The sequence below is a fragment of the Sphingobium sp. IP1 genome, from assembly GCF_002708645.1.
GTDB classification, from domain to species: Bacteria; Pseudomonadota; Alphaproteobacteria; order Sphingomonadales; family Sphingomonadaceae; genus Sphingobium; species Sphingobium yanoikuyae.
In genome coordinates, this window is the sequence record NZ_NOIW01000004.1 from 52,683 (window position 1) to 107,619 (window position 54,937).

58 protein-coding genes, 1 tRNA gene and 1 pseudogene (1 of these 60 running past the window's edge) are annotated in these 54,937 nt (G+C 65.1%); 30 read left to right on the forward strand and 30 right to left on the reverse strand.

From position 1 onward, the window contains the following. The first annotated feature begins 131 nt into the window (after positions 1-131). The 9 genes from CG471_RS02180 to CG471_RS02220 all read left to right on the forward strand — a co-directional run bounded on the left by CG471_RS02180 (position 132) and on the right by CG471_RS02220 (position 5,461). Entirely contained in the window at positions 132-548 is a 417-nt protein-coding gene (locus CG471_RS02180) for a hypothetical protein (RefSeq protein WP_099230316.1), read from the forward strand. Further along, complete coding sequence (locus CG471_RS02185) at positions 548-1,222, forward strand: hypothetical protein (protein ID WP_099230318.1); 675 nt, start codon at positions 548-550, stop codon at positions 1,220-1,222. The genes CG471_RS02180 and CG471_RS02185 overlap by 1 nt, the downstream gene beginning before the upstream one ends. Next, complete coding sequence (locus CG471_RS02190) at positions 1,222-1,698, forward strand: cupin domain-containing protein (protein ID WP_099230320.1); 477 nt, start codon at positions 1,222-1,224, stop codon at positions 1,696-1,698. Before CG471_RS02185 ends, CG471_RS02190 begins: the two co-directional genes overlap by 1 nt. Next, the gene (locus CG471_RS02195; RefSeq protein WP_099230322.1) at positions 1,698-1,979 is read left to right on the forward strand and encodes a hypothetical protein; all 282 of its coding nucleotides are present in this window, start codon (positions 1,698-1,700) and stop codon (positions 1,977-1,979) included. Before CG471_RS02190 ends, CG471_RS02195 begins: the two co-directional genes overlap by 1 nt. Further along, entirely contained in the window at positions 1,976-2,389 is a 414-nt protein-coding gene (locus tag CG471_RS02200) for a hypothetical protein (RefSeq protein ID WP_099230324.1), read from the forward strand. Before CG471_RS02195 ends, CG471_RS02200 begins: the two co-directional genes overlap by 4 nt. Next, positions 2,389-2,619 (forward strand): hypothetical protein, encoded by a 231-nt coding sequence (locus tag CG471_RS02205; protein WP_099230326.1) that lies wholly within the window; start codon positions 2,389-2,391, stop codon positions 2,617-2,619. Before CG471_RS02200 ends, CG471_RS02205 begins: the two co-directional genes overlap by 1 nt. Beyond that, positions 2,619-3,938 carry a hypothetical protein gene (locus CG471_RS02210; RefSeq protein ID WP_099230328.1) on the forward strand — a complete coding sequence of 440 codons (1,320 nt, stop codon included), beginning with the start codon at positions 2,619-2,621 and terminating at the stop codon, positions 3,936-3,938. The genes CG471_RS02205 and CG471_RS02210 overlap by 1 nt, the downstream gene beginning before the upstream one ends. Further along, positions 3,935-5,074, forward strand: coding sequence for a hypothetical protein (locus CG471_RS30505; protein WP_180275598.1), 1,140 nt, complete (start codon positions 3,935-3,937; stop codon positions 5,072-5,074). Before CG471_RS02210 ends, CG471_RS30505 begins: the two co-directional genes overlap by 4 nt. A 171-nt stretch (positions 5,075-5,245) precedes the next feature. Then, positions 5,246-5,461 carry a hypothetical protein gene (locus CG471_RS02220; protein ID WP_099230330.1) on the forward strand — a complete coding sequence of 72 codons (216 nt, stop codon included), beginning with the start codon at positions 5,246-5,248 and terminating at the stop codon, positions 5,459-5,461. A 148-nt stretch (positions 5,462-5,609) separates the two neighbouring features. Here the strand turns inward: CG471_RS02220 and CG471_RS02225 are convergent. Together CG471_RS02225 and folK are read right to left on the reverse strand one after the other, a co-directional pair. Further along, positions 5,610-5,685 (reverse strand) — tRNA-Lys (locus CG471_RS02225). Between the two features lie 41 nt (positions 5,686-5,726). Beyond that, on the reverse strand, positions 5,727-6,236 hold the full coding sequence (gene folK, locus CG471_RS02230) for a 2-amino-4-hydroxy-6-hydroxymethyldihydropteridine diphosphokinase (RefSeq protein WP_099230332.1): 510 nt from the start codon (positions 6,234-6,236) through the stop codon (positions 5,727-5,729). Between the two features lie 23 nt (positions 6,237-6,259). Here folK and CG471_RS02235 point away from each other — a divergent pair, with 23 nt between their 5' ends. Then, positions 6,260-6,925 (forward strand): uracil-DNA glycosylase, encoded by a 666-nt coding sequence (locus CG471_RS02235; RefSeq protein WP_099230334.1) that lies wholly within the window; start codon positions 6,260-6,262, stop codon positions 6,923-6,925. A 100-nt stretch (positions 6,926-7,025) separates the two neighbouring features. Here the strand turns inward: CG471_RS02235 and CG471_RS02240 are convergent, their stop codons facing one another. The 4 genes from CG471_RS02240 to CG471_RS02255 form a co-directional block, all read right to left on the reverse strand. Then, positions 7,026-7,352: a YnfA family protein gene (locus CG471_RS02240; RefSeq protein WP_099230336.1), complete on the reverse strand. Its 327-nt coding sequence runs from the start codon at positions 7,350-7,352 to the stop codon at positions 7,026-7,028. Between the two features lie 31 nt (positions 7,353-7,383). Continuing rightward, entirely contained in the window at positions 7,384-8,232 is an 849-nt protein-coding gene (aguB, locus tag CG471_RS02245; protein ID WP_099230338.1) for an N-carbamoylputrescine amidase, read from the reverse strand. A gap of 68 nt (positions 8,233-8,300) precedes the next feature. Continuing rightward, positions 8,301-8,633, reverse strand: a complete 333-nt coding sequence (locus CG471_RS02250) for a DUF2501 domain-containing protein (protein ID WP_099230340.1) — start codon at positions 8,631-8,633, stop codon at positions 8,301-8,303. Between the two features lie 89 nt (positions 8,634-8,722). Continuing rightward, complete coding sequence (locus CG471_RS02255; RefSeq protein WP_099230342.1) at positions 8,723-9,712, reverse strand: agmatine deiminase family protein; 990 nt, start codon at positions 9,710-9,712, stop codon at positions 8,723-8,725. Positions 9,713-9,813: 101 nt separating this feature from the next. Here CG471_RS02255 and CG471_RS02260 point away from each other — a divergent pair, with 101 nt between their 5' ends. Next, entirely contained in the window at positions 9,814-10,266 is a 453-nt protein-coding gene (locus CG471_RS02260; RefSeq protein WP_099230344.1) for a DUF6265 family protein, read from the forward strand. A 192-nt stretch (positions 10,267-10,458) separates the two neighbouring features. Continuing rightward, the gene (locus CG471_RS30020; protein ID WP_143560135.1) at positions 10,459-10,962 is read left to right on the forward strand and encodes a hypothetical protein; all 504 of its coding nucleotides are present in this window, start codon (positions 10,459-10,461) and stop codon (positions 10,960-10,962) included. A 102-nt stretch (positions 10,963-11,064) separates the two neighbouring features. Here the strand turns inward: CG471_RS30020 and CG471_RS02270 are convergent, their stop codons facing one another. Together CG471_RS02270 and CG471_RS02275 are read right to left on the reverse strand one after the other, a co-directional pair. Next, on the reverse strand, positions 11,065-11,445 hold the full coding sequence (locus CG471_RS02270; RefSeq protein ID WP_099230348.1) for a hypothetical protein: 381 nt from the start codon (positions 11,443-11,445) through the stop codon (positions 11,065-11,067). Between the two features lie 119 nt (positions 11,446-11,564). Continuing rightward, on the reverse strand, positions 11,565-13,238 hold the full coding sequence (locus CG471_RS02275; protein ID WP_099230350.1) for a M28 family metallopeptidase: 1,674 nt from the start codon (positions 13,236-13,238) through the stop codon (positions 11,565-11,567). Positions 13,239-13,372: 134 nt separating this feature from the next. Between CG471_RS02275 and CG471_RS02280 the strand changes: the two genes are divergently transcribed. After that, positions 13,373-15,352, forward strand: a complete 1,980-nt coding sequence (locus CG471_RS02280) for a S9 family peptidase (RefSeq protein WP_099230352.1) — start codon at positions 13,373-13,375, stop codon at positions 15,350-15,352. A 139-nt stretch (positions 15,353-15,491) separates the two neighbouring features. On the opposite strand, the gene rpsD is transcribed toward CG471_RS02280, so the two are convergent. Beyond that, a complete protein-coding gene (gene rpsD / locus CG471_RS02285; RefSeq protein ID WP_004211980.1) occupies positions 15,492-16,106 on the reverse strand; it encodes a 30S ribosomal protein S4 in 615 nt (204 codons plus the stop codon). Positions 16,107-16,362: 256 nt separating this feature from the next. Between rpsD and CG471_RS02290 the strand changes: the two genes are divergently transcribed. Then, positions 16,363-16,659, forward strand: coding sequence for a chorismate mutase (locus CG471_RS02290; protein WP_099230354.1), 297 nt, complete (start codon positions 16,363-16,365; stop codon positions 16,657-16,659). Here the strand turns inward: CG471_RS02290 and CG471_RS02295 are convergent. From CG471_RS02295 to rpiB, 4 genes are all read right to left on the reverse strand, one after another. Continuing rightward, entirely contained in the window at positions 16,656-17,714 is a 1,059-nt protein-coding gene (locus CG471_RS02295) for a TrmJ/YjtD family RNA methyltransferase (protein WP_099230356.1), read from the reverse strand. The genes CG471_RS02290 and CG471_RS02295 overlap by 4 nt on opposite strands. Before the next feature lie 99 nt (positions 17,715-17,813). Continuing rightward, positions 17,814-18,275, reverse strand: a complete 462-nt coding sequence (gene nrdR / locus CG471_RS02300; protein ID WP_010337343.1) for a transcriptional regulator NrdR — start codon at positions 18,273-18,275, stop codon at positions 17,814-17,816. A 6-nt stretch (positions 18,276-18,281) separates the two neighbouring features. Then, positions 18,282-19,601, reverse strand: coding sequence for a serine hydroxymethyltransferase (gene glyA / locus CG471_RS02305; protein ID WP_099230358.1), 1,320 nt, complete (start codon positions 19,599-19,601; stop codon positions 18,282-18,284). An 11-nt stretch (positions 19,602-19,612) separates the two neighbouring features. Continuing rightward, the gene (gene rpiB, locus CG471_RS02310) at positions 19,613-20,050 is read right to left on the reverse strand and encodes a ribose 5-phosphate isomerase B (protein WP_099230360.1); all 438 of its coding nucleotides are present in this window, start codon (positions 20,048-20,050) and stop codon (positions 19,613-19,615) included. Positions 20,051-20,152: 102 nt separating this feature from the next. On the opposite strand from rpiB, the gene CG471_RS02315 reads away from it, so the two are divergent. Next, positions 20,153-20,338, forward strand: coding sequence for a hypothetical protein (locus CG471_RS02315; protein ID WP_099230362.1), 186 nt, complete (start codon positions 20,153-20,155; stop codon positions 20,336-20,338). 64 nt (positions 20,339-20,402) lie between these two features. Here CG471_RS02315 and CG471_RS02320 read toward each other — a convergent pair whose 3' ends face one another. Continuing rightward, complete coding sequence (locus CG471_RS02320) at positions 20,403-20,870, reverse strand: Hsp20 family protein (RefSeq protein ID WP_010337347.1); 468 nt, start codon at positions 20,868-20,870, stop codon at positions 20,403-20,405. A 617-nt stretch (positions 20,871-21,487) separates the two neighbouring features. Between CG471_RS02320 and CG471_RS02325 the strand changes: the two genes are divergently transcribed. Both CG471_RS02325 and CG471_RS02330 read left to right on the forward strand, forming a co-directional pair. After that, on the forward strand, positions 21,488-22,738 hold the full coding sequence (locus CG471_RS02325; protein ID WP_099230364.1) for a lipoprotein-releasing ABC transporter permease subunit: 1,251 nt from the start codon (positions 21,488-21,490) through the stop codon (positions 22,736-22,738). After that, positions 22,731-23,417 carry an ABC transporter ATP-binding protein gene (locus tag CG471_RS02330; protein ID WP_099230366.1) on the forward strand — a complete coding sequence of 229 codons (687 nt, stop codon included), beginning with the start codon at positions 22,731-22,733 and terminating at the stop codon, positions 23,415-23,417. Before CG471_RS02325 ends, CG471_RS02330 begins: the two co-directional genes overlap by 8 nt. On the opposite strand, the gene CG471_RS02335 is transcribed toward CG471_RS02330, so the two are convergent. Both CG471_RS02335 and CG471_RS02340 read right to left on the reverse strand, forming a co-directional pair. Next, positions 23,406-25,211, reverse strand: a complete 1,806-nt coding sequence (locus tag CG471_RS02335; RefSeq protein ID WP_099230368.1) for a diguanylate cyclase — start codon at positions 25,209-25,211, stop codon at positions 23,406-23,408. The genes CG471_RS02330 and CG471_RS02335 overlap by 12 nt on opposite strands. A 64-nt stretch (positions 25,212-25,275) precedes the next feature. Beyond that, positions 25,276-26,448, reverse strand: coding sequence for a Yip1 family protein (locus CG471_RS02340; RefSeq protein ID WP_099230370.1), 1,173 nt, complete (start codon positions 26,446-26,448; stop codon positions 25,276-25,278). Between the two features lie 159 nt (positions 26,449-26,607). On the opposite strand from CG471_RS02340, the gene dnaE reads away from it, so the two are divergent. The 5 genes from dnaE (at position 26,608) to CG471_RS02365 (ending at position 32,521) form a co-directional block, all read left to right on the forward strand. Continuing rightward, entirely contained in the window at positions 26,608-30,150 is a 3,543-nt protein-coding gene (dnaE, locus tag CG471_RS02345; RefSeq protein ID WP_099230372.1) for a DNA polymerase III subunit alpha, read from the forward strand. A 33-nt stretch (positions 30,151-30,183) separates the two neighbouring features. After that, positions 30,184-30,594 (forward strand): ketosteroid isomerase-related protein, encoded by a 411-nt coding sequence (locus tag CG471_RS02350; RefSeq protein ID WP_099230374.1) that lies wholly within the window; start codon positions 30,184-30,186, stop codon positions 30,592-30,594. Between the two features lie 41 nt (positions 30,595-30,635). Then, entirely contained in the window at positions 30,636-31,610 is a 975-nt protein-coding gene (locus tag CG471_RS02355) for a carbon-nitrogen hydrolase family protein (protein WP_099230376.1), read from the forward strand. After that, positions 31,607-32,197 (forward strand): GNAT family N-acetyltransferase, encoded by a 591-nt coding sequence (locus tag CG471_RS02360; protein WP_099230378.1) that lies wholly within the window; start codon positions 31,607-31,609, stop codon positions 32,195-32,197. Before CG471_RS02355 ends, CG471_RS02360 begins: the two co-directional genes overlap by 4 nt. 78 nt (positions 32,198-32,275) lie before the next feature. Further along, the gene (locus CG471_RS02365; RefSeq protein ID WP_010337356.1) at positions 32,276-32,521 is read left to right on the forward strand and encodes a hypothetical protein; all 246 of its coding nucleotides are present in this window, start codon (positions 32,276-32,278) and stop codon (positions 32,519-32,521) included. 331 nt (positions 32,522-32,852) lie between these two features. Here the strand turns inward: CG471_RS02365 and CG471_RS02370 are convergent. The 10 genes and pseudogenes from CG471_RS02370 to CG471_RS02420 all read right to left on the reverse strand — a co-directional run. Then, positions 32,853-33,404 (reverse strand): annotated as a pseudogene (locus CG471_RS02370) (chloride channel protein); the annotation flags it as partial. 179 nt (positions 33,405-33,583) lie between these two features. After that, positions 33,584-35,353: a tetratricopeptide repeat protein gene (locus CG471_RS02375; RefSeq protein WP_099230380.1), complete on the reverse strand. Its 1,770-nt coding sequence runs from the start codon at positions 35,351-35,353 to the stop codon at positions 33,584-33,586. Between the two features lie 79 nt (positions 35,354-35,432). Continuing rightward, on the reverse strand, positions 35,433-36,449 hold the full coding sequence (locus CG471_RS02380) for an adenosine deaminase (RefSeq protein WP_099230382.1): 1,017 nt from the start codon (positions 36,447-36,449) through the stop codon (positions 35,433-35,435). Between the two features lie 63 nt (positions 36,450-36,512). Next, on the reverse strand, positions 36,513-37,208 hold the full coding sequence (locus CG471_RS02385) for a tRNA (guanosine(46)-N(7))-methyltransferase TrmB (RefSeq protein WP_004212010.1): 696 nt from the start codon (positions 37,206-37,208) through the stop codon (positions 36,513-36,515). Between the two features lie 52 nt (positions 37,209-37,260). Continuing rightward, positions 37,261-38,346, reverse strand: a complete 1,086-nt coding sequence (locus CG471_RS02390) for a hypothetical protein (RefSeq protein WP_257211399.1) — start codon at positions 38,344-38,346, stop codon at positions 37,261-37,263. A 479-nt stretch (positions 38,347-38,825) separates the two neighbouring features. Continuing rightward, the gene (locus CG471_RS02400; RefSeq protein WP_099230384.1) at positions 38,826-41,027 is read right to left on the reverse strand and encodes a DUF3141 domain-containing protein; all 2,202 of its coding nucleotides are present in this window, start codon (positions 41,025-41,027) and stop codon (positions 38,826-38,828) included. 201 nt (positions 41,028-41,228) lie between these two features. Next, positions 41,229-42,428 (reverse strand): methionine adenosyltransferase, encoded by a 1,200-nt coding sequence (gene metK / locus CG471_RS02405; protein ID WP_099230386.1) that lies wholly within the window; start codon positions 42,426-42,428, stop codon positions 41,229-41,231. Between the two features lie 57 nt (positions 42,429-42,485). Beyond that, complete coding sequence (gene lnt, locus CG471_RS02410) at positions 42,486-44,027, reverse strand: apolipoprotein N-acyltransferase (protein WP_099230388.1); 1,542 nt, start codon at positions 44,025-44,027, stop codon at positions 42,486-42,488. Positions 44,028-44,037: 10 nt separating this feature from the next. Further along, complete coding sequence (locus CG471_RS02415) at positions 44,038-44,673, reverse strand: YqaA family protein (protein WP_037518967.1); 636 nt, start codon at positions 44,671-44,673, stop codon at positions 44,038-44,040. Positions 44,674-44,684: 11 nt separating this feature from the next. Then, complete coding sequence (locus CG471_RS02420) at positions 44,685-45,206, reverse strand: GNAT family N-acetyltransferase (RefSeq protein WP_004212018.1); 522 nt, start codon at positions 45,204-45,206, stop codon at positions 44,685-44,687. 114 nt (positions 45,207-45,320) lie between these two features. Here CG471_RS02420 and CG471_RS02425 point away from each other — a divergent pair, with 114 nt between their 5' ends. The 8 genes from CG471_RS02425 to CG471_RS02460 all read left to right on the forward strand — a co-directional run bounded on the left by CG471_RS02425 (position 45,321) and on the right by CG471_RS02460 (position 51,810). Next, the gene (locus CG471_RS02425; RefSeq protein ID WP_004212020.1) at positions 45,321-45,563 is read left to right on the forward strand and encodes a hypothetical protein; all 243 of its coding nucleotides are present in this window, start codon (positions 45,321-45,323) and stop codon (positions 45,561-45,563) included. 130 nt (positions 45,564-45,693) lie between these two features. After that, entirely contained in the window at positions 45,694-46,470 is a 777-nt protein-coding gene (locus CG471_RS02430; RefSeq protein WP_099230389.1) for a hypothetical protein, read from the forward strand. A gap of 96 nt (positions 46,471-46,566) precedes the next feature. Then, entirely contained in the window at positions 46,567-46,884 is a 318-nt protein-coding gene (locus CG471_RS02435; RefSeq protein WP_143560136.1) for a hypothetical protein, read from the forward strand. A 248-nt stretch (positions 46,885-47,132) separates the two neighbouring features. Continuing rightward, on the forward strand, positions 47,133-48,128 hold the full coding sequence (gene hemB, locus CG471_RS02440) for a porphobilinogen synthase (protein WP_099230391.1): 996 nt from the start codon (positions 47,133-47,135) through the stop codon (positions 48,126-48,128). A gap of 7 nt (positions 48,129-48,135) precedes the next feature. Next, a complete protein-coding gene (locus CG471_RS02445) occupies positions 48,136-48,723 on the forward strand; it encodes a gamma carbonic anhydrase family protein (protein WP_069338155.1) in 588 nt (195 codons plus the stop codon). A gap of 140 nt (positions 48,724-48,863) precedes the next feature. Then, complete coding sequence (locus CG471_RS02450) at positions 48,864-50,882, forward strand: pilus assembly protein TadG-related protein (protein WP_099230392.1); 2,019 nt, start codon at positions 48,864-48,866, stop codon at positions 50,880-50,882. Then, positions 50,879-51,394, forward strand: coding sequence for a TadE/TadG family type IV pilus assembly protein (locus CG471_RS02455; protein WP_037518960.1), 516 nt, complete (start codon positions 50,879-50,881; stop codon positions 51,392-51,394). The genes CG471_RS02450 and CG471_RS02455 overlap by 4 nt, the downstream gene beginning before the upstream one ends. Beyond that, positions 51,391-51,810 (forward strand): TadE/TadG family type IV pilus assembly protein, encoded by a 420-nt coding sequence (locus tag CG471_RS02460; protein ID WP_017502332.1) that lies wholly within the window; start codon positions 51,391-51,393, stop codon positions 51,808-51,810. The genes CG471_RS02455 and CG471_RS02460 overlap by 4 nt, the downstream gene beginning before the upstream one ends. 27 nt (positions 51,811-51,837) lie before the next feature. Here the strand turns inward: CG471_RS02460 and CG471_RS02465 are convergent, their stop codons facing one another. The 4 genes in view from CG471_RS02465 to edd are tightly spaced (at most 60 nt apart) and all read right to left on the reverse strand, a layout consistent with a single transcriptional unit that may run on beyond the window. Then, entirely contained in the window at positions 51,838-52,359 is a 522-nt protein-coding gene (locus tag CG471_RS02465; RefSeq protein ID WP_099230393.1) for a hypothetical protein, read from the reverse strand. Positions 52,360-52,411: 52 nt separating this feature from the next. After that, positions 52,412-53,029: a bifunctional 4-hydroxy-2-oxoglutarate aldolase/2-dehydro-3-deoxy-phosphogluconate aldolase gene (gene eda / locus CG471_RS02470; RefSeq protein ID WP_099230394.1), complete on the reverse strand. Its 618-nt coding sequence runs from the start codon at positions 53,027-53,029 to the stop codon at positions 52,412-52,414. Next, complete coding sequence (gene glk / locus CG471_RS02475) at positions 53,026-54,006, reverse strand: glucokinase (RefSeq protein WP_099230395.1); 981 nt, start codon at positions 54,004-54,006, stop codon at positions 53,026-53,028. The genes eda and glk overlap by 4 nt, the downstream gene beginning before the upstream one ends. A gap of 60 nt (positions 54,007-54,066) precedes the next feature. After that, a protein-coding gene (gene edd, locus CG471_RS02480) for a phosphogluconate dehydratase (protein WP_017502335.1) crosses the window boundary here: on the reverse strand, positions 54,067-54,937 show its final stretch. 962 nt of this gene lie beyond the right edge of the window; 871 of the gene's 1,833 nt are visible here — the last part of the coding sequence; its start codon lies beyond the right edge, outside the window — the gene reads right to left on this strand; its stop codon occupies positions 54,067-54,069.

The following is a 54,937-nucleotide window of genomic DNA, read 5'->3' on the forward strand; positions in this document are numbered from 1 at the left end:
TCCTCCCCGCGCGGACCGGTCATCGAGGCTGATCGGTCCGCCTTCCAATCCGATCCGGGCGAAGAATGCCCGTGCCCCATCTGCACCAGCGACTGCGCACGCATTGTGCCGTGCCAGCGGGAGAATGACCGTTGAGCGAAGAATCCTCCAGCAGCGACGCAGACAAGGTGGCGATATCGTCTCTTGCCAATCTTTTTGCGGACATGAGCGCCTACGAGATCGCGACGATGGTCGTGTCCGAGCGGGAAGCGTTGTCTGAGGCTCGGCGGCAGGCTGAAGACCGCGCGGCCGATATCCTCCGCGCCAACGCCCAGATCAACGAACTGAAGGCCGACCTTCGCCGCGTCCAGAGCGATCTCGCGGATCGTGAGCGCGAGGCCCGAAGCGCACGGGAAGCAACCGACCAGGCTCGCATGGCCGCAGCTGAACTGCGCGGCCGGCTGAAGGAAGTTCGCGCCAATCAGATGGTCCGCCGCGGTGACCTGGTCGGCTTCGGCGACGTCTGCGCGCCTCGTTTTGATCCCTATGATGATGGAGTGCCGTTCTGATGAGCACCGATTTCAGCACACTGATCGCCGATGCGGTCGCAGCAAAGATGACGCCCGACTTCATCGAGAAGGAGGTGAATAGCCGCGTCGAGAAGCTGATTGTCGAATGCATCGACAAGTCCTTCCGCAGCTACAGCGATACCGCCAAGCAGATCGAGGAAGCGGTGACCGCTGCCCTGAAGGTCAGCAAGCTTGATCTGCCCAGCTACGGGACGATGGTCACGGCGATGCTCAAATCGCAGATTGAAGCTGTCGTGAGCCCGATCGTGTCCGGCCGCCTTGCCGCCGACATGGAAGAACTTCTCAAGCTGGCCCCGGCGGAGATCAAGCTCTCCGAGATCGTCAACGACATGCGCCAAGAGCACGAGCACGGTGACAAGTGGGGCGATGTCATAACCGTCATTTTGGAAGATCCAAGCTACCGCTCTCGCTGGCTCTATCTGGACGAGGAAGATCGCTACGACGATCGCGACAAGTACAAGTGTCGTCATCGGCTTCTTCTGAATGAGGATGGCACCGTCAGCGGCGGATGGATTGATACCAAGGATCCGACCAAGGGCACTTGGGTCGGTCGCTCGCATGGTCTCGGTCAGCGGCTGCGCGCTTTCATCGCCTGCAACACCAGGATCATCCTCGATATCGACAATGTCGTGACGTCGGTGGGGGATTACTGATGCATATCGGATACGCCTCCCTCGCCGATATGCAGGCTTGGGCCGCCCAGATCATGTCCCGCGAATGCGATTTCCCGATCGGCGGGCGTGAAAACCCGTATCTGGAGCGCTGGTGGATCATCCCGCGCAATGAGCAGCAGAACGTCTATCTGCACCGCATCCTGCGCGACGATGACGACCGCGCGCTGCACGATCACCCGTGGGATAACATCTTCTACGTGATCGCCGGCAGCTATCGCGAGATCACGCCGGACGGCACCTTCATCCGCCGGCCGGGCTACATCGTGCGCCGCCAGGCGACCGACATGCACCGCCTCGAACTGATCGACGGCGAGCCGTGCGTGTCGCTGTTCTTCACCGGCCCCAAGGTCCGCGAGTGGGGCTTCGACTGCCCCAAGGGCTGGGTCCACTGGCAGGACTTCACCGCCGGCGACAATGGCGAGCTGGTGGGCAACGGGTGCGGGGAATTCGCGTGATGGAGAAGAATCTACATGTCGAAGCGCTGACCACGGAGGATGGCGACCCTTGGGGCGTCTATGCCTATGGCCACATCGATCCCGCGCTGCTGACCCTCGACCTCATCAACGAGGCGCTGGATTACATCGGAATTGATCCGCTCGACAGGGCGGAGCCGAAGCATCTGTGGATGCACGCCGAAGAGGATGAGGATGGCGGCATGCCCGACTATCCCTGGCAATTCTGCCCGGCCGGGACTGAGGGAGCGATCGCCGTCACCGGGATCGACTTTCAGGCATGAGCAAGTTCGGCGCCGACACCGACGACTTCACCCTGGTCAAGACGCGCTATGGCGTCTGCCACAGCATCCCTGTGGGCGGGGAGGGGCGACGCGTCCACTGCAAGCGGAACGCTGCCACCTGCAAGTTCTGCCATGAGCATGGCGTGCCGGCGGCCGACCCGGATCCGTTCGACACCGCCTGCGCCGCGCTGCGCGCCCATTGGGGCCAGCGCTGGGCGGAGAGCGACCGCCGGCCGGGCGACCTGAAGCCGGACGAATATTGGCCCGCCGACGGCATCCACATCGTGGCGCTGGACGATGAGACCCGCGCCCGCTCCATCCTCGTCAGCTTTGGCGAGAACGACACCGCCATGGGCGCGATCAGCGCCATCTGCGCGGTCCACAATGAAATGATCGGGAGGCCTGATTGATGGGCATGGCGCTTGAGAAACTGCCTGACTGGCCGGCCGGTATGAACCGGGAAATGGCGCTCGCCTATACGGGCGTCAGTGGAGATCAGCTGGATGAATGGCGCCGCGCTGGCGTGGTTCGCTTCCGGCCGCGCGGCCCGCGTGGGCAGATGCTCGCCCTGCGCACCGACCTGGACGCCGCCCTGGCCATCCTCTTCGGCACCGAAAGCCGGGGAGGCATCGAACTCTGATGGGCAAAGCGATCGTGAAATTGCCCGCTTATGTGACACGCCTGAAGCTCGCGTCGGGACAGCACGCCTATTACTGGAAGTTGCCAAGCTGGGCGACGGTCAAGGATCCGAAGACCGGCAAGCGTGCGCCAGCCGTGCGGCATGGGTTCCCATGCCCAGTCGAATCCTGCGCCTTGGGCACCAGCCATGATGCGGCGGTCGCCAAGGCGGAGGGCTTAAACGAGACGCTGAGGGAATGGCGGCTGGGCGCGGAACGCCGGACGCTCAAGCCTGGGTCGATCGCTTGGCTGTTCAACTGGTATCGCGGGCTGGAGCGCTTCACCGACCTGAAGCCCAAGACGCAGCGCGATTATCGCCGGCTGATGGAGATCGTGGCCAACTTCCCGACCAGGGCAGGCGGCAAGCTGGGCAACCGGCTGGCGTCGGACATGGATGGCGAGACAGCCGACACACTCTATCTCAAGCTGCGGGAAAAGGGCGAGCGGGAGGCGGCCTATGCGATGCAGGTGTGCCGCCTCGTCTGGAAGTGGGCGCTGCGCCACAAGCGCACGACAGGCGTCAAGGATAACCCGTTTGCGGGCATGGGCATCAAAAGCACCCCGGCGGGCGAGAACCGGCCGACGACGCGCGAAGAATATGACCGGTACCGTATCGCGGCGCGGGATCTGGGCTATCAGAACATGGCTGCAGCGGCAGCTCTGTGCTTCGAGGCATGTCAGCGCGTCAGCCAGGTCTTTGGCCTGTGGCCGGACGAGGCTGCGATCGAGGAGGGAAGGGCGCCGCCGGCGGGGCTGCAGTGGTCCGTCTATAAGCCTGGCGTCGCGCTGGCGCTGGTGCAGCGCAAGACGGGCAATCCCGTCTGGCTCGACCTGACGATCGACGTCGAGGGCGAGACGGTGCAGCTTTACCCCGACCTGGAGGCCGAGCTTCAGGATCTGCGGCAGCGCGCGGCGCGGGATCAGTTCGGCCAGCCGACCGGCCCCATGATCGTGGACGAGCGTTCTGGCCAACCGTTCGAGCAGCGCTGGATGTCCAGCGTCCACCGCAAGATCTGCAACAAGGCGGGGTTGCCGAAGGCGATGACATTCACCGGCTTCCGGCATGGCGGGATCACCGAGATCGGCGACGCTGGCGAGTACGACGTCCGACCGATCTCCGGGCACAAGACGCTCGCGCAGACGCGCACCTACAACAAGGCGACCGCCGAGAAGGGGCGCCGGATCGCGCTCAAACGGCGCGAGCATATCGACCAACTGGGCGAGCGGGAGGGTGGCAAGGCCAGCCGGCCGGGCTCGCGGGATAAGGAGGATGATCGGTGACTGATCCCATCAACATGCTGCTGTGGTGCCCCCAGTGTAATGCGCAGCACATCGATGCGCCGAGCGAGGGCTGGAACAACCCGCCGCACCGGTCCCATTTGTGCCATGAGTGTGGCTGCATTTGGCGTCCGGCCGACGTCGCCACCAATGGCGTGGCCGAAGTCAAGACGGCTGGCGATGCGGACACCTGGGGATGGATCGGCGGATATAGCCTGTTGCCGCCTCTGGGCCGCAGACTATCGGATGCGCTGGCTTCGCTTGAAATCGCAGAGCGGGATCGGCACGACCTGCTGCACGCCATTGGCTGGAAGACCGGACCGTTCACCGATGACGGCACGCGCCAGGTCGTGATGGATGACACCGCCGGCCTTCGGCCGGAAATGGTCAAGGCCCGCCGTCGCGCGCAGGAAGCCGAGGGCAGCGCGATGATGTGGCACATGATCGCGGGCGAGCGCGTCGAGAATGCACAATCCGGACTCTTGCTGCGCATCTGGCGTCAGTTGCGGGAAGAGCAGCAGGCCCGGCGATTGGCGGAATCTCGTCTCGCAAAGGCGCAGGTGCCGTTTCAGGGACGCGTTCAGCCGTGGATGATCGACTGCTTCGACGCGAAAATCGCCGGCGATAAGCTGGAGCGGTCAGATCGAGCAGTCGAGGAAATGCTCGAACTATCGCAGGCTGTATGCGCCTTGATTGGTGTCGACTTCGCGCCGCGCGCTCATGCTCTTGTCGATTATGTCGCCGGCCGTCCGGTCGGTGAGATACCGCAGGAAGTCGGCGGGGTAATGGTGACGCTTGCCGCCTTGTGTCTCGCCGTCGGGGCGGACATGCATGATGCTGGCGAGGCCGAGCTGGACAGGATCAACCAGCCGAACATCATCGAGAAAATCCGAGCCAAGCAGGCGGCCAAGCCCACCGGATCGGCGCTGCCGATTGCCTCGCCCAAGCCCGCACCGCATCCCGACACCGCGCGGCTCGACGCGTTGCGCGATGAGTGCTGGGACTTGCGTAGTTTTCCCGTGCTGACCGGCGGCGACACTGGCGATGTCTCGCTGTGGCCGATGACTGCAAAGGGTGAGTGGTGCGGCGAGTATCAGGGCACCTCGCCTCAAGCGATGGGGACTGACAATGGGAACTAGAGGCATACCGGGCACGCCGCGGCCAGGTGCAGGCTATAACCGAGGCGGCAAGCGCTCGGAAGCGATCCTGGCTCGAATGAAAGAGATCCAGCGCCGGCAGGCGGCTGGCGAGCCGGTTTATGGAAAACCGCTGCCGGCGATGCCGCATGCCACCGACAGAAAGGCATAGCGATGGCCACGGTGACGGTGTGGACGCGGGCGGGTTGCATGACGATCGAGATAGACGATGGCGGACATCCGATCGATCTGAACGGGCGCCGCCCCAGCCACTTCGAGCGCGCCCGGTCAGAGCTCATGGGTGGGCGGTGGACAGACGATGAAGCTGAGAAGCTGATCGATCTTGTGAGGCTGGGTCAGGCGCAGGGATCACCGCGACGCGACTCATGAAACGGCCGCCGAACTGGGGCGACGACCGGCCGTTTGGCACGCAAGAACAGGCCGCGAACATCCCGAATTTGTCGAAATGACGGTCGAAACCAATGTCGAAAGGCGCTTGCCGCTCGATTGATAAACCCTTTGTTTTCAAGGGTTCCGGTGGTGAGTCCAGCTGGGTTCGAACCAGCGACCTACTGATTAAAAGTCAGTTGCTCTACCGACTGAGCTATGGACCCCCTGTCGAGACCGCTCGCACTAGTGGCGCGCGGGCGGCTGGTCAACCTCTTGTGGCACGATGATATGTCGCTTTTCGCAAAAGCGCATGCAGATGCCGCACGCTCTGCCCGGAAGGCGGGCATTTCCAGTCGGGTGCGATGGCGCCGAGCGGGCGCAGGACGAAGTCGCGCTGGGCAAAGGCGGGGTGTGGGATGGTGAGGTCGCGGCTGCGCCAGCGGCCGCCCGACCAGAGGATGATGTCGATGTCGAGCCGGCGCGCGCCCCAGCGCTGGAAGCGGCGGCGGCCAAGGCCGGTCTCGATGCCCTGCAGCGCGGCCAGCATGGCGAGCGGGGGGAGGGCGCTGTCGACCAGCAGCGCGGCATTGGCGAAACGGCGGCGCGAGGGGCCGAGCGGCGGCGTCTCGATCGTCGGGGACAGGGCAATGACATCGCCCACCGCGCCGATCCGGCGCACCGCTTCGGCCAGCAGGCGCGGCGGCGTCAGCCGGGCGGAGAGCGGCCGGTTCGACCCGATCGAGAGGGCATAAAGGTGGCGGCTTGTGTCCGGCATGGTGCAGCGCCTATCTGAGCGCCATGATCCTGCAAAGTCCCCTTTCAAGCGAACCGCCTCGCGACTGTCCGCTCTGCCCCCGCCTGGTCGCGCTGCGCGCGGAATGCCGGGCGGAACATCCCGACTGGTGGAACGCGCCGGTGCCCGCCTTTGGCGATCCGATGGCGCGGATCGGCATCATCGGCCTGGCGCCGGGCAAGCAGGGCGCGAACCGCACCGGCCGCCCCTTCACCGGCGATGTCGCGGGCGAGCTGTTCTTCGCCACGCTCAAGAAGTTCGGCCTGGCGCAGGGCAATTATGAGGCGCGGGTCGATGACGGGCTGGAACTGCGCGACGCGATCATCATCAATTCGGTCCGCTGCCTGCCGCCGCAGAACAAGCCGGTGCCGGCCGAAGTCCATGCCTGTCGCCCCTTCCTGGCCGATGGCGTGGCGCAACTGCCGCGCGCGCGGACCTTCGTCGCGCTGGGCGAGATCGCCCATCAGTCGGCGGTGAAGGTGCTTGGCGGCAAGTTGCCCAAGGCGCGTTTTGCCCATGGCGCGGAGCATCGCATGCCCGACGGGCGGATGCTGATCGATAGCTATCATTGTTCGCGCTACAACCAGAATACCAACCGGCTGACGGCGGAGATGTTCGAGGCGGTATTTGCGCGGGCGGTCGAACTGGCGGGGCTGACGTCCGCCAATTAGAGCATTTTCGAAGCAGATGGCATCATCTGCTGGCTCGGAAAATGCGGAAAACAAAAAGGCAAACAGAGCATGATCCGATTCAGTATGAACGGATCATGCTCTAGGCGCGGTGCGGGCCGAACAGGATGACGCCCGCGCCGACCAGGCTGAGCGCCACGCCGGCCATGTCCCAGCGGTCCGGTCGCACGCCTTCGACCAGCCAGAGCCAGAGCAGGGCCGAACTGATATAGACGCCGCCATAGGCGGCATAGGCGCGCCCGGCCGCCGCCGCGTCGACCAGGGTCAGCAGCCAGGCGAAGAGCAGCAGCGACCCCGTGCCGGGGATCAGCCACAGCATCGACTTGTCCATCCGCAGCCAGGCCCAGAAAGCGAAGCAACCGGCGATTTCGGCCAGGGCGGCGGCGATATAGACCAGGATCGACGACATCAGCCGATCCGGGCCGGGTTGCGGCGCGCCATCAGATATCCTGCGCGATGCGGCCGTAAAGTTCGGGGCGGCGATCGCGGAAGAAGCCCATGCCGGCGCGGTGGATCTTCGCCTTGGCAAGGTCCAGCGTGGCGACCAGCGCGCCATTGTCCCTGGCGTCGGACTCCGCGAGGAAATCGCCCCATTCGTCGCTGATGAAGCTGTGGCCGTAGAATTTCTGGCCCTCTTCCTCGCCGATGCGGTTGGCGGCGATCACCGGCATGCAGTTGCTGACCGCATGGCCGATCATCGCGCGGCGCCACATGCGGCTGGTGTCCAGCTCCGCATCATAGGGTTCGGAGCCGATCGCGGTCGGGTAGAACAGCATTTCGGCGCCCATCAGCGCCATGCAGCGGGCGGTTTCGGGATACCATTGGTCCCAGCAGATGCCGACGCCCACGGTGCCATATTTGGTCGGCCACACCTTGAAGCCGGTGTTGCCGGGGCGGAAATAATATTTTTCCTCATAGCCCGGACCGTCGGGGATGTGGCTCTTGCGATAGACGCCCATGATCTCGCCCTCATCATCGATCATGGCGAGCGAGTTGTAATAATGATGGCCGTCCCGCTCGAAATAGCTGGTCGGGATATAGACGCCCAGATCCTTGGCCAGCTTGCGCATTTCCTGCACGGCGGGGTGCTGGTCGGTCGGCTGGGCGCGGTCGAACAGCGCCTCGTCCTCTTGCCGGCAGAAATAATGGCCCTCGAACAGTTCGGGCGGCAGGATGATCTTCGCGCCGCGGGCGGCGGCCTTGGTCACATGATCGGCAACCATGGCGATATTGTCGGCCATGTCGTCCGAAAAGGCGAGCTGCAGGGCGGCGACGGTCACGCGGGTCATTCATCACTCCATGATGGGTTCGCCGCGCGATATAGGGGCTATGGCGCCGCCGCGCTACCGGGAAGCGCCTATAGCAGGGAAGCCGATTGCTTGAGCACCATGGAGCACATCTTGCCCTTGGCATCGCCCTTCAGGCTGTCGAGCGAAATGTCCTTCTTGCCGGCATGGATGATGCCGGTCTCGCCGGACTTGAAGGCGCCCGAGCCCTTCACGCCCGGTTTCTTGTTCAGCTTGTCCAGCACGGCATTGGCGCTGGTCGCATCGACGAGCCGGTTCTTGACGCAATAGCCCAGCACGCCGGCGGCATTTTCAGCGCCCATGCCCACGATGCTGGGCAATTGGGCGGTGCCGGCGCTGGCGCCAAGCAGGATCAGTAAAGTGGCAAGGATCGGACGAAACATGGGGCAATGCTCCTGAAGCCGGGCGATGCTGCGTCGCCCGGCCCGGAAATTGCGCCTGCATGAGCATCCCCGCAACGGGGGACTAACCCTTAGACCAGCGAGGGCATCTGCTGGCTGCAGCAATGGAAGCTGCCGCCGCCCGACAGGATCGCGTCGCTGCGCAAGCCGATGATCTGGCGCCCCGGAAAGAAGGGGGCGAAGGCGTCGAGCGCCGCCTGATCATTGGGCTGGCCATAGATGGGGACGATGACGGCGGCATTGCCGACATAGAAATTCATGTAGCTGGCGGGGATCGCTTCGCCATCGACCAGCACCAGGCCGGGCGAGGGGATGTCGACCACCTCCACGCCATGCGCCTTGGCGCGGGCGCGGGCGTCGGCATAAATGGCCGTATTGGGATCGTCCGGCGTGGTCGCGATCGGCAGCGCCAGTTTGCCCGGCGCGACGAAGCGGGCGAGATTGTCGACATGGCCGTCGGTATGGTCGTTGAGCAGGCCATCGCCCAGCCACAGCATGTCGGACAGGCCGAGCGCGCCGGCCAGCAGCGTCTCGATCTTGCCGCGATCGAGGTCCGGGTTGCGATTGGGGTTGAGCAGGCATTGCTTGGTCGTCACGAACAGGCCGGTGCCGTCGGTATCGATCGCGCCACCCTCGAACACCCAATTCTGGGTCGAGGTCGCCATGCCGGTGGTCGCGGCGAGGCGCGCGCCGATATCCTCGTCACCGGGCATCTGATATTTGCCGCCCCAGCCGTTGAAGCCGAAATCGACCAATGCACGGTCTCCAGCGCCGTTCAGCACGGCGATCGGTGCGGTGTCGCGCAGCCATACGTCGCCCAGATGGTGGACGGCGATGGTGACGCCCGGCGCGACCAGCGCTCGCGCAGCGTCGGCATCCGCCTCATTGGCGACCACCAGACGCACCTCTTCACCCTTGCCATCGGCATGGAGCGCGCTGGCGAAATCGGCGATCTGGCGGCGGGCACCGTCAAAGGCGCCGGGCCATTCTTCCGGGTTGGTCGGGAAGCCGATCCAGGTCCAGTCGTGCGGCGCCCATTCGGCAGGCATGCGAAAAGTCATAGATTTGTCCTTGCCCGGCGCGCTGGCCGGTCCGAGATAGCGGGAGAGATGTTGCGCGCTCCATAGCGCAGGGGCGCGGGTCTGGACAGAGGGTGTAGCGGGTGAAGAAGAGCGTATCGATCATGCTGGCGGCACTGATGCTGGGCGGGGCGCCGCTGGTGCAGGCGGCGGACCTGCCCGAATGGCTGACCGGCGAATGGCAGCAGGAACGGGGCGACCGCTGGACCGAGGAACTGTGGTCGCTGCCGCGCGGCGGGGTGATGATCGGCATGGGGCGCAGCGGGCGGGGCGAAAGCCTGCAAAGCTGGGAGGTGATGAGGATCGTGCGCGCGGCGGACGGAACGCTGACGCTGCATGCCGCGCCGGAGGGCGGCAAGGAGACGATCTTCCCCGTGCTGGAGCAGGGCGTGCGCGACATCAGCTTCGCCAATCCCGACCATGATTATCCCCAGCGCATCCGCTACTGGCGCGAAGGCCGCCTGCTGATGGCCGAAACCGCGATGATGGACGGCAGCAATGCCCAGAACTGGACCTATGCCCCGGCGGGGCAGTGAGGGGGGAAGTTGTGACCATCTTCCGTCATTGCGAGCGTAGCGAAGCAATCCACCGGCGCGAGATGGATTGCTTCGCTACGCTCGCAATGACGATGTCGGGCTTTGGCGGCTGACTAGCATTCTTGGTCGCTCCGTCAGATGATTCTCATCTCTTAAACCGGCCGCTTATGCCGATGGCAAGGTGAAGGCTGAATGACGAAATCTGATGGAAAGCCGTCGTTTGCCTGCTACCATACCCACATGGAAGAAGCAGTCGGGTCATGGCAGCAAGAAGGACGCATTAGCCTTTGGCGCTACCGCAAGGCTCCGAAGATGTATCACGGTTGGCACTTCACGGCAGATCAAGAAGGCTGCGCAAGCCTAATCGAACTGTTTGGTATTCTGTCGAGTGCGACTAGCCCTACTCATCGAACTATCTCGCTAACTGGTCCCCAAGAGGTGGAAGCAGATCGCATCTTCGGCAATCACGACTTCCGGCTCGATGTTCCTGCCAAACTCCGCCTTGCCAACGATCTTGATGAAAGCGGTTCCATTGGCCTCGCCGCTGATGCTTTTGTCATGCCGCTCAGATCAGAAGATATAACCAATTTCTCAGATGCGGTGAGGGATATATCTGTTGATCACGCTGACTTCGGCGTGAGCTTTGGCAGCAACGACACCATCATCAAGTTTTGGTGGTGGCCAAAGAAGCGCTAGGGGCTGAAAGGGCGATTTTTGCCGGACGATTTTACTGCGTAAGGTCAGCTATCGCCGGTCATATGCCCAAATCCCACCAGTCCGCTCCCCACCCTTCAAGCTCTAAGGCCGCTTCCCGCCCGGCTGGCTGCGCTGGGCTTGGGTCAGGCTCTGGAGGGCGCGGCCTTGCATGTCGATTTCGCGCTGTTCTGAGTAGCTGAGGCCATCGCGGGCGCTGCGATCGGCCTGGGCGTCGGCGCGGTCGGCCTCGCGGCGGAGCGCGCGCGCCTGTTTCCTGCTGAGCGTGCCGCTCTTGCGTCCGTCGCGTATGTCCTCGCGCGCCCGGTCCAGTTCATAGTCGCCCGAGGGGCGAGGCTCGACCCGGACATTGACCGGGCCGGGCGGTGCGGTCGGCTCTGTCTTGGGCGCGATTTGCGCGGGCAGCGCGGCCGGCAGGGCGAGGGCGGTCAGAAACAGGCTGGGCAGGGCAAGGGTTATGCGCATGGCGTTGCTCCTACAGGACGGGGCAAGGTCAGCCCCAAGCGCTGAACCCGCGCTGAACCTTTGCGCCATCGGATGAGGCCGGCGACAGCGCCCCATGCTGTCCCCGGCCTTGACGATGCTTATTTGCCCGCGCGGTCCTTGTCGCGGATGGCGCGGAATTCGTCGCCATCGACCCAGTTGGGCCAGTCGGTCGTGTTCGCGAGCGCCCGGCCGACATCATAATAGAGCTTCAGGTCGGCGGCGACGCCGGTCCAGTCCCAATTGGGATCATATTCGTCCTTGGGGCCGTGATAGCGATGCTCGGTATAATCCTCGGCTGCGGCCATGCCGGCGGCGGTGCCGCCCTTCACCAGATCCTCGCCGCCCTCGAAATAGAGCATCGGCAGGCCATGCTTGGCGAAGCTGAAATGGTCGGAACGGTAATAATAGCCCTTTTCCGGGGTCGGCTCGAGCGTCGCGACGCGGCCCTGCGCGCCCAGCGCGCGGTCGAGATAGGCGTCGAGCTGCGACTTGCCCTTGCCGATGACGACGACATTCTTGGCGAGGCCGGCGACGCTCAAGGCATCCATGTTGACGCCGCCGACGGTCTTGCTGAACGGGAAGACCGGGTTGTTGCCATAATAGGCCGAACCCAGCAGGCCCGATTCCTCGCCGGTGACGGCCAGGAACACCTGGCTGCGGTCGGACGGGCCAGCCTTAACATTGGCCTGGGCCAGGGCGACCAGCGCGGCGGTGCCGGTGGCATTGTCGACCGCGCCGTTGCAGATATCGTCGCCGTCGGGCGCGGCCTGGCAATGGCCCAGATGATCCCAGTGCGCGCTGTAGAGCACATATTCGTCGGGGCGGGTCTTGCCCGGCAGCAGGGCGACGACATTCTTCGACGCATGCTTGCGCAGGTCATTGTCGAACGAGACATTGGCCTTGATCGCGCCCAGCGGCACGGCCTTGAAGCCCTTCTGCTTGGCGGCGGCCATCTGCTGGTCGAGGTTGAGGCCCGCGTCGGCGAACAGGGCGGCGGCCTTGTCCTTCTGGATCCAGCCGATCGCGGCCGACTGGTCGGCATTCCCGCCCGGATTGTCGGCGACATGCTGCGCCCCGGTCCAGCTCGACTGGACGACGTTCCAGCCATAGGCGGCCGGTTCGGTGTCGTGGATGATGATCGCGGCGGCGGCGCCCTGACGCGCGGCTTCCTCGAACTTGTAGGTCCAGCGGCCATAATAGGTCATGGCGCGCCCGTTGAACGGGCCGGTCAGGCCCGGCGTCTGATAATCCGGGTCATTGACCAGGATCAGCACGGTCTTGCCCTTCACGTCCAGGCCGGCATAGTCGTTCCAGCCCTTTTCCGGGGCGTTGATGCCATAGCCGACGAACACGACCGGGCTGTCCTTGACCTCGATCCGGGGCTGGGTGGTGCGATAGGTGCCGATCACCATCTCGGGACCATAGGCGGCGGTGATCGGGGTCTTGCCACCCGTGAAGCTCAGCGGTGAGACATTCTTGGCGGTGATCTCGACCAGCGGCACGTCCTGGAACCAGCTGCCCTTGTTGCCGGGCTTGAGGCCCAGTCTCTCGAACTCCGCGGTCAGCAGCGCCAGCGTCTTTTCCTCGCCCACGGTGCCGGGCGCGCGGCCCTCATAGGCGTCGGACGAAAGCTCCTTCACCAGCCGCTTCATCGTGTCGATCGAGGGGGCGGCGTCGCTCTTGGCGGCGGGGGCGGCCAGCGCGACGGCGGGCGTCAGGGCAGGAGCGGAAAGGGCGAGAACGGCGGCGATCGCCGCGACGGAGCTGCGCATGGAAGGAACCCTTGTCTTTATGGAATGCGCCTGATGCCACCGCCACGGGCCGAGGGCAAGAAATGCCGATTGTCACATTTGTTGCACTTGGTTAGCAATTGATCCGGGGAATTTGGGGGGAGTATTTTTCCAGCATGCATAATAAGTTGAATGCGGCGCGCCTGGGTGCGCTGCTGGCCATGTCGTCGCTGTCGGCGATGGCCCATGCCGAACCCGATGCACTGGCCAAGGCATTTGGCGCGCGGGAAACCGTGATTTCGGCCAGCCTGTCCGCCGATGGCGATAAGATTGCGCTGGTCGCCGCCGGACCGGGCCGGACGACGCGTGTCCATGTGCTGAACGCGCAGGAGGGAGCGGAACCCAAGGCCGTTCTTTCAGGCAGTGGAAAGCCGGAATATCTGACGAGTTGCGACTGGATCGGGGCAGCGCGCCTGAGCTGCAACATTTTCAGCACGCAACGCTATGGCGACAATGTCTACACATCCAGCAATGTCGTGGCGGTTGATGCGGAAGGCGGCAATATCAAGGGGTTGAGCCAAAAACGGGGCGAGAATGCTCTGGGCTATGACCTGCGCGGCGGCGAGGTGCTCGATTATCTTCCCGGCGAGGACGGCGCGATCCTCATGACGCGTTCCTATGTGCCTGAAGCCAAGGCCGGCAGCCTGATCGAGAAGAAGGCCGAAGGGCTGGGGGTCGACCGGATCGACAGTCGCACCGGAACGTCACGGCGGGTCGAGGCGCCCGAGAAGAACGCGTTCGACTTCATTACCGATGGGCTTGGCCATGTACGCGTCATGGGCCTGTGGGACCGCAAGGACACCGGCTATGTCACCAGCCAGTTCAAATATCTGTACCGTGGTGCCGATGGGGGCGGTTGGCGCCAGCTTTCCACATATGACTGGCAGTCGGAAACAGGCTTCAGGCCCGTTGCGGTCGATCCGGCCAAGAATATTGCCTATGGCTTCGAGCGCAAGGAGGGGCGTTTTGCGCTGATGGCGGTGCAACTGGATCCCGGCCTGGAAAAGACGCTGGTCTACGCCAATCCGAACGTCGATGTTGCTGGTCTGGTCAAGACCGGGCGCGACCAGCGCGTCGTTGGCGTCAGCTATGTCGATGATTATCGCCATACGGACTATTTCGATCCGGCGGTGCTGGCGATGGTCAAATCGCTCGGCAAGGCGCTGGGCGGCAAGTCCGTCCATATTGGCGATCTCAGCGCCGACGGGCAGAGAGCACTGGTCTGGGCCGGCAGCGACGTCGATCCGGGGCAATATTATCTGTATGACAAGGCTGCGCGCAAATTGTCGCCGATCATGCCTGATCGACCGGAACTGGCCGGACACGCGCTCGCGGCGATGAAGCCGATCCAGTACAAGGCGCAGGACGGAACCGTCATTCCCGCCTATCTGACCCTGCCGCCCGGCAAGGAGGACGCCAAGGGGCTGCCGGCGATCGTCATGCCCCATGGTGGACCGGAATCGCGCGACGAATGGGGTTTCGACTGGCTGGTGCAATATTATGCGGCGCGTGGCTTCGCCGTTATCCAGCCGCAATTTCGGGGGTCTTTCGGCTTTGGCGAGAATTGGCTGATGGGCAATGCCTTCCGTTCCTGGAAGGCGGCCGTCGGCGACGTGGCAGATTCGGGACGCTGGCTGGTCCAGCAGGGGATTGCCGATCCTGCCCGACTGACCATCCTGGGCTGGTCCTATGGCGGCTATGCGGCGCTGCAGGCGCAGGCGATCGACCCCAAGCTGTTCAAGGCGGTGGTGGCTATCGCGCCGGTCACCGACATCAGCGACATGCTGCGACGCAGCCGTTATTCGGCGACCTATCTGGAAGATCGCAAGATGCTGGGCACGGGCCCGGAGGCGGCCAATGCATCGCCGGCCAATCATGCCGCCGAATTCCAGGCGCCGGTGCTGATGTTCCATGGCACGGACGACAATAATGTCGACATCACCCAGGCAAGGATCATGCAGTCCAAACTTGAAGGCGCGGGCAAGCGTAGTCGGCTGGTGGTCTATGATGGGCTGGCGCATGACCTGGACGACAGCGATGCGCGGGCCGACATGCTCCAGCAGAGTGCGGACTTCCTGCTGCAGGCGGGGAAATAGGAAAAGGAAAGGGGAGGCTTCGGGCCTCCCTTTTTTTGTCCTGCGTCCAGGCGAGGCACCGGCCAAGGAAAAAGGCCAAAAGAAAAAGGGCGGTCCCTTGCGGGGCCGCCCTTCTCCAAATTCTGTCCGGAAGGACCGATTAGCGCGAATAGAATTCGACGACCAGATTCGGTTCCATCTTCACCGGGTAGGGCACTTCGTCCAGCGTCGGAACGCGGACATAGGTGACCTTGGTGGCGCCGTCGGGGGCGACATAGTCGGGGATGTCACGCTCGGGCAGGCTCTGCGCTTCGAGAACCAGCGCCATTTCCTGCGCCTTCTTGCCCAGGGTGATTTCGTCGCCCGGCTTCACCAGACGCGAGGCGATGTTGCACTTCACGCCGTTCACATAGATGTGGCCGTGCGAAACGATCTGACGAGCCGAGAAGATGGTCGGCGCGAACTTGGCGCGGTACACGACGGCGTCCAGGCGGCGCTCCAGCAGACCGATCAGGTTCTGGCCGGTGTCGCCCTTCATGCGGCTGGCTTCGAAATAGTTCTTCTTGAACTGCTTCTCGGTGATGTCGCCGTAATAGCCCTTCAGCTTCTGCTTGGCGCGCAGCTGGATGCCGTAGTCCGACATCTTGCCCTTGCGGCGCTGGCCGTGCTGACCGGGGCCATATTCGCGCTTGTTGACCGGGCTCTTCGGGCGACCCCAGATGTTCTCGCCCATGCGACGGTCGAGCTTGTACTTGGCGCTAGAGCGCTTCGACATACCTAATTCCTTACAACTGCATACTACGTTATCCGCCCTCCGGATCCGATGAACCGAGGTCCGCAGCAAGCGGAGGGCGAAGGCTTCCCGGTCATCGCCTGTTTCCATATTTCAGGGACAGGGCCGCCGCTTCACCGGGATGCGGGGCCAATCGCGAAGGCGCGCCTATGGAGAAGGTCGGTTCTTATGTCAAGCGCAGACATCTGTCGCCACTGGGGCCTCGACAGGTCGCGGAGCGCGGCCTAATCCGGCGGCCATGAAGCCCGAAGACTATACCAGCATGACCGAGGTGCGCGCCGGTGTCGACGCCCTCGACCGCCAGCTCGTCGCCCTGCTTGACCAGCGTTTCGCCCATATGCGCGCCGCCGCCCGCATCAAGCCGGATCGCAGCGCCGTGCGCGACGAGGCGCGCAAGCGCCAGGTGATCGACAATGCCCGTGCGGAGGCCGAACGGCTGGGTGCGCCCGGCGACGTGATCGCGGACCTGTGGGAGCAACTAGTCGAAGCCTCGATCGCCTATGAAATGGCCGAGTATGACCGCACGCGGGGTTAACGCTCCCGCGGTCGGTTGAGGTGCGACAGCACGCCGCGGAGCGTGCGCACCTCCAGATGGTTCCAGCCCGGCTTGGTAAGCAGGTTGCGCAGCGTCAGCTTGGTCGCGGGTGCGCGGTCGGGCGGGAAGAAATAGCCGACCTTCTCCAACAGCGTGTTCAGCTGCAGGATCATGCCTTCCAGCTCCTCCTGCGGCGCGGGCTCGCCCAGCTCGGTCACGGTCGGCTGTGCCAGATTGGCCTGCTTGGACCATTCATAGGCGCACAGGATGACCGCCTGGGCGAGGTTCAGCGAGCCGAATTCCGGATTGATCGGCACGGTCAGGATCTTGCGGGCGAGCGCCACATCCTCGGTCTCCAGCCCCGACCGTTCCGGCCCGAACACATAGGCGCAGCGGCCCTGTGCGGCATGGATCTCCTGCGCAGCTTCCTCGGGCGTGACCACCGGCTTGGTGACGCCGCGCTTGCGCACGGTGGTGGCATAGACATGGGCGCAGTCGGCGACCGCATCGGCCAGCGTCTCATAGACCTGCGCCTTGTCCAGGATGAAGTCCGCGCCGGCCGCCGCCGGACCGGCATCGGGATTGGGCCAGCCGTCGCGCGGGGAGACAAGCCGCATCTCGGTCAGCCCGAAATTCAGCATCGCCCGCGCCGCCTTGCCGATATTCTCGCCCAGCTGCGGACGGACCAGGACGATGACGGGGGGGAGGGGGGAGATTTCGTTATTCATTTCACCGTTCGTCCTGAGTAGCGGCTGAGCCTGTCGAAGCCCCGTATCGAAGGATTTGCGCGACGCCAACCGGATGGCGTCCCAATCACCAGCGATCAGCGCTTCCTTCTTCTTTCGCGACCAGCCCTTAATCTGCTGTTCTGCGGCAAGGGCTTCGTCCCTGGTCCCGAACGCCTCGCTCCAGACCAGGGTTACGGGACGTCGGCGCTGGGTGTAGCCGGCGACTTCACCGGAATGATGCTGGCCCAACCGCAATTCCAGATTATCGGTATGGCCCAGATAGTAGCTGCCGTCCGCGCATCGCAGCATATAGGTATGAAAGCTCATCACGCGGTCCTTCGATACGCCATTTCGACTTCGCTCAATGGCTACTCAGGACGAACGGATGTGGAAAGGGCTGGCTAAGGCGAATGAGGGGATGGCCCCTCACTCACTCCCGACCTCCTTCACCGTGCTGGCGAAATCCTCGAAGTCGCGGGCGTCGGTGAAGTCCTTGTAGACGCTGGCGAAGCGGATATAGGCGACGCTGTCGAGGCGTTTGAGCCCCTCCATCACCATCTCGCCGATCGATCGCGCCGGGATCTCGCTTTCGCCGCTGGTTTCCAGCTGGCGCTGGATGCCCGAAATCAGCTTCTCGATCCGGCTCGGGTCGATCGGCCGCTTGCGGCAGGCGATGCCGATGGAGCGGGCCAGCTTGTCGCGCTCGAACGCTTCCTTGCGGCCTTCGCTCTTCACCACCCAGATGTCGCGCAACTGGATGCGCTCGAAGGTGGTGAAGCGCGCGCCGCAGGCTTCGCACTGCCGGCGACGGCGAATGGCATTGCCATCCTCCGTCGGCCGGCTGTCCTTCACCTGGCTGTCCTCATGGGCGCAGAAAGGGCAGCGCAAGCGGGCTTACCCCTGATAGATGGGGAAGCGGGCGCAGAGCGCGGCGACACGTTCGCGGACGCTGGCTTCGACGGCGGCATCGCCATGTTCGCCATTGTCGCGCAGCCCTTCCAGAACGTCGGCGATCATGTCACCAATATCCTCGAACTCGGCGACGCCGAAGCCGCGGGTGGTGCCGGCCGGCGAGCCGACGCGGATGCCGCTGGTCTTGGTCGGCGGCAGCGGGTCACCTGGCACGCCATTCTTGTTGCAGGTGATGAAGCTGCGCTCCAGCGCCTCGTCCGCATCCTTGCCCGAAATGCCATAGGGGCGCAGGTCGATGAGGGCGAGGTGGGTGTCGGTGCCGCCCGAGACCACGGCCAGGCCGCGCTGCTCCAGCTTGCCGGCCAGTGCCTTCGCATTGGTGACGATCGCCTGGGCATAGGTCTTGAATTCGGGCTGCAGCGCTTCGCCGAAGGCGACCGCCTTGGCGGCGATGACATGCATCAGCGGGCCGCCCTGAAGGCCGGGGAAGATCGCCGAATTGATCTTCTTCGCGATCGCCTCGTCATCGGTCATGATCATGCCGCCACGCGGGCCGCGCAGCGTCTTGTGCGTGGTGGTGGTCACGACATGGGCATGGCCGAAGGGCGAGGGGTGGGCGCCACCGGCGACCAGGCCGGCGAAATGGGCCATATCGACCATGAACAGCGCGCCGACCTTGTCCGCGATCGCGCGGAAGCGGGCGAAGTCGATCTGGCGCGGATAGGCGCTGCCGCCGGCGATGATCAGCTTGGGCTGGCATTCGATCGCCTGACGTTCGACATCGTCATAGTCGATCAGATGGGTGTCTTCGCGCACGCCATATTGCACGGCGTTGAACCACTTGCCCGACATGCTGGGCTTGGAACCGTGGGTCAGGTGACCACCGGCGTCGAGCGACAGGCCCATGATGGTTTCGCCGGGCTTCACCAGCGCCAGCATGACGCCGCCATTGGCCTGCGCGCCCGAATGGGGCTGGACGTTGGCGAATTGGCAGCCGAACAGTTCCTTCGCGCGGTCGATGGCAAGTTGTTCCACCACGTCCGACGGGGCGCAGCCCTGATAATAGCGCTTGCCCGGATAGCCTTCGGCGTACTTGTTGGTGAAGACGCTGCCCTGCGCTTCGAGCACGGCCTGCGACACGATATTTTCCGACGCGATCAGCTCGATCTGGGTCTGCTCGCGCTTCAGTTCCTGGGCAACGCCGGCGAACACGGCCGGATCGGCAGCGGCCAGGCCTGCGGTGAAATAGCCTTCCGAACGAATGTCCGACAGGTTGGGCTGGGTGAGGGTTTCGGTGCTCATCTCAAGTCCTTTCAGAGCGCGGGCTGGGACAGTTTCTCGACGCGGCCGGCATGGCGGCCACCGCCGAACTCGGTGGTGAGGAAGGCGGTGACGCAGGCCTTGGCCATGTCGACGCCGGTCAGGCGCGCACCCATGGCCAGGACGTTGGCGTCATTATGCTCGCACGACAGCGCGGCCGACAGCGGTTCGCCGACCAGAGCGCAGCGGCAGGCCGGGTTGCGATTGACGGCGATCGAGATGCCGATGCCCGAACCGCAGAGCGCGATGCCGCGTTCCGCTTCGCCCGATGCGACGGCGGTCGCGAGCTTGTAACCAAAATCGGGATAATCGACGCGGTCGGCGGTGGCCGGGCCGAGGTCGGCGACCTCATGGCCCTCGTCGCGCAACCATAGCGCAAGTTCGGCCTTCAGGTCGACGGCGGCATGATCGGAAGCGATGGCGATTTTCATGGGTGCGTTCCCCTGCGGCTTGGGGTGATTCGTTTCTGCGCGCCTCATAGGGGTATGGGCCGCCAATTGCCACAGTCCAGCTAGGCGCCTATGGACTGGCCCATGGCGGGCATGATCCTTTCGATATTGATGCTGGCGGGTATCCTGCTGACCGGCGGGGGAATTTACGCGATCGTGAAGCGCGGCGACCGCAAGCGCGGGGTGCTGATGATCGTCGCGGGGCTGGTGATGTTCGGCAATGTCGCGATCAGTGCGATACCGATGCCGCCGCCGCAGCAGGTGCGCTGAACGGCGGGTAGCAAGAAGGGCGCAACCTTGCGGTCGCGCCCTGTGCTTGTTTCGGGTGGCCGGATCAGGCGGCGTCGCGATCCTTGTTGATGTCGACCAGATGGCCGCCATTCACGGCGATCTTCTTGGGCTTCATCGCTTCGGGCACTTCGCGCACCAGTTCGATCACCAGCAGGCCGTCGGCCAGGTCCGCCTTTTCGACGCGGACGAAATCGGCCAGTTCGAAGCGGCGTTCGAAGCTGCGATTGGCGATGCCGACATGCAGGAACTTGGAACGGTCGGCGTTGGTCTCATCCTTGCGGCCGATCACCTGGAGCAGGTTCTGCTGGGCGGTAATGTCGATTTCCTCGGGGCGGAAGCCGGCGACGGCCAGGGTCACGCGATAGCGGTCCTCGGCCAGGCGTTCGATGTTGAAGGGCGGGTAATTGTCGCCCTGCGCCAGACGGGCATTATTCTCGATCAGGTCGAACAGACGATCGAAGCCGACGGTCGAGCGGCGATAGGGGGTAAGGTCGAAACCACGCATGCTCATAATCTCCAACAGAGCAAAATGATCCTGCCGGACCCGGTCTTCGGCGTCCGGCCTATGCTTGCGCCCGGCCCCATGTGGCGACCGGACGGGATTGATATGGTTGGCTCTTTGCGTTGTTCAAGAGGGGGCAGGGGGAAGCATCGCGCCGCCTGTCCTATAGCGCCCGCGCGCGTTGAACTGGCGAGAAGAGGGCGGAGAAAATCGACGGAAGCGTAACAAAATTTCCGTCTTGAATCCGAAAATGCCAAGATGTGCGGGAAATGTGCGAAGTTAAGCGGGAAGGGCGCCCAAGAGTCGCTGAACAAAAAAGTGCCCGGACCGCTTTCGCGATCCGGGCACTTAATGGACGATTGCTCGTCTCCCCCTTGGCCTGCCTCTACCGACTTCTCAGCCCCCTAAGCTTGAAGTGGGAAGCAGTATCCCTGAACCACGGCCTTTTGCCTGTGCCTCGGGAGCCTTGCTATGACTGGCGCAGCCTGCTGTCACGGGCAAAATCCGGGCTCTGTGATTTTCTGTATCGGCCTGTGTCCCGTGTGCAACAATTCCGCAATCCTTGCCGTTAAGGCTCAGCCTGCTAGACCGGCCGCATCACTACCAGAAGGGCCATTCGCGCCACCATGATTCTATCCCGCTACGAACGCATGATCGCCAAGCGCTATTTGCTGCCGGGCAAGGGGGAAGGCTTCATCTTCCTCGTCGCCGGCATCAGCTTGGCCGCGGTCATGCTCGGAGTCGCCGCGCTCATCATCGTCATGAGCGTCATGAACGGGTTCCGCGCGGAGCTGTTCGACAAGATTGTCGGCCTCAACGGCCATGCCGTGGTACAGGGCTATGGCGGGCGCCTGCCCGACTGGCGCGATGTGCTGAAGGAAGCGAAGGCGACGCCGGGCGTCACCAGCGCGACACCGCTGATCGAGCAACCCCTGCTCGGCCTCTATCAGGGACGGGGGGAAGGCGTGCTGGTGCGTGGCATGACCGTGCCCGACATTCGCAGCAACACGACGCTCAAGGGCAAGGTGGTTGCCGGCGATCTCAACGCGCTGACCGCCAATAGCGAGAAGGTCGGCATTGGTGTTCGCCTGGCGGAAAATCTGGGCATCCAGGTCGGCGACCATATCAGCATCATGAACCCGGCTGGCCGCGCGACCCCGTTCGGAACGATGCCGCGCCAGATATCCTATCAGGTGGCGGCGATCTTCGAGGTCGGCGTCTATGATTATGACAAGGCCTTCGTGGTCATGCCGATCGAGGATGCGCAGACGCTGCTGCTGCTGGGCGATGTCGTCAGCATGATCGAGGTCGAGACGGTCAATGCCGACAAGGTTGGCCAGATATTGGAGCCGCTGGCGGCCAAGGTCGCGGGTCGCGCCGTGGTGCAGGACTGGCGCCAGATGAACGCCAGCCTGTTCGAGGCGCTGGCGGTCGAGCGGGTGGCGATGTTCGTCGTGCTGTCGATCATCGTGCTGGTCGCGGTGTTCAACATCCTGTCCTCGCTGATCATGCTGGTGCGTGCCAAGACGCGCGACATTGCGATCCTGCGCACCATGGGGGCGAGCCGGAGCGGGTTGGTGAAGATCTTCATGACCGTGGGCGTCACCATCGGCACGCTGGGCATGGTCGCCGGCATGGCGCTGGGCTTCACCTTCCTCTTCTTCCGCCAGAGCGTGGTGAATGTGATCCAGTTCGTGACCGGGCAGAATCTGTGGGATCCCTCGATCCGCTTCCTGACAGAATTGCCGTCCAAGCCCGATCCGGTCGAGATCGTCATCATCTGTCTGATGGCGCTGGTCTTCAGCTTCCTCGCCACCCTCTATCCGGCCTTCAAGGCTGCCAATACCGATCCTGTCCAGGTGCTGCGCTATGAATGATGTCCTCAAGGTCACGGGCCTTTCCCGCAGCTTCACCCAGGGCGGCGTCACCATCGACGTGCTGCGCGGCGTCGACCTGACGGTCGGGCCGGGCGAGATCGTCGCGCTGCTCGGCCCATCGGGCTCGGGCAAGTCGACGCTGCTGCAGGCGGTCGGCCTGCTGGAAGGCGGGTTCGATGGATCGATCCGCATCGCCGGCGAGGAAGCGGCGAAGCTCGACAATGACGGGCGTACCCGCCTGCGCCGCGATGCGCTGGGCTTCGTCTATCAGTTCCACCACCTGTTGCCCGATTTCAACGCGACCGAGAATGTCGTGCTTCCGCAGGTGATCAAGGACGCGACCATGGACGCGGCGCGGACCCGTGCGGAATCGCTGCTGACGGCGCTGGGGCTGGGCCATCGGCTCGACCATCGGCCGAGCCAGTTGTCGGGCGGCGAGCAGCAGCGCGTCGCGGTCGCCCGCGCGCTGGCCAATCGCCCGGCGCTGGTGCTGGCGGACGAGCCGACCGGCAATCTGGACGAGCGCACCGCCGACGTGGTGCTGGCCGAATTCCTGCGCCTGGTGCGCGGCGAAGGATCGGCGGCTCTGGTCGCCACCCATAATGAACGGCTGGCGGAAAAGATGGACCGGGTGGTCCGCCTGCACGAGGGGCGGCTGGAAGAGGCGTCAGCCCGGTAACAGCCCCTCGCGTGCGGCCGCGACCATGATCTGGTCGCGGCCCTCGCCCTTGGCACGCAGCAGCGCGGCGTCGGCGGTGGTGACCAGTCGGACGGCGGCGCCATGGTCGGGCCAGGCGGCCAGGCCAAAGGAGGCGGTGATCGGCCCCAGTTCCTGACCGCGATGCTCGACCCGCAGGTCGCGGATGCGCTGCTGGATCTGGGCGGAGCGGGTGAGCGCCTGTTCCAGCGTGAAGCCGGGCATCAGGAGGACAAATTCCTCGCCGCCCAGGCGGAAGGCAAAACCCTGTTCGCGCAGCGAATCGCCCAGCACCGCGCCGACCGCGCGCAGCACTGCGTCGCCCGCATCATGGCCATAGCTGTCGTTGAACCGCTTGAAATGGTCGATGTCGACCATCAGGCAGGCGAGCGGGGCATGGTTGCGTTCCGCCTCGTCCACCAGCGCCTCGAACATGGCGTCGAAATGACGGCGGTTGGGCAGGCCGGTCAGCGCGTCCGCCATCGCCATTTCGCGCAGCGCATCGCGCAGGCGCAAATTGGCGAGCGCCAGGCCGATATTCTCCGCCAGCATCTCCAGATATTTTTCCGCCCGATCGAGATGTTCGGCATCCATGTCGCGGGTCTGTTCGAAATAGAGCAGACCGATGCTTTCGCCCTGCGCCGCCAGCGGGATGCAGATGGTCGGGATGGCGGTTTCGCCTTCCAGATGCTCGCAGGCAATGTCGACCATGCCGCCGCGCGGCTTGTGGACCTGCCCGCGTCGCAGTGCCCAGCAGGCGGAGGCCGGGAAATCGTTGCGCGACTGTTTGGGATCGAGCCAGTCGCAGGCCTGCAGCATCATGTTGCGGCGAATGTCGTGGATATAGAGGCGGCCGGGGAAATCGGGCGTGATTTCCGGGGTGAAACGGCGCACCACCTCGACCAGATCGGCGGTGCTGTCGCAGCCCTGCAGGCGCTGGGTCATGCGCGACAGCAGGTCGCGCATGGTGCGATCGACATCGCGCTCCTGCTCCAGCCGTTGCCGCTCCAGACCATTTTCACGGAAAATACGGATCGCCTGCGCCATGTCGCCAATCTCGTCCACCTGCGGGAAATCGGGCGGGATCGCGGCAAAATCCTGCGCGGCAAGGCGGGTGACGACATCGCTCAGCCGCACGACCGGATGCAGGATGCGCTGCTTCAGCACGAAATAGAGGACGCACAGGAACAGCAGGGCGGTGACGCCCAGCATGATTTCCGACATGGTCCGCCACTGGCGCGCGCTATCGGTCGCGCCCTGCACCGCCGTGTCGGTGCGATGATCCAGCATATATTGGAAGCGGCCGACCTGCGCTGCCACCCGGTCCAGTTCGCGGCCATATTCGTCGCCGAAGAGGATGGTGCGGGCGGTCTTGTCATCGCCCGCCTGCGCCGCCTTGATTGCGACATCCTGTTCGTCGGACAGGGCGTCGGCCCACTGGATCGCCTGGCGCAGCGCGTTCAGCTCATTCTCGTTGGCGCCGGCATCCTTGAGATGCCTAATGCGGTCCTCGACGGAACGCAGCGCTTCCTTCTCGCGGCGGTAGACGACCAGATGGCTGGGATCGCCCGAAATCACATAGCCGCGCGCCTGTTCGGTCAGGCGATAGACATCCTCCTCCAGGGTGGAGGTCAACTGGTCGAAACTGGCGCGCTGGGCGACCGCGGCGCGCTCGCGCTGTTCCGCGCCGGACGCGAACAGCATCGTCGTGCCCGACGCCAGAGTAAGCAGGACGGTGGCCCCATAGGCCCAGTTGGTGATCGTGGATAAACGCATGATGGCGCCTAACCTAGGCCCGATAGCTTGGCAATTCGTTACGCGGGCGACCTCATGACATTGCCTATTTTGCGGCGAGCGCGCTCAGTCGGTCGAGATCGAGCGCGTTCACCGCGGCCTTCAACTCCCCGATATCGGCGACGGTGCCCTCCGCCTCGACCATGAAGCGGTCGGCCAGCGTGGTGGCATATTTGCCGTGACGGCTGTCCTTGTCCCATTCCTCGGTTACAATGCGGCCGTCGATCGTCTGGGTACGCTCATAGCCGCTGGCGGTCTGGCGGTTCGATTGGACGTTGAGCGCCGCGCCGATCCCGGCAAAGGCGCCGGCCACGGCGATGTCGTTCACCTCCAGCTCGATCTCGTCGTCGCCCGCACGGTAGCGGGCGGAGGCATGGGCGCCGGCGGACATGCCGCTGCTTTCCATCTCGGTGCGGGTGAAGCGGCCGATCTTCTCGGGCAGCAGCGCCTGCAGCAGATCGGGCGCGATGGCGGCGGAGCGGCCGTTCCTGGTTGCTTCCTCCATCCGCCTGGCGGCCTGTTCCATCTGCTTGGTGGCGGCGTCCATCTTGTCGACATCAATCTTGCCGATGCCCGGCACCATGATGTCGGCGCTGATATCGTCCGGCCCGGCATGGCCGCCGAACAGGCCGCTGAACGGCATGGCGAGCAGGCTGGCGAGAATGAAGAGCAGCGCGCCCGCGACCATGGTGACGATGGTATAGGGGAGCGCCTTCTGTTCGGGCACCTTCATCAGGCGCGGCAGGCCGAGATAGAGGAGATAGAGGCTGTAAAGTCCAAGCAGGCCCAGCATGCCCAGCCCCGGCAGCAGCGAGAAGATGCCGGCCAGCCAGCCGGCGGTCGCCGAATAGGCGGAAATCTTGAAGGCTTTCAGCTTGTCGCGCTGGCCGCCGAAGCTGGGGGCGAGGAAGTTGATGATGATTGCCAGCACGGCCAGGCCGATCAGCGACAGGACATAATGGGCGATCGCCATGCCGACCGCGCCGATCAGCGGCGGGCGCCAGCTGATGCCGAACAGGCCATGGCCAAAGACCTGCCCGCCGATCAGGGTGGCGAGCGGCGGGATCGCCGCCAGGATCATGGCATAGCCGGTATAGATGCTGCCGATGCTGGCCGGTTCGGCCTCGATCACCGTCCATTCGTCCCTGGGGCGCAGGATGATCGCCTTGGCCCGATCGGCGATGCCGGGCGGGGTGGAAACCGGGTTGCTGTCCGACATGACCGTGCTCCCTGTTCTCTGGCCTATCCTCTGGCCCGTTCTTTGGGCGCGATAGGATCAGCAAGCGCAGCCCTTGGCAAGCGACAAGTGGTGATCTTGTCCACAGCTTTTCGCCGGGCGGGACTGGCGCGCGGGCGCTGCCGTCGTTAGATTGCCGCGATGTCTCATTCCGCCTTCGTACCGCTGCGCATCTTTTCGTCCTTCACCATGCTCGAAGGGGCGATCGACCCCAAGAAGATCGCCAAGCAGGCCAAGGCCCTGGGTTTTCCGGCGGCGGCGATCACCGACCGCAACGGCCTTTATGGGTCGATGGCCTTTTCCGATGGCTGCAAGGGCGAGGGCGTGCAGCCGATCGTCGGCGCGATGCTGGGCGTGGTGCGGCCGGGCCGGCCATCCAATGCGCCGGCGGTGCATGACTGGATCGCCCTCTATGCGCAGGATGCCGGCGGCTATGACAATATCTGTGCGCTCGTGTCGATGGCGCATCTCGACCGGCCGCTGGAGGAAGTGCCCCATGTCACGCTCGACATGCTGGAGGGGCGGACCGATGGCGTGATCGCGCTGACCGCCGGCGGGGAAGGGGCGATCGCCCGCCTGTTCGCCGAGGATCAGCCCGACGCTGCGCTCGCTTACGCCGACCGGTTGCAGGCTTTGTTCCCTGATCGGCTCTATGTCGAGATCTGCCGCCGGCTCGACCCGATCGAGGGCAAGGCGGAGCCGCAACTGCTCGACCTGGCCTATGACCGCAATCTGCCGCTGGTCGCGACCAACCCGACCTGCTTTGCCGAGCCGGAATTCCACGCGGCGCATGACGTGATGCTGTGCATCGCCGACGGCGCCTATGTCGAGACGCCCGATCGCCGCACCAGTTCGCCCGACGCCTGGATGAAGCCGGCAGCGGAGATGAAGCGGCTGTTCGAGGATCTGCCCGAGGCGCTGGCCAACACGCTGGTCGTGGCCCAGCGCTGCGCAGTGATGGCGCCCAAGCGCAAGCCGATCCTGCCGAGCCTGGCTGGCGATATCGAGGGCGAGGGCATCATGCTGCGCGATCAGTCGATCGCGGGGCTGGAAGCCCGGCTGGAGAAGGCCGGGATCATCGCGGACGAGGCGCGTCAGCCCTATTTCGAGCGGTTGAAGTTCGAAATGGACATCATCATCCAGATGGGCTTCCCCGGCTACTTCCTGATCGTGGCCGACTTCATCAAATGGGCCAAGGATCATGATATTCCGGTGGGGCCGGGCCGTGGTTCGGGTGCCGGATCGCTGGTGGCCTGGGCGCTGACCATCACCGATCTCGATCCGTTGCAACTGGGCCTGCTGTTCGAGCGCTTCCTGAACCCGGAACGCGTCTCCATGCCCGACTTCGATATCGACTTCTGCGAAACGCGGCGCGGCGAGGTGATCCGCTACGTGCAGCAGAAATATGGCAGCGACCATGTCGCCCAGATCATCACCTTCGGTAAATTGAAGGCCCGCGCCGTGCTGAAGGATACCGGCCGCGTGATGCAGATGAGCTATGGCCAGGTCGATCGCCTCGCCAAGCTGGTGCCCAACCATCCGACCGATCCCTGGACGCTGGAGCGATCGCTGAACGGCGTTGCCGAGTTCAAGGCGGAATATGACAATGACAATCAGGTCAAGCGCCTGATCGACTATGCGATGAAGCTGGAAGGCTTCCCGCGCCACAGCTCCACCCACGCGGCCGGCGTGGTGATCGGCGACCGGCCGCTGAGCCAGCTGGTGCCGCTCTATCGCGATCCGCGATCCGACATGCCGGTGACCCAGTTCGACATGAAGTTCGTCGAGGGCGCGGGGCTGGTGAAGTTCGACTTTCTCGGCCTCAAGACGCTGTCGGTGCTGCAAAAGGCGGTGCAGCTGCTCAAGGGGCGCGGTGTCACGGTCGATCTCGACACGCTCGCCTGGGACGATGCCAAGGTCTATGAACTGCTCCAGCGCGGCGATACGGTCGGCGTGTTCCAGCTGGAATCCGAAGGCATGCGCAAGACGCTGGCGGCCGTGCGTCCGACCAATTTCGGCGACATCATCGCGCTGGTGTCGCTCTATCGTCCCGGCCCGATGGACAATATCCCGATGTTCGGGCGCCGCAAGAACGGCCAGGAAGAGATTGAATATCCGCACATCCTGCTGAAGCCGATCCTCGAAGAAACCTATGGCATCTTCGTCTATCAGGAACAGGTGATGCAGGCCGCCCAGATCCTGGCCGGCTACTCGCTTGGCGACGCCGACCTTCTGCGCCGCGCCATGGGCAAGAAGATCAAGGCGGAAATGGACGCCCAGCGCCTGCGCTTCGTCGAGGGCTGTGCCAAGAGCGACATCAAGCCGGCCAAGGCGAACGAGCTGTTCGACTTGATCGACAAGTTCGCCGGCTATGGCTTCAACAAGTCGCACGCCGCCGCCTACGCGCTGCTCGCCTATCAGACCGCCTGGCTCAAGGCCCATTATCCGGCGGAATTCTATGCCGGGTCGATGGCGTTCGATATCCATCTGACCGAAAAGCTGACCGTCTTCGTTGACGATATGCGGCGCATGGGCATGACCTGCCTGCCGCCCGACCTCAACCAGAGCGAGGCCGACTTCACCGTCGAGGCGGTGCCGTTCGAGGGTGATGACCCGCGCCTGGGCTTTGCCGTGCGCTATGCGCTGGGCGGCCTCAAGGGCGTGGGCGAGAAGGCGATGGAGCAGCTGGTTGCCGAGCGCGAAGCCAATGGTCCGTTCAAGCATCTGGACGATCTGGCCGACCGGATCGAGCCGCGCCTGCTCAACCGACGCCAGCTTGAAAGCCTGGCGGCAGCCGGTGCCTTCGATACCATCCATGCCGACCGGGCGGGTGTCCATGCGGCGGCCGAAACCCTGTTGAGCGTCGCGGCAAGCGCGGCGCAGGCGCGCGAAAGCGGGCAGGGCGGCCTGTTCGGCGATGTCGAGACGGCCCATGCCGACGTCCGTATCCCGCCGCATCAGGCCTGGACCGTGTCGGACCGGATGGCGCAGGAAAAGGAGGCGTTCGGCTTCTATTTCTCGGCCCATCCGGTCGACCGTTTCCGCCATCTGGCCGATGCGCGCGGCGCGAAAAGCTATGGCGAAATCTGTTCCCAGCCGATGGGCATGCCCAATGCCGAAGGGCGGGTGATGGGCATCATGGCGGCGATGGTCGAAGATGTGCGCTGGCGCGAGACGCGGCGGGGCGCGCGCTATGCCAACGCCACCTTCTCCGACCAGAGCGGCCAGTTCCAGGCGAGCTGTTTCGACGAGGATGCCTGCAAGCAGATCGAGGAACTGGCGCGCGAGGGCGATTGCGCGCTGCTGCATGTCGAGCTGGATCGGCTGCCGGGCGAGGAAACGCCGCGCGTCACCGTGCGCCGGATGGAGCCGTTCCGCGAGATCGCCAACGTGTCGCGCATGGAGCTGGTGCTGGACATCGAGATGGTCGAGGCCGTGGCCAAGCTGGCGGCGATCCTGTCCGGCAGTCGGGGCGGGCGGTGCGAGGTGTTCGTGCGGGCGCCGATCGGCGATGGCAAGGCGGCCCGCGTCTTTCTGGGCGACGACTTCACGCTGGGCGCCGATCAGGTCGACGCGATCAGTGGCATTGCCGGGCTGACCGTTCATAATCTGGCGCGGATGGAGGCGAAGTCGGACGGCTATCGCACCCGCCATCGCCGATCGGCCATGCGGCTGGTCGGCTGATCCCGCACGTTTTCCCAGTCCGAGGAGAAATCTGTGTCCGAAACGACCCTGGCCCTGGTCCATGCCTATTATGATGCCTTCAACCGGCAGGACGCCGAGGGAATGCTGGCGCTGCTGGCCGACAATGTGCGGCACGAGCCGAGCCAGGGCGTGGCCCGCATCGGCAAGGCGGCGTTCGCCGATTTCCTGTCTCATATGAACCGTTGCTATGCCGAGACGGTGATCGATCCGATCGTGCTGGCCAATGCCGAAGGAACGCGGGCGGCGGCCGAGTTCATGCTGGACGGCCGCTATCTGGTGACCGACGAGGGGCTGCCGCCGGCCGCCGGCCAGACCTATCATCTGCGCGTCGGCGCCTTCTTCGACATCGTCGAGGGGCAGATTACGCGCATTTCCAACCATTATAATCTGGCCGACTGGATCGCGCAGGTCGAAGGGCGCTAAAGCCGCCGCCTGCCCCGTCGCCGTTCCATCCTGAGGTATCCTTGACCCACATCCGCGTTGCCGCCGCCCAATATCCGATCGAGCAGGTGCAGAGCTTTGCCGACTGGCAGGAAAAGCTGACCCGCTGGGTAGAGGAAGCCGCCGCGCTGGGCGCGACCCTGGCGATCTTCCCCGAATATGCGGCGATGGAGCTGGCCGGGATCGATCCCGAGCGGGCGGCCGACCTGACCGCCTCGCTCGACCTGGTGATGCAGTTTGGCGAGGCCTATGACCGCGTCCATGCCGAGCTTGCGGCGCGGCTGGACATCATGATCCTGGCGGGCAGCCGGCCGGTGCGGACCAGCGACGGACGGATCGTCAATCGTGCGCGGCTCTTCTGCCCGGACGGCACCACCGGCCATCAGGACAAGATCATGATGACCCGGTTCGAGCGCGAACGCTGGGGCATCAGTGGCGGCGACAGCATCAATCTCATCCACACGCCGATCGGGCCGGTCGGCATCTCGATCTGCTATGACGTCGAATTTCCGATGATCGCGCGGGCGCAGGCGGAGGCCGGCGCCAAGCTGATCCTGACGCCATCGGCCACCGACACGATGCAGGGCTATTGGCGGGTGCGGATCGGCGCGCAGGCGCGGGCGATGGAAAATCAATGCTTCGTCGTCCAGTCGCCCAGCGTCGGCATGGCCCCCTGGCTGCCCTGCATGGACGAGAATTTCGGCGCCGCCGGTGCCTTTGGTCCGCCCGATGGCATGATGCCCGACGATGGCGTGATCGCGCTGGGGCAGGCGAATGGCCCTGACTGGGTGGTGGCGGACATCGACCTTGCCATGGTCGACCAGTTGCGCGCGGATGGCACGGTGCTGCCCTTCCGCCATTGGCCCGAACAGCATGTGCCCTTCCACATCATCCAGAATGGCGCGGGATCGGACGTGATCGCGCAGATGGCCAGCGATGCCGCGCGCGACGATGCGCCGGTCGCGCCGCAAATCGAAGATCAGGAGATTGCAGAATGACCGAGCCGTCGATCATCGTCGACCGCGTGACCAGCGATGCGGAAGGGCTGGAGGCGCTGGCGACGCTGCGCATCCGCATCTTCCGTGAGTGGCCCTATCTTTACGAGGGCGATGCCGCGCATGAGGAGGAATATCTGCGCGCATTTCTGGCGAGCGACAAGGCGACGCTAGTGCGGGCGCGGATTGGCGACGAGCCGGTCGGCATCGCCACCGCATCGCCGCTGGCCGGCCAGCCCGACAGTCTGGTCGCGCCGCTGGTGGCGGCCGGCGTCGATGTCGCGCGCAGCTTCTATTTCGGCGAGTCCGTGCTGCTGCCGGCCTATCATGGCCGCGGCATCGGCCACCTCTTCTTCGACGCGCGCGAAGCGGCAGCGCGGGAGGCCGGCGCCGATTTTGCGATCTTCTGCGGCGTGGTGCGCCAAGAGGACGATCCGCGCTGTCCGGCCGACGCCCGCGACCTTGCCCCCTTCTGGCGCAAGCGCGGCTATGCGCCGATCGAGGGCGCGCTGTGCGACATGAGCTGGAAGGAAATTGGCGGCAGCGAAAAGGTCAGCCACCCGATGCAATTCTGGATGCGGGCGCTGTAAGGGGCGGGGCGGTTCCGGGGGCATGGCGACGAAAGCTTTCCCTTGATTTCGTGCGCGGTGGGTGGTCATGGCATATCCATGATTATCTCGACCATCCCCTGGGACCAGCCTGCCACCATGATCGACCTGGATGGCAAGGCGCCGCTGATCGCGACGGTGCGCGATTGCGTCATCCATTATGGCCTGTTCAAGCCCTTCGCCAAGGAACAGGCGCGGGTGCTGCTGACCCAGCCTGTGCATCGCGAGGGGCAGAAGACCCGGACCTGGCTGCTCAATCCCGATGAAATCCAGCAACTGGCGGACAAGCTGCGCGCGGAGGGCTGAGTTAGCGGCGGCGGCCGGCCTGGAGCAGGGCGTAGAAGGTCACCGCCGAAAAGCCGATCGCGCCGGTGAGGCCGATGGCGGCGCCGATCCAGGCGCCGTCCATTCCGGCCAGCAACTGGCCGGCGAGAAAGCCGATAATCGGCAATATCATCAGCAGCAGGCAGCCGAGCGCCGCCATGTCAGCGGCTTGCTTCGGCGGCCTTGGCCTGCTCCAGGAAATTGCGGGACAGGCCGTGATAGAGGCGCTCGCGACAGAAGATCTGCGCCGATGCGTCGGCGACCAGCGCGGCGCCGGGTTCGGCAATCTGCTGCGCTGGATCTTCCCCGGCGAACCGGCGAGCGGCGTGTTGAAGGCGGCGGCGACGCCGGCCGCGCCGCCCGCGACCATGACGGACGCGCGCAGCGGCACGTTCAGCAAAGCGTGGACGCGGGCAAGGATGGCGGCGGAAATCTGGACGGTGGGGCCTTCGCGGCCGACCGAAGCGCCGACCAGCAGGCCCGCGATGGTCAGCACGACCTTCAGCAGGGCCATGCGCAGGTCAACCAGGCAACGGCCGACCTTTTCCGGCAATTGGGTGGCGGCGATCACCTGCGGGATGCCCGATCCGCCGGCAAAGGGCGCGACGCTGCGGGTGATCCAGGCGAGGGCGGCAAAGCCGAGCGGGGTCAGCAACAACGGCAGCCAGCGATTGGCGGTGGCCAGGCGATGGAAAGCCTCGGTCGCTTCGTCTGCGGCCCAGGCGAAGGCGAGCGCGGCGAGGCCGACCAGCACGGCGCCGCCGATCAGGGCGAGGCGACGGCGAAACAGCAAGGATGTCGGCCCGCTATGGCGCAGCAGCGCGCGGGCGCGGCGGCGGCTCCAGCGCTGGCCGGGGCGGCTCATGACGGACGTTGCGCGCCGGGGCGCGATTGACGCAGGACGCGGAAAGGGGGCGGCGCGGATGCCATGGCGCGAATATCGATCCCGGTGGGCTGGACGCGCCCTCCCTACCAGCAAAATGGGCGATGGCCAGTATTTTCCGGCTATTTGTCCATTTTCCCGATCGACAAGCGGATCGCCCGTCAGAGCCGGTCCATCCGCAGCCAGTCGGGATCGCCGGACCAGGCGCTGGTCAGAGCCTTGCGGGCGGCGGCGGCCTCTGCCTCATGCCCCTGGGCGGCTTCTGCGCGGGCAAGGCCGTAAAGCGCCCAGCCATTATTGGGGGCCTGGATCAGTGCCTGGCGGAAGGCGGCGCTGGCTTCGTCGGGGCGGCCGGCGAGGAAGAGGGCAGCGCCGAGCGACTGATGCACCGGATAATACCAGTAGGCCGGTTCCTGATAGGGGATCCTGCCCTCCAGCGCGATGGCGGCGCGATAATGATCGGCGGCCTGCGCATAGCGATGCTGGGCGGTGGCGAGGCGGCCGCGCGCGACCGCGGTGGCGAGCGCGATCAGGTCAGGGGCGGGGACGCCCTGCGCAATCATCGGGGCCAGTGCATCGGAGCGGGCAAGCGCGCGCATTGCCGCGACCTCCGCATCGAAGCCGCGCTGATTGCGCTGCTGGGCGAAGGCGACGGCGCGGGCATAATGGCGCATTGCGATGGCGTAGGGCAGGCGCGGATCGGGCGCCCGCAGGGCGAGGATGTCGGCGGGCGCGGCGAACTGCGCCATGGCCAGATAGGGGGCGGCGTCGATTGCCTGGATCCAGGCGATGGCGGCCGATGTCGCGGGATCGAGGATGGTGCGCAGCCGGCGCGCCTCCCGCATCGCGCTATCCATGTCGCCCGCCATCTGCGCGGAGGCGACGATGAAATGGACATTGTGCGGATAATAGCCGTAGCGCACCAGGCTGTGGTCGTCGGTGGCGCGGATGAAGGCTTCGTCGGCGCGGGCGGCGGCGATGTTGACGCGGATCGAGTCGCGATAGCGGCCGACGACCTGATAGATGTGGCTCGGCATATGGACGAGATGGGCGGCGCTGGGCACGCCATCGGCGGAGAGGCGATCGGCGGCGGCTTCGGCGCGTTTTGGGTCGCTCGCTTCGAGCAGGTGGATCATCAGATGCGCCGCCTGGACATGGGCGGGATTGCGGGCCTGCACCGTTTCGACGAGGCGGATGGCGGCGCCGGCGCGCCCGATCGGGGTCTTGCGGTCGGCCTCCCAATAATTCCACGGGCTGGTGTCCATCGCCGCTTCGGCGGCCAGCACGGCGACATCGTCATCGGTCGGGAAGCGGGCCGCGAGCGCCAGCATCGCATCGGCATAGGCGGCGTCCAGGGCAGCGCGGTCGGCCGCAGGATCGCGGGCATAGCGCAGCGCCGCCGCCTCGATCAGGCCGCGCTCCATCGGCGAGGCGCGATCCCGCAGCGCCATCGCCCGGTCCATCGCCGCGAGCGCGGCGCCCCGATTGCCGGCATCCATAGGTGCGTTGATATTGGGGCCGAGTGCCACCGCCTCGCCCCACCAGCAGAGCGCGCAGGCGGGATCGAGCCGCTGTGCCGCACGGAAGGAGCGGACCGCGCCGGCATGGTTGAAACCATACATGAGCAGCAGGCCCTGGCTGAAATAGCGGCGCGCCTGCGGATTGTTGGTGGTCAGCGGGAAGGGGGCATGGGTGAGATCATCGAACAGCGGGATCGGCGGCGCGTCGGCGATCGGCTGGGCGGCAGCGGCCGCGACCAGCAATTCGCCGGCGAGGGTGGAGCCGACCCGCGGGCCACTGCACAGGCTGCGGGCGAGGCGGACGGGATCGAGCGCGGCAAGCGTCGCGGGCGAAAAGGCCGGTTCGATCGAAACGGAGGCGAGCGACAGGCCGATACCCAGCGCCGTCGCGGCCTTCACCCAATCAGCCATGCGTCCGGCCCTTCCCCAAAAGCCTGTCATCCTGTGAGACAGACTATATCATCGGGGAAGGGGCCGGTAAATCAGGGCCTCAATGCGCCTGTTCGAGATAGGCGTCGATGGTCGCCAGATGGGCGTCCTTGGCCTGCTGCGGCAGGAAGGAACCGATGATGCTGTTGCGCGCGAGCAGGGCGATCTGGTCGCGGGTCAGGTCGCGGGCGGCGGTGACGGCGCGATAATTGTCGTTGAGATAGCCGCCGAAATAGGCCGGATCGTCGGAATTGACCGTCGCGCGCAGGCCCATGTCCAGCATCCGGTCGAGCGGATGGCTGGCGATGTCGTCGATCACGCATAATTTGAGGTTGGAGAGCGGGCAGACGGTCAGCACCATCTGCTCGTCCACCAGTCGCTCGACCAGGGCATCCTCCTCCAGCGCGCGATTGCCATGGTCGATCCGGTCGACCTTGAGCAGGTCGAGCGCTTCCCAGACATAGGCGGGCGGGCCTTCCTCGCCGGCATGGGCGCACAGCTTGAGGCCAGCATCGGCGGCGGCCGCGAAGACGCGGGCGAATTTCTCGGGCGGGTGGCCGACTTCCGACGAGTCCAGCCCCACCGCCTTGATCTGCGGCAGCCAGGGGGTGGCGGCGCGCAGCGTATCGAACGCCTCTTCCTCGCTCAGATGGCGCAGGAAGCTCAGGATCAGGTCGCTGGTGATGCCATGGCGTTCTTCCGCGTCCCGCATGGCTGAAAGCAGCCCCTCGATCACATGGTCGAAGGGCACGCCGCGCGATGTGTGCGCCTGCGGATCGAACATGATTTCGGCATGGACGATATTGTCCTGCGCCGCGCGATCGAAATAGGCGGCGGCAAGGTCGTGGAAATCCTGCGGCGTGCGCAGCACATTGGTGCCGGCATAATAGATATCCAGGAAATCCTGGAGATTGCCAAAGTCATAAGCCTGGCGGATCTCGTCGATCGAGCCGTAAGGCAGCGTCACGTCATTACGCCGGGCCAGCGCGAACATCAGTTCGGGCTCCAGCGTCCCTTCGATATGAAGGTGCAGCTCTGCCTTGGGCAGTCCGGCGATGAATTGGTCGATGTCGGTCATGGGGCCTCTATACAGGATCGACCACCGTGGCACAGGAACGGGCTGCACGAAACGGCCCGCGCCTCATTTGCGGCGATAGCGGAAATACCAGACTTCATGGCCCAGGCGCCGGGCCTTGGCCTCATAGCGGGTTTCGGGCCAGCCGCCCGGACGGGTCAGGAAGTCCTTGGGATCGCTTGCCAGCCAGTCGAATTCGGGATGGCCGTTCATCACCATCAGCGCCCAGCGCAGATAGACCGGATGATCGGTGCCGAAGCGGAACTCACCGCCGGGCTTGAGCTTCCTGGCGATCATGTCGACCGGGCCGGGGTTCATCATCCGCCGCTTGGCGTGGCGGGCCTTGGGCCAGGGATCGGGATGGAGCAGATAGACGAAGCTGAGCGATCCGTCGGGGATGCGGCTGAGCACATCGAGCGCATCGCCCATGTGCAGGCGGACATTGCCGAGCGCACCGTCGCGGATATGGCCGAGTGCCTGCACCACGCCGTTCAGGAACGGCTCGCAGCCGATGAAGCCATGGTCGGGCAGCATGTCGGCGCGATAGGCCATATGCTCGCCGCCGCCGAAGCCGATCTCGAAATGGAGCGGGCGGTCATAGCCGAACAGGTCGGCGGCGGTGACGTCGCCTTCGGCCGGTACCGATACGGCGGGCAGCAGCGTGTCGACCAGTTCCTGCTGGCCCTTGCGAAGCTTGGGCCCGGACTGGCGGCCATAAAGGCGGTTGAGGGTGGTCGGGTCGCCCGATTTATGCGCGGTCATGGGGTGGGCCGATAGCGGGGCCGGGCCGATGGAGCAAGCGGCGTGCGCCCTATCAGTTGGCGACGGCGTCCGGAGACAGACTGATCTGGCTTTGCTTGCCATAGACGCTGGTGGTCGACAGCGGCTTTTCCGACTGGACGATCTCGATCGCCTGGGCTGGGGGTGGCGCGCTGGCGTAGCTGGGATATTGCAGCCATTGGTCAAGCTTGCGGACGGTGACCGTCCAGGGCGCCCTGCTTTCATCCTTACCGCCGAGCAAGGCGGTCAGCGTGTTCCGGGCGATGACCAGCATGGTGCCCGAATCGCCGAGCGGGATGGCATAGCTGCCCTCGTTCTCTTCGCCCTGATAGATGGGGAGGCGGCCCTGTATCCGATCGGGGTGGACGCAATAGGCTGGCGCGGCCGGGGCTTCTCTATTCTTCGCCGCCTTTTCCCTGACGCTGCGGTCGATATTGCCCATCATCGCGCCGGCAATGACGGACGCGCCGTCCTTTATCACCTTGCCTGCAGGCGCGCCGAAGACAAGCGGTTGGGCGCAGGGCTTGAGCGGAACGGCCCTCGCGAGTGGCGGCAGGGCACGGGGCCAGCCGAGCTGCGCGATCATCCGGTCCATCAGGGTGTCGAGCTGCGAAGCATCATGGGCCGGCGAAGTGACGCGCAGCTTTACCACCCATTCTCCCAGCGCGATGACGGCAACGCCGCTGCTACGGCCCACCTGGGTGATGGCGAAGCTCTGGCGCAATCCGGCCGGCACTGAACTGCCCGGAAGGGCAAAGGCCACAGGATCGCCCAGCGCTGCTGGGCGCCCGAATTTGTCGTTGGTCGCGATCATGGTGGCCGCGACATCGAACCAGATCGCGGTGGCCGGCATGGCGGCATGATAGACATAGACATTCACATGGGTGCGACTGATCGGATCGTCATAGGCGATCGATGTGTCGAGGAGCGCGCCGTTGCTCAGATCCTCGACCGCACTGCGGGCAAAACCGTCAATCTTCGACGGGAAGGCGATACCGGACGGCTGGTGCGTCCAGTTTTTGTCGGTCTTTACGGCGATGGGGCTCGGCTGGGCCTGCACGGACGGGGCAAGGGGCAGGGCTGTTGCCATCGCAAAGCCGCCAACTATCCGCATCCACATGAATATCTGCCCCCTCCCGCTATGCATGCAGGCAAGGTAGCGGGAAGGGGGCAGAGCACAAGGGCCATGGGATGCCGAACAGGGGAGAGCGGCAGGATGGCCCTTGAAGCTGGCTAGCCGTGGTGCGACCCGAAGGCTGGCCGGGAGGCAAGGCCCGACCGGTCTGTCCAGTTCGTCAGGTCACTTGCACTTGGCGAAGCGGCCCTTGGCGTCCTTGCAGGGGCCCTTTTTCGGGGCCGCCTTTGGCGGACATTTGACGAACTTGCCCTTCGCATCCTTGCAGGGAGCTGCCAGTGCAGGAGCGGCACTGCCAACCAGAAATGCAAGGCTGATGAAGGCGGTAGCAAGAGGACGGGTCATGGCGTTGCCCTGGGTGGAGGGTGCCGGGCTCGACAGGGGTGCGAGCCCGACGCCCTCTCTATGCGCGGTTCCGCGGGCGCAGGCCAATGAACTTTTCGTCATGTTCCGGACAGGATGGCTCAGCCACGGTCGGCATCGGCCGCGGCATTGAACAGGTCGAGCATGGCGCCCAGACGGGCGGCCTCCTCCTGTGTCAGCCCTTCGTCCCGGTCGAACAGGGCGGCAAGCTTTTGCCCGCCGGCGCGGACCGCATCGGGATCGACGCGGGCGAGCAGTTCGGGAATGCCGGCAATCGCGCCATCGGGATCATGGCGCAGCAGCTTGGCCTGCTCGCGCACCAGCGCCCGGAACAGCGGCAGGGTCATGCCTGCGGGCAGCATGTCGATATGCAGCCGGCGCGCCTCCTCGAACCGGCGGGCGTCGGTCTGCTCGCGGGTGCGCAGCACGTGGAAGATCGCCCGCAACTGCGCTTCCAGCAGGCCGCCTTCATGCAGTTCGGCGCTGAGATGCGCCATTTCCTCGGCAACGAAGGCGCGATGTTCCGGCGTGTCGCCGGGGTGATGGCGGGGCGGGCGGCCATCCTGCGGAGCGACGCCCATGGCGGCCTGAACCAGCGGCGCGCCATAGATCGTATCGAAGCTGAGTGCCTGGAGCCTGTCGCGGGCATCCCGATAGGCGTCGAGGGCGCCGACCATCATGTCCGACACCATGGTCTGGCCGGCCAGGAAGCCATTGTCCGGGGCGACCGGGCGCCGATTGTCGCGCACGACCCCGGCCCAGCCCTCGATCAGTTGCGCCATGGGATGGTCGCTGGACCAGCTGTAGGACAGGCGCATCGGGTGCCATTGCGCCAGCCAGTCGGCCAGTTGCGGGCTGGCCATCGCCTGCACCAGCGGCTGGGCGAAGCGGCGATACAGCTCCAGATTGGCTTCCGACGCACGGCGGGCGGCAACGAAGCGCCGTTCGCTGTCGAAATCCTGCTGCACGATTGCCTGGACATCGGCGATGCCGCGCCGCTGGATCGCCAGATACTGGCCGTCATCATCGACCGCGCCGGGCAGGGCGCCGTCTGGATCCTGTTGCACCGTCGCCTGATAGAGGCCGGCGGGCAGCACATCGATCAGGTCGATGGCGCTGACGAATTCGCGATGCTCCTTCCGCCCGACGCTGGCAGAGACGAAGATGCCGAGATGGCCGATACTGTCATGGGTGGCATAGATGATCGTCTGGTCATGGCTGACGATCTCCGCATCGTTGCGGTAGAGATCGGTGATCCAGCCCAGGGCCTGGGGCGGCGGCGTGATATTGTCGCCATGCGAGCAGAAGACCAGGATCGGCGAACGGATGTTGCGCAGGTCGATGCGGATGCCGTCCGAGGTCAGTAGCTGTGCGGTGGCGAGCCGGTTGCCGATGAAGAGATTGTCGACGATATACTGCATTTCGACATCGTTGAGATAGACATAGCCGCCCCAATATTTCTCGAAGCCGAGATAGCGAGGGGCTTCGGTATCGACCTTGGAATAAAGGGTATAATCCTTTTTCCAGAGGGTGTTGGCGGGATCGAGATTTTCGAAATTCTGCACCAGCCAGGCGCCGTCGAAGCGGCCGGCGCCCATGTCGCCGGTCATCGCCGTTGCCCAACTGCCGCCCATCAGGCCGCCGCCATAGCGCATGACATTGTCGCCCGCCCAATAGGAGAGCGGGGCGCCGGCGACGATGATCGGGCCGAACAGGTCGGGCCAGACCGCGGCGGTCATCAATATCTGCCAGCCGGCCTGGCAATTGCCGATCACCACCGGCTTGCCGTCGGCGGAAGGGTGGAGTTCGCCGACATGGGCGACGAAGGCGGCCTCCGCCCGCATCACATCCTCGACGCTCTGCCCCGCGACCGGATTGGGGGTGAAGCCGATGAAATAACAGGGATGGCCTTCGCGCAGGGCGGCGCCAATCTCGCTGTCGGGCTTGAAGCCGCCGATGCCGGGACCATGGCCGGCGCGCGGATCGACGACGATGACCGGGCGCTTGGCGGGGTCGGCCGGCAGGCCTTCGGGCGGGGTGATGCGGACCAGACCATAGTTGACCGGGCGGGGGAGATCGGCGCCGGACAGGATGATCTCGCCATCGAAATTCAGCACATGGGGCACGCGTTCGGCCAGATGCGCCTTATACTGGTCGCCGCGCTGGCGCTTGACGTCGGCGAACAGGACGGCGCGTTGCAACGCGTCGACGCCATAGTCGAAGGCCTGGCCGAACCAGTCGAGCGGCGGCCAAAGCGGGATGGAAGCGGTGGATGATGTGGGTTCGCTGGTCGTCCTGGGCATGGCTGGCCTTCCGAAACGCGTTCAGACGTCGCGGCGGACCCCCATTCCTGACCGCACTGCATCATAACTCCGAGTCATGACAATGCGATGGAAAATCGTCTTATTTCGACAGGCCGGTAACAACTTGTGACGGACATGCGAAAAGGGCGCGGAAAGCATAGCTCTCCGCGCCCCTTGCTATGTGTCGTCAGACCGCAGGCCTCAGGCCAGCTTCGCCTTGAGCGCGTCGACCAGATCGGTCTTTTCCCAGGGGAAATAGTCGCCGTCGGGCGTGCGGCCGAAATGGCCGTAGGCGGCGGTCTTCTGGTAGATTGGCTTGTTGAGGCCGAGATGGGTGCGGATTCCCTTGGGCGTCAGGCGCACCAGGGTCGGCAGCACGGCTTCGATCGCCGAGGCTTCGACGGTGCCGGTGCCGTGCAGGTCGACATAGAGCGAGAGCGGCTCGGCGACGCCGATGGCGTAGCTGAGCTGGATCGTGCAGCGACGGGCGAGGCCGGCGGCAACGATGTTCTTCGCGAGGTAACGGGTGATATAGGCAGCCGAACGGTCGACCTTGGTCGGATCCTTGCCGCTGAACGCACCGCCACCATGGGGCGACGCGCCGCCATAGGTGTCGACGATGATCTTGCGGCCGGTGAGGCCGGCGTCGCCGTCGGGACCGCCGATTTCGAACAGGCCGGTCGGGTTGACGTAGATGGCTTCGTCGCCCGGCAGCCAGCCTTCGGGCAGGACATCGGCCATCACGCCCTTGACGTAAGCGCGCAGTTCGGCGCGGCTGTCGTCATTGTCCATGCCGGCGGCATGCTGGGTCGATACGACCAGCGCGGTCGCGCGGACCGGCTTTTCGTCGATATATTCGAGCGTCACCTGGCTCTTGGCGTCGGGTTCCAGGAAGGGAACGACCTTGCCATGACGGTCGGCCGCCATGCGTTCCAGGATCTTGTGCGAATAATAGAGGGTGGCGGGCATGAGGTCGGGGGTTTCATCCGACGCATAGCCGAACATGATGCCCTGGTCGCCGGCGCCTTCGTCCTTGTTGCCGCTTTCATCGACGCCCTGCGCGATGTGCGCGGACTGGCCGTGCAGGTTGTTCTCGAAGCGGAAGCTTTCCCAGTGGAAGCCGTCCTGCTCATAGCCGATGCGCTTCACGGTGGCGCGGACGGTCGCTTCGATCTCTTCCTGTGCGCCCGGTGCCCATTCGCCATTCTCATAGACGCCCTTGCAGCGGATTTCGCCGGCCAGGACGACGAGCTGGGTCGTGGTCAGGGTTTCGCACGCGATGCGGGCTTCGGGGTCCTTGGACAGGAACAGGTCGACGATCGAGTCGGAAATCTGGTCCGCGACCTTGTCGGGGTGGCCTTCGGAAACGGATTCCGAGGTGAAGAGGAATTGGTTACGCATGAGACTCCCGTAAGGTGCTTGCGGACGAATAGATATAAAGAAAACTTTATGTGGTTATTAGCTTTTGCCTTTGCGCAAGGCAAGAGCCGTCCCAACCAGCAGGATCAGGAAGGCGAAGGGCGCCCAATTGCCGACCCGCGCGAACAGAGTGGCGGGCAGCGGCGGCGGCAGGCGGCTGTCGAGATAGCCGGCGCGATGGCTGGAGAGGGCGTGGAGAACATGGCCGCGCGCATCGACGATGGCGGACACGCCGGTGGGCGTGGCGCGGATGATCGGCAGTCCTTCCTCCAGCGCACGCAGCCGCGCCTGGGCCAGATGCTGGACCGGCCCCCAGCTGCCGAACCAGGCGTCGTTGGACGGGTTGAACAGGAAATCCGGGCGGTTGGCGCGGTCGACCACCTGGCCCGAGAAGATGATCTCATAGCATATCTGCACGCCCATCTTGAGCGACGGGCGGCCAAGGGTGGCGGGCAGGGTCAGGCTTTGCGGGCCGGGGCCGGGCCAGAAATCGACGTCGCCCGGCACCAGCCGCGACAGGCCGATCGGCTGGAGGATGGAGCGCATCGGCAGATATTCGCCATAGGGGACGAGATGCGCCTTGTCATAGCGGGCGGCAAGCTGGGCATCGGGCGTGACCACGAACAGGCTGTTGTTGGCGCCGGCCAGTTCGGTCGTGCCATAAGGCCCCTTGTCCTTGAAATAGACCTTGGTCGCGCCGGTCATCAGCAGGTCGCCCGGCCCCATCAGGTCGGCGAGGCGCCAGCGCCATTCGGGTTCCATGTCGAGATAGGCGGGGATCGCCGCTTCCGGCCAGAAGATCAGGCGCGGGGCAGGGCGGGGCTTGCCCGACAGGGTCGCGAGGGTGCGGAAATGCGCCTGTTCCAGTTCGGCCGAATATTTCTCGTCCTGGCCGATATTGGGCTGAACCACGCGGATCAGCGGCGCGCCGGCGGGCGTCGTCGGCGCGGGCGAGAGCTGGCCCCAGAGCGCGAGGGCGACGAGCGGCACGGCGATGGCGGCGGCGGGGCGATACTGGCGGCGCGCGGCCAGCAGGCTGGCGCCGGCGGCGAGCAGCACGAGTGCGCCCAGGCCATAGGTGCCGATCAGCGTCGCGGCGATGGCGGCGCCGGTCGGCAGCAGGGTGACGCCCAGCGGGTTCCAGGCAAAGCCGGTGAAGATGGTGGCGCGCGCATATTCACTGGCGATCCAGCAGCCGGCGAACAGCAGCAGGAAGGCGGTGCCCGAGACGGCGAAGCGGCGCCCGGCCCACCAGGCGCCCAATGTGGCAAGGCCGGGATAGACGGCGAGATAGAGCGAAAGCAGGATCACCGCGCCATAGCCGAACCAGTGCGGCATCGCGTCCTGATAGGTGAAAGCGTGGGCGATCCAGTTGAGGCCCAGGGTGAAATGGCCGACCCCGAACAGCCAGCCGCGCAGGAAAGCGGCGCGGCGGTCAGGCGCGCGCTCGATCAGCAGGATGAGCAGCGCAAAGCAGCCGATCGTGACCGGCCAGAGTTTCAGCGGCTCGAAACCGGTCGCCGAGAGGAAACCGGCGAGCAGGGCTGCAAGCCGGGGATGGCGCGCGAGCAGGGCGTTCATTTGCGGCGGATCAGGAGATGGAGGCCATGGTGGCGTTGGAGCAGCGATCGCTCTTTTGCCCGCCGCCCGACAGCATCGATGCCGCGACGAAACCGCCGACCACCAGCACCAGGAACAGCGCCGACAGCGGTGCCAGATATTTCTCGATGAACGCCTTGATCGGGCGACCGAATTTCCAGAACAGGAAGCCGACGATCATGAACTGGAAGGCGCGGGACAGGATGCTGGCCCACAGGAAGGTGAAGAGCGATAGGCCGATGAAGCCCGCCGTGATGGTGATCAGCTTGAACGGGATCGGGGTCGCGCCCTTGATCAGGATGATCTCCGCGCCATAGTCGCGCAGATAGCAGGCCGCGACCGGGAATTTCGCCGACAGGCCAAGGAAATGCAGGATCTGCGCGCCGACCGCCTGATAGAGGAAATGGCCGATGCCATAGCCGAGCAGGCCACCCAGCACCGAAGCGATGGTGCAGATGAGGCCATAGCGGATCGCCTTTTCCGGCCGCGCTAGGCACATCAGGCCCAGCAGCGGATGCGGCGGGATCGGAAAGAAGCTGGATTCCATGAAACTGAAGGCAAACAGCCAACGTTCGGCGTGCGGGTGAGCGGCCTTGGCCAGCATCCACTGATAGAGCTTGGTGAGCATCGCGAGCGGGCCTAGCTCAGTTGCACGGGAGCCGCCAGCGCTTTTGCCAGGACGACCATTTCGAGCGGCGGATCGAGCGGGATGGGGAAGGGGCGCTTCTCGTTGGTCAGCACATAGCCACGTCGCTGATAATAGGCGATCAGCTCGGGGCGCCGGTCGATCACCGTCATCTCGATCGTCGTCGCGCCGAAGTCGCGCGCAGCCTGATCCTCTGCCGCAGCGATCATGCGGCGGCCAAGACCGGCGGCCTGAAGCTGCGGATCGATGCAGAGCAGGCCGAGATAGGCGACGCCCTCCTCGCGCTTGGTGATCTGGACGCAGCCGATCGGCATGCCCTTGTCGTCGATCGCGACCAGCAGCCGGTCGGTCGGGCTGGCGAGGATCTCGTGCAATTCCTCGATATCGGTGCGGGCGCCGGTCAGCAGGTCGGACTCGAATGTCCAGCCGGCCCGCGCCTCGTCGCCGCGATAGGCGCGCTCGATCACGCGGTGGAGCAGGGGCAGGTCGGCGGGGGCGGCAAGGCAGATATCCATGGCCCCGCCTTTAGCGGGGCGGCGATGGCTGCAAAAGCCCTGAAGAATGGATGCGGCGCTGCTTGATCGGGGCACTCCGCTCGCGATAGGATCGGCGTCAAAGAGGAGAGTGACATGCAGGACATGGGCGAGGGCAGTTGCCCCTTCAGCTTCAACATGGACCCGGCCAGCTTCAAGGTCGGCGATTCGGTCAGCTATCGGGTGACCGGCAGTCTGGAGGGCTTTCCCTTTGCCGGGGTGCTGCTGGAAGTGCATGACGACCATGTCGTGCTGACCTCCGATGTCGACGACAAGGCCAGCCGGATGCGCGCCACGCGCGAGAGCCGGCCGGTGGTGCGCGAAGAGGATGTCTGCTGACGGACAGGGCGTCCGGACAGGGCGTCGGCCGGCCAATCCAACCACATTACCGATTTGTCAGCCGCCACGGCGTTGACTGTGCGGTGCCGTCTGGGCATGACGCGCAACGGATAGAGACCGGTCGGCACGCTTGATAATTTCGCATATTCCCTGGGACAAGTTGCGGCAGCGGGCCGGCGGCCTGGCATTCGCGCTGGTGCTGAACGCGATCCTGCTGCTGGCGCTGCTGACGATGGCGCCGCATATCGACCCCAAGAAGGTCGAGGATCGCAATCCGGTGAGCTTCGATATCGAGCCGGCCAAGCAGGCGAACAAGGAAAAGTCCAAGGCGCAGAAGGCGGAAAAGCGCGAGCGGGATACCGCCGCGCCCAAGCAGAAGAGCGAACCGGTGGTGACGCCGCCCCGGCCGGTCGAGACGCCGAGCGTGCAGCCGCCATCGCCTTTCCCCTTCATCACGCTCGACAGCCGCCAGATGGCGGCGGCTGACATCGGCAAGATGGAAAAGAAGACGGCGGGCGTCGGCGACAGCGGCACCGGCAATGCCAAGGCGATCGTCGGGCCGGGCGAGGGGCCGGGCGGCGTGCAACTGTTCGAGGCGGAATGGTATCGCCGGCCGACCCACGCCGAATTGTCGGCCTATCTGCCCGCCAATGCGCCGGCGCAGGGCTATGGCCTGGTCGCGTGCAAGACGATCGACCATTATCATGTCGAAAATTGCCAGATGATCAGCGAATATCCGACCGGATCGGGCTTTGGCCGCGCCGTGCGCCTGGCCGCCTGGCAATTCCTGGTGCGCCCGCCCCGCGTCGACGGCAAGCCCCAGGTCGGCGCCTGGGTCCGCATCCGTATCGATTATACCCGAACGGTTATCGGTGGCAGCGCCGGCGCGGACGACGACGGGCGCTGAGGCGGCGTAGGTCGGGTAGCGACCAGAAATATCCATAAATCGGACAGCGGCCGCTCTCAGATAGCCGACATAGTGTGACTGGAGTAAGCTGCCATCATGGATGCCCCCACCGATTCCGAACGTGAAGAACTCGAACTCATGGTGAGTGATGTTCTCTACGAAGTCGCTGATTTCGCTTGGGTCGATTTAGCGGATCGCATTCCGGTTGGAAGGACCGACGTCAGGCCGGAAGCTGAAGGCCGTTATATGGCCGTAACATGGGAAGCCGATTGGAAGCGGCAGCGAGGTGGCCCGATCTTTATTAAGTTCCAAGGTTTTCTCGATCGGGATCATAAAACGCCTATCTGGTGGTCTGGCGAGACCATCCGCAAGCGCAGTCTGCTTGATCGGTTACTAAATCGGAACAGCCGCTGACGACCAGAAGCAGACGTTTCCAACTCCTCCCCAAGCTTGTCTTGGGGAGGTGGCAGGCGCGTAGCGCCTGACGGAGGGGAAGGCGCCTATTAACGCTGCGCTATTGGGCCTGTGCCCCTCCACCATTTGCTGCGCAAATGGTCCCCCTCCCCGGTCCGGGGAGGAATGTCTTGTTTCCACCCATCGCCCCAGGGGCAGGACAATCGGTCCGGCTTGATCCCCTTCCGGTCGCGGCCTACACCCGCGGCATGACTATTGCCTCCTATCCGGCGCTGCGCATGCGCCGCACCCGTGCCACCGCCTGGAGCCGGGCGATGCATGCCGAAAACCGCCTGTCGCCCAGCGATTTCATCTGGCCCCTGTTCGTGACCGAAGGGGACGGCGTCGAGGAACCGATCGTGGCGCTGCCCGGCGTGTCGCGCTGGTCGGTCGACCTGATGGTGGCCCGAGCCAAGGAAGCGCGCGACGCCGGCATTCCCTGTCTGGCGCTGTTCCCCAATACCCAGGCCGAACGCCGCAGCGACGATGGCGCCGAGGCGTTGAACCCGGATAACCTCATGTGCCGGGCGATCCGCGCGATCAAGGATGCGGTGCCCGATATCGGCGTGCTGACCGACGTGGCGCTCGACCCCTATACCGCCCATGGCCAGGACGGGCTGCTCGACGAGACCGGCTATGTCGTCAATGATGCGACGATCGACGTGCTGATCGGCCAGTCGCTCAATCAGGCAGCGGCGGGCGCCGACATCATCGCGCCGAGCGACATGATGGACGGCCGGATCGGTGCGATCCGGGAGGCGCTGGAGGAAACCGGCCACGCCAATGTCCAGATCATGGCCTATGCCGCCAAATATGCCAGCGCCTTCTATGGTCCGTTCCGTGACGCGGTGGGATCGCGCGGGCTGCTGAAGGGCGACAAGAAAAATTATCAGATAGACCCGGCCAATGGCGAGGAGGCGCTGCGCGAGGTCGCGCTGGACCTGGCCGAGGGCGCCGACAGCGTGATGGTGAAGCCGGGCCTGCCCTATCTGGATATCGTCGCGCGGGTGCGGGATCGTTTCTCCGTCCCGGTCTTCGCCTATCAGGTGTCGGGCGAATATGCGATGATCGAACATGGCGCCGCCGCCGGGTCGGGGGACCGCGATGCGCTGATCCTGGAAACGCTGATGGCGTTCAAGCGGGCGGGTTGTTCGGGCGTGCTGACCTATCATGCGCTGCACGCGGCGCGGCTGCTGAACGGTTGAAGCGCAGATGACCGATCATCCCGCCGACCATCCCGATGTTTCGATCATCCCGCTGAACGGCAAGGCGCCGCTGATCCACCCCAGCGCCTTCATCGCGCCGGGATGCCGGATCATCGGCGATGTCGAGATCGGCGCGGATGCCAGCATCTGGTATAATTGCGTGATCCGGGGCGATGTGAACCATATCCGCATCGGCGCGCGCACCAATATCCAGGACGGCACGGTCGTCCATTGCGACAGCCCCGGCGACGGTCGTCCGGGCTATCCGGCGGAGGGCTATCCCACCATCATCGGCGAGGATGTGCTGATCGGCCATATGGCGATGGTCCATGGCTGCGTGCTGGAGGACCGCGCGTTCGTCGGGCTGGGGGCGATCGTCATGAGCGGCTGTACCGTGGAGAGCGACGCGATGCTGGCAGCCGGCGCGCTGCTCTCGCCCGGCAAGACGGTACTGCACCGGCAGCTCTGGGCCGGGCGCCCGGCCAAATATATGCGCGACCTGACCGACGAGGCGATCATCACCATGCGCGAGGGCGTCGACCATTATGTCCATAATGGCAAGGCGCATAAGGGCGCGGTGCGCCAGATGGGGTGAGGCGCGGCTTATTTTGGTCGCCGGCGGACAATGATCACCCGACCAATTGTCCGACATTATTTTGCGAAAATTGCGTGAATTAGCAATTAATCAAGTTTTTGCGCGGAATGGCAGTCCCGACATTTCATTCGGGATTATCCATGAAATTCCGCAATTTATTTCTGAGGCATGACGGTAGTGTCAGTGTCGTCGCTGCCCTGTCGCTGATCGGCGTCATCGGCATGGCGGGTCTCGCTGTCGATCTCAATCGCGGCTATGAACGGCGGATCGCGACCCAGCGCGTGGCGGACATGGCGGCGCTGGCTGCAGCCGTCGCCTACAAGGCGGACGGATCGCAGGCGATATTGCGGCCCACCGCGGTCGACCTGGTCACCGCCCATGGCATCACCGATGCGACGATCGACGTGGCGCTGCTGGCCGACACGCCCGAAGCCGGCGCCAAGGCGGTGCGCGTGGAACTGACGACGCCGCTGCCGCTCAGCCTCAGCCGCATATTGGGCGCAGCGGCGACCATGCCGGTGAAGGTCAGCGCGATGGCGCGCCTGGCCGGCAGCGCGTCGGCCACGCCCTGCATCCTGGGCCTCGCCTCGTCGGGCAATGCGGTCGAGACGCAGGGCGGCGCGACGATCAACGCGACCGACTGTTCGGTGGTCGGTGCCGGATCGGTCAACAATGGCGGATCGGGCATCACGGCCAAGGAAATCGTCTCGGGCGCGGCCGACATCATCAACAATTATGGCACCTTGTCGGCCGATCTGCTGCGCTATGCGGGCAGCTTTTCCAATCCCAGCTGGAACGGCAATGTCCCGGCGGCGGACAAGCGGATCAACCAGTCGACCGCGATCAGCGACCCGCTCGCCAATTCGATGGATCTCGCCACCGCGCGGCAATTGCTCGGCACTTTCCGCACGCCGCGCACGATTGCCAATCCGGTGACGCCGGCCTGCGCCGACATATGGACTTTCGGCAATTCGCCCTCGGCCGGTGCTGCCCCCTTCCGTCAGGGCAACAGCGCCAAATTCACCGTGCCGGCCGGCAATTACTGCCTGTCGCGGATCACGATCGACGGTGGCATCACTGTCACCTTCCAGGCCGGCTCCACCGTCACCGTCGCCAATGGGGTGTCGATCGGTGGCGGTTCGACTGTCAATTTCGGTGACAATGTCTGGCGGATCAATGGCGGCTTCAACAGTGGATCGAGCGGCGTCACCTTCGGCAATGGCGAAGTGTCGATCGGCGCCGGCACGGTCAGCTTTGCGGGCACCAACCGGATCGGCACCGGCCCGGTCTCGATCGCGGCGAACATCACGCTGTCAGGCGGCACGTCGCTGGCGGTGGGCGCGGGCAGTCACGGCTTCAAGGGGATCAGCGTCGGCGGCGGCAGCTGGATGACGCTGGGCGATGGCGATCTGGACGTCGCCGGCCAGATCAGGATCGATGGCGATTCCACCCTGATCGCGGGCACCGGCAACTACACGCTGGCCAATGCCGGCGGCGACGCCATCACGCTGAGCGGCAGCGGCCGTTTCTTCATGGGCGACGGGCTGTTCAGCGCCAATGGCAATATCGTGACCGCCGGCGGCAGCCGCCTGGTCTTCGGCAAGACCGCCAATCACCTGATCAACGGTAATTTGTCGATCGCCGGATCGGTGCTGTTCGGCGCCGGGCGCTACACGGTGAGCGGCGGCCTGACCAACGGCACCGGCGGCACGACCTGGCCCTATACCTCGCCGATCACCAACCAGAGCTGGGGCCAGACGCTGGAGGGCGTGTCGGTATCCGGCTATGACATGGCCGGCGTCAATGTCAGCTTCATCCTGGGCGGCACCATCAACCTGGCCGGCGGCGCCAAGACCAAGCTGATCGCCCCCACCAGCACCGTCGAAGGCGCCGCCATCGCCGACATATTGGTCGACAGCCTGACATCGCAGGCAACCAGCTGGGGCGCAGGGTCGCAGAATGTCTTTTCCGGCGTCGTCCATCTGCCCAATTCGGCCGTGACCATGTCGGGCGGCAACAACAGCCTGTCGGCGGGCCAATGCTTCACCCTGATCGCCTATCGCGTCACGGCAAGCGGCGGTGCCAATGCCGGCACCGCCTGCAAGTCGATCAGCGATCTGGTCGGCGGTAGCGGCGGCGATGTGGAGCTGGTGGCATGATCGGCGGCTTGCGGAAACTGCGCCGCTCGGAACGGGGCGTCGCCACCGTCGAGTTCGCGCTTTGGTTGACCCTGTTCTTCACGATCAGCCTGGTTGCGATCGACATCGCCCAGTTCACCATCCAGCGCGGGCGACTGGCCGAAGCGGTCAGCGGTGCATCGCTGTCGGCCTTCAAGACACGCGACGCGGTGCAGTTCCAGTCCATTCCCGCCTATGTCCAGGCGATGGCGGCGGCGCCGGGGCAAAGCCCGATCAACGTCACCGTCGGCTGCAATGGCGGGACCGGCAATTGCACGAACAGTTCCCGCGTCTGCGCCTGCCTCAGCCAGACGGGCAGCTTCATTCCGACCAACAGTTGCGGCCAGAGCTGTGGCAGCGGCGCGAGCGCGAACAGCCGGTCGGGCTATTATCTCGACATCGTCGCGAGCTACAAGTTCAACCCGCAATTCGTCCCGGCCTCACTCGCGGAAAAGGCGGTCATCACCCAGAAGACGACGGTGCGCCTGCAATGACCCGATGGCTGAACCCTATCCGATCGAACCAGACGGGCGCGGTCGCGATCGAATTTGCGCTGCTGGCGCCGGTCTTCTTTGCCTGCCTGTTCGGCGTGATCGAACTGGGGCGGCTGGCCTGGACCAAGCAGGCGCTGCGCGAAGCCGCCTACAGCACGGCGCGCTGCCATATGGTCAATGACAGCGCGTGCGGCACCACGCAGCAGCAGATCAGCTATGCCGTGGCGCGGGCCAAGGCGAACGGCATCGTCATTGCCGCGGCCAATGTCAGCATTCAGGATAATGTGGCGTGTCGCGGTGCCGGCCAGGCCAGCATGGTCGAGATCAACAAGCCGTTCAGTTCGCCGATCAGCCAGCTCGTGCCGCTGCCGACGACGGTGTCGGCGAAATCCTGCCTGCCGGGGCTGGCGGGCTGACAGATAGGCTAATGCCCGACGCTCCGGTCAGGGCTGGGGCAGGCGGTTCTTCAGCGCGTCGATGCGGTCATTCTGGCTGTCGACCATCGACAGGACGCTGGCGCGCGCCGCGTCGATATCCGCGACGCCGCCCTTTTCCGACCCATCGGCGACCGCGTTGGAGCGTTCGATGAACAGGGTGTCGAGGCTGGCAAGCGCGGAGACGCTGTCGTTGCGCGCGGATTCGGCGGCGCTGATCGCGACCTGCGCCGCGACCCAGGCGTCGCTTGATACCGATGCGCGGCCGGCGCTGTTCACGGCGCGGTCGGCGCTGGCATAGGCCTTGTCGAAATTGGCGCTGCCGCTCTGGGCCTGGCTGGTCAGCTGGCTGATCTGGGCCTTGAGCTTGTCGTCGGCCGGTACGGGCAGCGGGGCGGCGGGCGCCTCGGCCATCGGCGCGCTTTCGACCGGGCGCTTGGCGAGCGAAGGATAGCTTTCATGCGCGCCGGCGCAGCCCGACAGGATCAGGGCTATGGTGGGAAGGAAGCGGCGCGTGATCATGATCTGCATCTAGGGCGGGACGGGGGAAGGCGCAATGGCGTAACCCCGTCCCGTCTATAGATTAGCGGGGGAGGGCGGCGGCTTCGCGCGCCAGTGCCTCGATCTTGTCGGGATCGACCGGCCCCTTGGGCACGACCCAGCTGCCGCCGACGCATTTGATGAAGGGCTGGGCCAGCCATTCGGGCGCGCTCTGGGCGGTGATGCCGCCGGTCGGGCAGAAGCGGGCGGTGTGCAGCGGCGCGGCCAGCGCCTTGAGCGCCGGAAGGCCACCCGAGGTTTCGGCCGGGAAGAATTTGAAGTGGGACAGGCCCATGTCCATGCCGCGCATGATGTCACCCGCCGTGGCGGTGCCCGGCAGGAAGGGGATATTGGCCGCGATCGCCGCCTTGCCCAGCGGTTCGGTGAGGCCGGGGCTGACGATGAAGCGGGCGCCCGCTTCCATCGCGGCGTCGAGCTGGGCCGGGTTCAGCACCGTGCCGGCGCCGACGATCGCGCCCTCGACCTTCGCCATCTCGCGGATGACGTCGAGCGCGGCGGGGGTGCGCAGCGTGACTTCAAGCGCGGGCAGGCCGCCCTTCACCAGCGCCTGGGCAATGGGGAGCGCATCCTCGACCCGATCGACCACCAGCACCGGGATCACCGGGGCCAGTTCCATCACCTGTTCGACGGTCAAGCTCATGCATTCTTCTCCCTAAAGGCCGCGGCAGCGCCGAACAGGCCGATTTCGTCATGGATCGCGCAGCGGATCGGCACGGTCGCCATCAGGCTCTCGAACCGGCCCTTGGCCTTGAAGCGGGTGTGGAAGCCGCTCTGTTCGAGAAAATCCTTCATCCGCTGGGTGAGGCCGCCGGCCAGTACCACCGCATGGGGGCCATGCGCCAGTGCCAGATCGCCCGCGACCGAGCCATAGCAGAGGCAGAAGCGGTCGAGCGCGCGGCGGGCGAACTCGTCGCTGCCGTCAAGCGCGGCCTGCCACAATTCGGGGTCTTCCATCAGCATGACCCGGTCATGGCCGATGGTGGCGAGCGCCTTGTAGATATAGTTGAGGCCCGGCCCCGACACGATCCGCTCGGTCGAGACGCGCAGGAACTTGTCGCGCAGATAGTCGAGGATCTTCACCTCGATCTGGTCGAGCGGGGCGAAGTCGAGATGGCCGCCCTCGGTCGCGATGACATGGGGATGGCCATCGTCATAGGCGATCATCGCGACGCCAAGGCCGGTGCCGGGACCGACTACGGTGACGCCGCCGTCGCGCGGGAAGGGGCGGTCCTCGCCGAACAGCAGGGGCAGGTTTTCGTCGGGCAGGCGCGAGACGGCGTGGGCCACCGCCTCGAAATCATTGACCAGGCGCACGGTGCGCAGGCCCAGATCCTCCGCCAGCGTGTCGGCGCGGATGACCCAGTTGCTGTTGGTCAGCTTGATGACCTCGCGGCCGATGGCGGTGGCAAAGGCGATCGAGGCGGCGTCGGGCAGCGGGGTGTCGCTGTCCTTGCTTTCGTCTTCGACGAACGCGCCCCAGCAGGCCTGGAGGCTGGGATAATCGGCGACCTTGTATTTGCGGACGGTGCCGAGTGTCGGCACGCCCTTGTCGTCCAGCGAGGCGCGGGTGAAGCGCGCATTGGTGCCGCCAATGTCGGCGGCGATGATGTCGGTCATTTGTCTCTCTCCGGACATTCGCGCCAGCGCATCCGAGTGCGCCGGCACGAATGGCTGTGCTTATATCGCGAGTTCGGCGTCCATCGCGGCGAGGATCGGGGAAGCGCCCTGTTCGGCAAGGTCGCTATTGTGGCGGAACAGCGCGAATAGTTCGCGGCCGGTGTCATAGGGCGGCGGCGGGGCGGCGGGAATGTCGCGCGCGTCCCAGGTGGCGGCATCGACCAGCGCCTCGACCTGGCCGCTTTCGGCACAGACGCGGACGAGATCGCCATCGCGCAGCTTGCCGATCGGGCCGCCGCCCAGCGCCTCGGGCGACAGATGGATGGCGGCGGGCACTTTGCCCGATGCGCCCGACATGCGGCCGTCGGTCAGCAGGGCGACCTTGAAGCCGCGATCCTGCAGCACGCCCAGCGCCGGGGTCAGCTTGTGCAGTTCGGGCATGCCGTTGGCACGCGGCCCCTGGAAGCGGACGACGACGACGACGTCGCGTTCCAGTTCGCCTGCCTTGAAGGCGCGCAGCACATCGTCCTGATCGTGGAAGATCGCGGCCGGCGCCTCGATCGTCCAGCGTTCCTTGTCGACCGCGCTGACCTTCATCACGCAGCGGCCAAGATTGCCCTGGAGCAGCTTCATGCCGCCATCGGCCTGGAACGGGTTGGAGGCCGGGCGCAGCATCGCCTCGTCGCGGCTGGCGGGGACATCCTGCCACACCAGCGCGTCATCCTGCAGCACCGGTTCCTTGCCATAATCGGTCAGATCCTGGCGCGCGACAGTCATGATGTCGCGGTGGAGCAGGCCGGCGTCGAGCAGTTCGCGGATGATGACGGCCATGCCGCCCGCCGCGTGGAAATGGTTCACGTCGCCCGAGCCATTGGGATAGACGCGCGCCAGCAGCGGCACCACGTCCGACAGTTCGGCAAAGTCGGTCCAG

Excerpts from the sequence above, each read along its gene's own strand:
- CG471_RS02185 (WP_099230318.1), top strand. The coding sequence starts at position 548 with ATGAGCACCGATTTCAGCACACTGATCGCCGATGCGGTCGCAGCAAAG.
- CG471_RS02190 (WP_099230320.1), top strand. The coding sequence starts at position 1,222 with ATGCATATCGGATACGCCTCCCTCGCCGATATGCAGGCTTGGGCCGCC.
- CG471_RS02195 (WP_099230322.1), top strand. The coding sequence starts at position 1,698 with ATGGAGAAGAATCTACATGTCGAAGCGCTGACCACGGAGGATGGCGAC.
- CG471_RS02200 (WP_099230324.1), top strand. The coding sequence starts at position 1,976 with ATGAGCAAGTTCGGCGCCGACACCGACGACTTCACCCTGGTCAAGACG.
- CG471_RS02205 (WP_099230326.1), top strand. The coding sequence starts at position 2,389 with ATGGGCATGGCGCTTGAGAAACTGCCTGACTGGCCGGCCGGTATGAAC.
- CG471_RS02210 (WP_099230328.1), top strand. The coding sequence starts at position 2,619 with ATGGGCAAAGCGATCGTGAAATTGCCCGCTTATGTGACACGCCTGAAG.
- CG471_RS02220 (WP_099230330.1), top strand. The coding sequence starts at position 5,246 with ATGGCCACGGTGACGGTGTGGACGCGGGCGGGTTGCATGACGATCGAG.
- folK (WP_099230332.1), bottom strand. The coding sequence starts at position 6,236 with ATGCCGGACACAAGCCGCCACCTTTATGCCCTCTCGATCGGGTCGAAC.
- CG471_RS02235 (WP_099230334.1), top strand. The coding sequence starts at position 6,260 with ATGATCCTGCAAAGTCCCCTTTCAAGCGAACCGCCTCGCGACTGTCCG.
- CG471_RS02240 (WP_099230336.1), bottom strand. The coding sequence starts at position 7,352 with ATGTCGTCGATCCTGGTCTATATCGCCGCCGCCCTGGCCGAAATCGCC.
- aguB (WP_099230338.1), bottom strand. The coding sequence starts at position 8,232 with ATGACCCGCGTGACCGTCGCCGCCCTGCAGCTCGCCTTTTCGGACGAC.
- CG471_RS02250 (WP_099230340.1), bottom strand. The coding sequence starts at position 8,633 with ATGTTTCGTCCGATCCTTGCCACTTTACTGATCCTGCTTGGCGCCAGC.
- CG471_RS02255 (WP_099230342.1), bottom strand. The coding sequence starts at position 9,712 with ATGACTTTTCGCATGCCTGCCGAATGGGCGCCGCACGACTGGACCTGG.
- CG471_RS30020 (WP_143560135.1), top strand. The coding sequence starts at position 10,459 with ATGACGAAATCTGATGGAAAGCCGTCGTTTGCCTGCTACCATACCCAC.
- CG471_RS02270 (WP_099230348.1), bottom strand. The coding sequence starts at position 11,445 with ATGCGCATAACCCTTGCCCTGCCCAGCCTGTTTCTGACCGCCCTCGCC.
- CG471_RS02275 (WP_099230350.1), bottom strand. The coding sequence starts at position 13,238 with ATGCGCAGCTCCGTCGCGGCGATCGCCGCCGTTCTCGCCCTTTCCGCT.
- CG471_RS02280 (WP_099230352.1), top strand. The coding sequence starts at position 13,373 with ATGCATAATAAGTTGAATGCGGCGCGCCTGGGTGCGCTGCTGGCCATG.
- rpsD (WP_004211980.1), bottom strand. The coding sequence starts at position 16,106 with ATGTCGAAGCGCTCTAGCGCCAAGTACAAGCTCGACCGTCGCATGGGC.
- CG471_RS02290 (WP_099230354.1), top strand. The coding sequence starts at position 16,363 with ATGAAGCCCGAAGACTATACCAGCATGACCGAGGTGCGCGCCGGTGTC.
- CG471_RS02295 (WP_099230356.1), bottom strand. The coding sequence starts at position 17,714 with ATGAGCTTTCATACCTATATGCTGCGATGCGCGGACGGCAGCTACTAT.
- glyA (WP_099230358.1), bottom strand. The coding sequence starts at position 19,601 with ATGAGCACCGAAACCCTCACCCAGCCCAACCTGTCGGACATTCGTTCG.
- rpiB (WP_099230360.1), bottom strand. The coding sequence starts at position 20,050 with ATGAAAATCGCCATCGCTTCCGATCATGCCGCCGTCGACCTGAAGGCC.
- CG471_RS02315 (WP_099230362.1), top strand. The coding sequence starts at position 20,153 with ATGGCGGGCATGATCCTTTCGATATTGATGCTGGCGGGTATCCTGCTG.
- CG471_RS02320 (WP_010337347.1), bottom strand. The coding sequence starts at position 20,870 with ATGAGCATGCGTGGTTTCGACCTTACCCCCTATCGCCGCTCGACCGTC.
- CG471_RS02325 (WP_099230364.1), top strand. The coding sequence starts at position 21,488 with ATGATTCTATCCCGCTACGAACGCATGATCGCCAAGCGCTATTTGCTG.
- CG471_RS02330 (WP_099230366.1), top strand. The coding sequence starts at position 22,731 with ATGAATGATGTCCTCAAGGTCACGGGCCTTTCCCGCAGCTTCACCCAG.
- CG471_RS02335 (WP_099230368.1), bottom strand. The coding sequence starts at position 25,211 with ATGCGTTTATCCACGATCACCAACTGGGCCTATGGGGCCACCGTCCTG.
- CG471_RS02340 (WP_099230370.1), bottom strand. The coding sequence starts at position 26,448 with ATGTCGGACAGCAACCCGGTTTCCACCCCGCCCGGCATCGCCGATCGG.
- dnaE (WP_099230372.1), top strand. The coding sequence starts at position 26,608 with ATGTCTCATTCCGCCTTCGTACCGCTGCGCATCTTTTCGTCCTTCACC.
- CG471_RS02360 (WP_099230378.1), top strand. The coding sequence starts at position 31,607 with ATGACCGAGCCGTCGATCATCGTCGACCGCGTGACCAGCGATGCGGAA.
- CG471_RS02365 (WP_010337356.1), top strand. The coding sequence starts at position 32,276 with ATGATTATCTCGACCATCCCCTGGGACCAGCCTGCCACCATGATCGAC.
- CG471_RS02375 (WP_099230380.1), bottom strand. The coding sequence starts at position 35,353 with ATGGCTGATTGGGTGAAGGCCGCGACGGCGCTGGGTATCGGCCTGTCG.
- CG471_RS02380 (WP_099230382.1), bottom strand. The coding sequence starts at position 36,449 with ATGACCGACATCGACCAATTCATCGCCGGACTGCCCAAGGCAGAGCTG.
- CG471_RS02385 (WP_004212010.1), bottom strand. The coding sequence starts at position 37,208 with ATGACCGCGCATAAATCGGGCGACCCGACCACCCTCAACCGCCTTTAT.
- CG471_RS02390 (WP_257211399.1), bottom strand. The coding sequence starts at position 38,346 with ATGTGGATGCGGATAGTTGGCGGCTTTGCGATGGCAACAGCCCTGCCC.
- CG471_RS02400 (WP_099230384.1), bottom strand. The coding sequence starts at position 41,027 with ATGCCCAGGACGACCAGCGAACCCACATCATCCACCGCTTCCATCCCG.
- metK (WP_099230386.1), bottom strand. The coding sequence starts at position 42,428 with ATGCGTAACCAATTCCTCTTCACCTCGGAATCCGTTTCCGAAGGCCAC.
- lnt (WP_099230388.1), bottom strand. The coding sequence starts at position 44,027 with ATGAACGCCCTGCTCGCGCGCCATCCCCGGCTTGCAGCCCTGCTCGCC.
- CG471_RS02415 (WP_037518967.1), bottom strand. The coding sequence starts at position 44,673 with ATGCTCACCAAGCTCTATCAGTGGATGCTGGCCAAGGCCGCTCACCCG.
- CG471_RS02420 (WP_004212018.1), bottom strand. The coding sequence starts at position 45,206 with ATGGATATCTGCCTTGCCGCCCCCGCCGACCTGCCCCTGCTCCACCGC.
- CG471_RS02425 (WP_004212020.1), top strand. The coding sequence starts at position 45,321 with ATGCAGGACATGGGCGAGGGCAGTTGCCCCTTCAGCTTCAACATGGAC.
- CG471_RS02435 (WP_143560136.1), top strand. The coding sequence starts at position 46,567 with ATGGATGCCCCCACCGATTCCGAACGTGAAGAACTCGAACTCATGGTG.
- hemB (WP_099230391.1), top strand. The coding sequence starts at position 47,133 with ATGACTATTGCCTCCTATCCGGCGCTGCGCATGCGCCGCACCCGTGCC.
- CG471_RS02445 (WP_069338155.1), top strand. The coding sequence starts at position 48,136 with ATGACCGATCATCCCGCCGACCATCCCGATGTTTCGATCATCCCGCTG.
- CG471_RS02450 (WP_099230392.1), top strand. The coding sequence starts at position 48,864 with ATGAAATTCCGCAATTTATTTCTGAGGCATGACGGTAGTGTCAGTGTC.
- CG471_RS02455 (WP_037518960.1), top strand. The coding sequence starts at position 50,879 with ATGATCGGCGGCTTGCGGAAACTGCGCCGCTCGGAACGGGGCGTCGCC.
- CG471_RS02460 (WP_017502332.1), top strand. The coding sequence starts at position 51,391 with ATGACCCGATGGCTGAACCCTATCCGATCGAACCAGACGGGCGCGGTC.
- CG471_RS02465 (WP_099230393.1), bottom strand. The coding sequence starts at position 52,359 with ATGCAGATCATGATCACGCGCCGCTTCCTTCCCACCATAGCCCTGATC.
- eda (WP_099230394.1), bottom strand. The coding sequence starts at position 53,029 with ATGAGCTTGACCGTCGAACAGGTGATGGAACTGGCCCCGGTGATCCCG.
- glk (WP_099230395.1), bottom strand. The coding sequence starts at position 54,006 with ATGACCGACATCATCGCCGCCGACATTGGCGGCACCAATGCGCGCTTC.